A 57,671-nucleotide genomic window follows, 5' to 3' on the forward strand; every position below is an offset into this window, starting at 1 on the left:
CGGGGAACGGCGACGGAGCCCACTCGGGGTGGTAGCCGAGGAACGGGGAGGTCGCGCCGGCGTCGCGGACGACCGCCGCGGCGACGTCGTCGAGTTCCTTCAGGGACACCCCGATCGCCGCGTGGGCCCGCACGGCCGCGAGCGCGTCCGCGACCACGGCGCCGGCGGCCCGCATCGCCTCGATCTCGCCGGGCGTCTTCAGTTCGACCATGTCGCCTCCCAATAGAAATACCGGTATTACTATACGGGCATGGTGCGCGAACCGCTGACCCCGGTCCAACTCGAACGCGGCCGGCGGCTCGGCGAACGTCTGCGCGCGGCGCGCGGCACCGCCAGCATGGCAACGGTCGCCGGTGACGCCGGCATCTCCGTCGAGACGCTCCGGAAGATCGAGACCGGCCGCATCGCCACGCCCGCCTTCTTCACCGTCACCGCGCTCGCCCGGGTCCTCGGGCTCTCCCTCGACGACCTGGCCGGCGACCCGGCGGGCGACCCCGTCGAGCACGGGGCCGCCTCCTGACCGGAGGTGCTCACCCCCGGCACCACCCTCCCTCGCCTAGCATCGATCCTTGTGCCCGTCGATGTCCTTTCGCCCGAAACGCCCGCTTACGCCGATACGAAGGCCCGCGTGCGCACGGCCAGGATCGTCGCGACGGTCACCGGACTGCTCGGCATGGTGCTCGCCCTGGCCGTGCCGTTCCTGCCGGTCCGGCAGGAGGCCGCCACCGTCAGCTGGCCGCAGGGCACCGACCTGACCAACATCGAGGCGCCCCTCGTCTCCTACACCCCCCTCGAACTGCGGGCGAGCGTGCCGTGCTCGGCCTTCCCCCTGCTCGGCGACGACGGCGGCACCCTGGTGTCCACCGTGCCGCCGGGCGCCCCCGACGCCACCGAGAACGCCCTCGTGATCCGGACCGTCGCCGGCACCGACGGCGGCTCCGCCACCGTGGAGGTGGTGCTGCGCAACTCGGTGGTCGTGTCGGCACCGATCGACGACGAGCACCGGTGCACAGCCGTCACCGTCGCCACCAACGCCGACCGCACCGCCGCCGAGATCGTCGGCCTCGAGCAACACGACGACGGGCACCACGTCGCCATGCTCGACGGCGATCACCGGCCGCAGATGGTCGGGGTCTACTCCGATCTGCAGGGCTCGGTGGAGGCCCTCAACTCCGGCCCGAACGCCGAGCGGCTGTCCGTCCGCGCCGCCCTCGACTCGCGGTTCACCTCCACTCCGACGCTGGTCAAACTCGTCGCGATGGTCGCCTGCCTCCTTGCGACCCTGCTGTCACTCGTGGCGCTGCACCGGCTCGACGGCGTCGACAACCGCCGCGCCCGCCGGGTCCTGCCCGCCCACTGGTGGCGGTTCACCGCGGTGGACGCGGTCGTCGTCGGCACGCTGCTGCTGTGGCACGTCATCGGCGCCAACACCTCCGACGACGGCTACATCCTCACCATGGCCCGCGCCTCCGACGGCGCCGGCTACATGGCCAACTACTACCGATGGTTCGGCGTCCCCGAGGCCCCGTTCGGCTGGTACTACGACGTGCTCGTCCTGCTCGCGAAGGTCTCCACCGCCAGCGTGTGGATGCGGCTGCCCGCCCTGCTCGCCGCCGTCGCCTGCTGGATGGTCATCAGCCGCGAGGTCATCCCCCGGCTCGGAGTCGCCGTCCGCCGTAACCGCATCGCGCTGTGGACGGCGGGCCTGGTGTTCCTCGCCTTCTGGCTGCCCTACGACAACGGCCTGCGGCCCGAGCCCATCATCGCGCTCGGCGCCCTGCTCACCTGGTGCTCGATCGAACGCGCCGTCGCCACCGGCCGCATGCTGTCCGCCGCGATCGCCGTGCTGCTCGCCGCCTTCTCCCTCGCCGCGGGTCCCACCGGGCTCATCGCGGTCGCCGCGCTCGTCGCCGGAGCCCGGCCCGTCGTCGTCCGGCTGGCCGGTCGCCGCCGGCTCGTCGGGGTCCTCCCGCCCGTGGCTGCCATCCTCGCCGCGGGCACCGTCGTCCTCGTCGTCGTCTTCGCCGACCAGACCCTCGCCTCGGTGCTCGAGGCGACCCGGGTGCGTTCCGCCGTCGGACCCAACGTGCCCTGGTTCGACGAACGGCTGCGCTGGGACGCGCTGCTGACCGTCTCCCCCGACGGCTCCCTCAGCCGCCGCTTCGGCGTGTTCGTCATGCTGCTGTGCCTGGTGGTGTGCGTGATGCTGATCCTGCGCAAGGGCCGCATCCCCGGCACCGCCCTCGGTCCGTCGCGCCGCATCCTCGGCATCGTCTTCGCGTCGCTGCTGCTGATGATGCTCACCCCGACCAAGTGGACCCACCACTTCGGCGTGTACGCCGGACTGGCCGGGTCCGTCGCCGCGCTCGCCGCGGTCGGCGTCGGCGCCGTCGGCATCCGCTCCGCGCGCAACCGCGCCCTCTTCACCGCCGGGGTGCTGTTCGTGCTGGCGCTGGCGTTCACCGGCTCCAACGGCTGGTGGTACGTCTCCAGCTACGGGATCCCGTGGTGGGACAAGCCGCCGTCCATCTCCGGACGCGCCTTCTCCACCGCCCTGCTCGCGCTGGCCCTCGTCGCGCTGGCCGTCGCCGCGTGGTTCCACCTGCGCGAACCGTTCGCCACCCCGAAACCCGACCGCAACGGCCGGGTCAGGGCGATCGCCTCGGCGCCGCTGACCGTCGTCGCCGCGGGCGTCGTCCTGTTCGAGGTGCTCTCGCTCGTCAAGGGCGCGGTCGCGCAGTACCCGGCGTACTCGATCGCCCGGTCGAACGCGGCCGCCCTCACCGGCAGCAGCTGCGGCCTCGCCGACGACGTCCTCGTCGAGACCGACCCCAGCGCCACCGCGCTGGCCCCCCTAGACGGCGACGTCGCCGAGGCGCTCGGCGCCGGCGCCGCCGACGGCTTCACCCCGAACGGCGTCGCTCTCGACCTCACCGCCGACGAGGAGATCTCCACCACGGGCGGCGCCAACACCGTCGACACCGACGGGGGCGGCACCACCACCTCCACGGGCGCCGGCACCGGCGGCGGCCGCGGCGCCGCCGGCATCAACGACAGCACCGTCGCGCTGCCGTTCGGCCTGGACCCCGCCCGCACCCCCGTGCTCGGCAGCTACCGCACCGGGGCGCAGCAGGAAGCCGACCTCGAGTCCGGCTGGTACGCGCTGCCCGAACGCACCGACGCCACGCCGCTGCTGGTCGTCACCGCCGCCGGCCGCGTGCACTACGTCGACCCCGACGGCGTCCTCACCCCGGGCGCGGACGTGCTGCTCGAGTTCGGGCGAACCGGCGGCGATTCGAACGTCGAACCGCTGGCGCGCGTCGCGCCCGTCGACATCGGGCCGTCCCCGTCGTGGCGCAACCTGCGGGTGCCGAGCGACCGGATCCCCGCCGACGCCGACGCGGTCCGGCTGGTGGTGACGGACGGCAACCTGGCACCCGACCAGTGGGTGGCCGTCACCCCGCCGCGGATGCCGCGCCTCGAGACGTTGAACACCCTCGTCGGCTCCACGGCCCCGGTCCTGCTCGACTGGTCGGTGGGCCTGGCGTTCCCCTGCCAGCGTCCGTTCGATCACCGCTACGGCGTCGCCGAGGTCCCCGAGTACCGGATCCTGCCCGACCGGGTCGGCGCCGACTCCACCAACGGCTGGCAGGACGACATCGGCGGCGGGCCGCTCGGCTGGATACCGCTGCTGCTCACCGCCGAGACGATCCCCACCTATCTGAACCACGACTGGGACCGCGACTGGGGCTCGCTGGAGCGGTACACGCCCATCGACCCGGGCGCGACGACCGCGGAGATTGCCACCGAGAACGTCGTCCGCTGGGGCTGGTGGTCGCCCGGACCGATCCGCGACGGAGTGCCCGTAATGCGTGAATAGGGTCCTACGCGGTGGTAGGGACGGTGCGTCCACTCAGCTGCGCCCGATACCATCGACAATCGTGCCCGACGACGTGACCACAGTTCCCGCCCCCTCCGCAGCCGTTCCCCGGCCGCCGGTTGCCCGGGATCTGCGGGCGCAGTACCGCACCGCCCGGCTCGTCGCCGCGGTGGCGGGTCTGCTCGGTGTGCTCCTCGCCGTCGCGACCCCGTTCCTGCCCGTCAAGGTCACCGAGGCCACCGTCACGTGGCCGCAGAACGGCTCGACCGGGCCGGTCGAGGTGCCACTCATGTCGCAGGTGCCGCGGCAGCTGAGTGCGACGGTGCCGTGCACCGCCGTCGCCGGCATGCCCCCGGGCGGCGGCCTGCTCCTCGCGACCGCACCGGCCAGCGGTGAGGGCGCCGCGCTCAACGCGATGTTCGTGCGAGTGGGCGCCGAGAACGTCGACGTCCTCGACCGCAACGTCGTCGTGGCCACCGCCCCGCGCAGCGACGTCGAGTCCGCCGCGTGCACCGAGATCAGCATCTTCTCCGACGTCGACCGCACCACCGCGGAGTTCGTCGGCCTCAGCGACGAGAACGGCAACCCGCGCGCCGGTGAGCTGACCGGCGACCTGCGTCCCCTCGTCGTCGGCGTGTTCAGCGACCTCGACACCCCGGTTCCCGGCATGTCGGTGACCGTCGACGTCGACTCCCGGTTCTCGTCGTCGCCGACGCTGGTCAAGCTCCTCGCGATGATCCTGGCGACGCTGTCGACCGCGCTGGCGGTCGCCGCGCTCGCCAAGCTCGACGGCACCGACGGCCGCGGGCACCGCCGCTTCCTGCCGTCGCACTGGTGGAAGTTCACCGGCGTCGACGCCGTCGTCGTCGGCACCCTCGCCGGCTGGCACTTCTTCGGTGCGAACACCTCCGACGACGGCTACCTGCTGACCATGGCCCGGGTCTCCGAGCACTCCGGCTACATGGCCAACTACTTCCGCTGGTTCGGCGTCCCCGAGGCCCCGTTCGGCTGGTACTACGACGTCCTCGCCGCGTTCGCCGAGGTCTCCACCGCCAGCGTCTGGATGCGGCTGCCCGCCCTGCTCGCCGGCATCACCTGCTGGATGGTCATCAGCCGCGAGGTGGTGCCCCGCCTCGGCCGCGCCGTCCGGCACAACACCGTCGCCCTGTGGACCGGCGGCCTGGTGTTCCTGGCCTTCTGGCTGCCCTACAACAACGGCCTGCGCCCCGAGCCGATCGTCGCGCTCGGCGCGCTGCTGACCTGGTGCTCGATCGAACGGGCGATCGCCACCGGCCGCCTGTTGCCGGCCGCGACGGCGGTCATGATCGGCGCGTTCACCCTCGCCGCCGCCCCGACCGGCCTGATGTGTGTGGCCGCGCTGCTCGCCGGCATCCGGCCCATGACCCGCATCGTCGTCCGCCGCCACCGCGAGGTCGGGACACTGCCGCTGCTCGCACCGATCGCCGCCGCGGGCACCCTCGTGCTCGTCGTCGTGTTCTCCGACCAGACCCTCGCCGCGGTGCTCGAGGCCACCCGCGTGCGCACCATCATCGGCCCGAACGAGGAGTGGTGGAACGACTTCCTCCGCTACTACTACCTGTTCGTGCAGACCGTCGACGGCTCGCTCGCGCGCCGGTTCGCGTTCCTCGTCATGCTGCTGTGCCTGTTCACGTCGCTGCTGGTGCTGCTGCGCCGCCGCCGCATCCCCGGCGTCGCGACGGGCCCGTCGTGGCGGCTGATCGGCATCGTCTTCGGCACGATCTTCTTCATGATGTTCAACCCCACGAAGTGGACCCACCACTTCGGGGCGTACGCGGGCATCGCGGGTTCTCTCGCCGCGCTCACCGCGGTCATCGTCTCCGCGAGCGCGCTGCGGTCGCGGCGCAACCGCACCATCTTCCTCGCCGGGCTGCTGTTCGTGCTGGCCGTGTCGTTCGCGGGTATCAACGGCTGGTGGTACGTGTCGAGCTACGGCATCCCGTGGTTCGACAAGACCGTCTCGCTGAGCGGCAACCAGTCCAGCTCGCTGTTCCTGCTCCTCTTCGGGCTCGCTCTCGGGCTCGTCGCGTGGCAGTACCTGCGTGAGGGCTACGCGCCGCCGCAGCCCAAGCCCACGACCCGCAAGGGCCGCCGGATCCGCAAGTTCGCGGCGGCGCCCCTGACCGTCGTCGCCGGAGCGATGGTGCTCTTCGAGGTGCTGTCGCTGCTCAAGGGCGCGGTGTCGCAGTACCCGGCGTACTCGCTCGCCCGGTCCAACGTCGGCGCGCTCGCCGGCCAGACGTGCGGCCTGGCGAACGACGTACTCGTCGAATCGGACCCGAACTCCGGGCGGCTCGCGCCCATCGTCGACCCGGACAACCCGCCGCTGAACGGCGACGCCCTCGCCGGCGCCGCCCCCGAGGGCTTCAGCCCCAACGGCATCCCGTCGGACCTCACCGCCGACTACGTGGAGGTCAAGCCCGGCCAGGGCAACACCGACAACCAGAGCGTCGGGCCGACGTTCGAGACCGGCGCCGGCGGCGGCACCACGGGCGGCACCGGCGCCCGCACCGTCAACGGCTCCGAGGCCAAGCTGCCCTTCGGCCTCGACCCGGCCGTCACCCCGGTGCTCGGCAGCTACCAGGAGGGTGTGCAGGAACCGGCGCTGCTCACGTCGAGCTGGTACGGGCTGCCCGAGCGCAGCGACGACGCGCCGCTCGTCGTCATCTCGGCGGCCGGCCGCATCTGGTCCGTCGACGACACCGGCGCCACCACCTACGGCCAGTCGCTGCTCGTCGAGTACGGCAGGCGCCTGCCCGACGGCACCGTGGAGCCGCAGGGCACCTACCTGCCGCGCGACATCGGGCCCGCACCGTCGTGGCGGAACCTGCGGATCCCGCTGTCCGAGCTCCCCGCCGACACCGACGCCGTCCGCATCGTCGCCAACGATCCCAACCTCACCGGCGACCAGTGGCTGGCGTTCACCCCGCCCCGCGTGCCGAAGCTCGACACGCTCAACACCGTGATCGGCTCGGAGCAGCCGGTGCTGCTCGACTGGGCGGTCGGACTGCAGTTCCCGTGCCAGCGCCCGTTCGACCACCGCTACGGCATCGCCGAGATGCCGGACTACCGCATCCTGCCGGACCGTCCGCTGGCCGTATCCTCCACCGACACTTGGCAATCCGCGGACAACGGCGGCCCTCTCGGCTTCACCGAAGCCCTCGCCCGCCCCGAGCAGATCCCCACGTACCTCGAGAACGACTGGGCCCGCGACTGGGGCTCGCTCGAGCGGTACGTGCGGTTCTACCCGAACGCCGTGCCGGCCGAGCCGCAGACCGAGGCGATCACGCGCTCCGGCCTGTGGAATCCGGGCACGCTGCGCGTATACGAGTAGGTCCGTCGGCGAGCCCCGTCCGCGTGCCACGCGTGCCTTCCGGCCGAATGTCACATATGTTCGCTTCGATCGACCGAACGTGACATCCGGCCGGCGGGCACGGCCGGCAACGAAAGGACCTGAATGTCGAGGAAGTTCGCCGCCCGGACCACCGCCGTGGCCGCATCCGCTGTGGTCCTGGCGCTGCTGAACGCGCCGGCCGCATCGGCGCAGACCGTTCACGCGGCGACGTTGGGACCGGTCGTCGGATCGACCGGCGTGGGAACCGGATCCGCCGCTCCCACCGAGGCGCTCGTCCACGACTACGTGAATGTCTACACCAACGTCAACACGCCCGGCGTCACGCACTTCGGTGGGAGCGTCAAGTGCTTCTGCCTCGTCACGTGGGTGAACGAGGACACGGGCACGACGGGCGTGAACGAACTACCGGACTTCCCCGAGATCGGCGAGGAGCAGGTCCTCAGCGGTCGAGCCGAGACCGGCCCCGGACGGGTGCGGGCGACGGTGACCGTCCCGGACGGCACGACCTGGGTCTCGGCGTCGGGCAGCTGGGTCGTTCCCTGACCCACTCCCGCACGCAATACCCCCGCATGCGCCTTCACGTCTCCCGGCCGAATGTCACATACCGTCACTTACATTGAACTCATGTGACATTCGGCCACCACAAGGTTATCCACAGGCCGACGAGACGGTCTTTCGTAGGACACGATCCCCCTGCAGGCTGTAGCCATGAAACGGGGGACATGGGGAGACGATCCCGAAGAGCTGTTCGCACTGAGCACCAACGGCGTCATCCGGACGGCAACGCTGTTGAGGCACGGCGTCGCCGGCGGCACGATCGCCGGCCGATGCCGTAAGGGTGGTCCGTGGCAGCGCGTCCTGCCGGGCGTGGTGGCGCTGCACAACGGGCCGCTGTCCGTGTTGCAGCGCAACACGGCCGCGCTGCTGTACGGCGGCGATTCGGCGCTGATCTCAGGTCATGCCGCGCTCGGGATACACGGCTACACCAACTCGGCGACGAAAAGTGAGGTGCTGCTACTCATTCCGCATACCCAGCATCGACGCAACTTCTCGTTCGTCGCCGTCGAGCGGAGCTGGCGGATACCCGAACCCATCATCAAAGGCACGCTGAGAATTGCTCCGGTGGACCGCTGTCTGCTCGATGCGGCACGCAGAATGTCGCAGCTCGATCCGTGCCGTGCCCTGCTGGCGTCGGGGATTCAGCGCGGAGACGTGACCGTCGACGACCTGGCACACGAACTGCGCGCCGGCAGCTGCCGCGGTAGCGCCGTGCCGCGCACCGTAGTTCGAGAGCTCTCGCACGACGCGCATTCCGTGGCCGAGATCGCAGCACAGAAGCTGTACGCGACGAGCGGGTTGCCACCCATGGCCCACAACGTCGACGTCGAGACCGACGACGGTACGTGGATCGCCCGCCCCGACGGGTGGCTCGATTCGGTCGCAGTGGCATGGGAGATCGATTCGCTGAAATACCACTTCTCACCGAAGGCGCACGAGACGACGCTCGTCCGACGGGCCGCGATGCAGCGCAACGGCATCATCGTGGTGTCGCACCTACCGAGGCAGATCCGCGACGACCCGGCCACGGTGCTCGCGGACCTGGAGGCCGCCTACCACCAGGGCACACAGCGCCCACGTCCCCCGGTGCGGTCACGCGCGGACTGACCCCGGACACCGCTGTGGGCCGAATGTCACATGCATTCATTTCCATTGCATGCATGTGACATTCGGCCCACCCGAACAGAATTCGGGTGTTACGAACTAGAGCGGAAGCAGGTGGTGCTTGCGCGGGTTCTTGAACACCGTCTTGTCGCGCAGCAACGTCAGCGCCTTGCGGATCTCGAGGCGCGTGGTGTGCGGCTCGATCACCGCGTCGATGTAGCCGCGCTCGGCGGCGATGTACGGCGTCGCGATGTGCTCGTTGTAGAAGTTGATCAGCTGCTGGCGCACCGCGGGAGCGTTGTCACCGGCGGCCTCGATCTGGCGGCGACCGATCACCGCGACGGCACTCTCGGCACCCATCACCGCGATCCGGGCGGTGGGCCAGGCGAAGTTCACGTCGGCGCCGAGCTGCTTCGACCCCATCACCGCGTAGCCACCGCCGTAGGACTTGCGCACCACCACGGTCACCTTCGGTACCGACGCCTCGACGAACGAGAACAGGAACCGGCCGCCGCGCTTGATGACGCCGATCTTCTCCTGCTCCACACCCGGCAGGAAGCCCGGGGTGTCGACGACGAACACGAGCGGGATGTCGTACGCGTCGCACACCCGCACGAAGTGGGCGGCCTTGTCCGAGCTGGCGGCGTCGAGCGCCCCCGACAGGTACAGCGGCTGGTTGGCGACGACACCGACGGGCCGGCCGTCGACGCGGGCGAATCCGGTGATGATGTTCGGCGCGACCTGCGAGCGGATCTCGAAGAAGTCGCCGTCGTCGAAGATCTTGAGCAGGATGTCGTGCATGTCGTAGCCGGAGTTGTCGGCGTCGGGCATGAACGTGTCGAGCTCGAGATCGTCCTGCGTGATCTCCGGCTCGAGCCCCGGGTTGACGATCGGGGGCTTCTCCTGCGCGTTCGACGGCATGTAGCTCAGGTACTTGCGGGCCCACTCGAACGCGGCTTTCTCGTCCGGCGCGACGTGGTGCACGTTGCCGTACTCGGCCTGCTTGCGGGCGCTGCCGAGTTCCTCGAGGCTGACGTCCTCACCGGTGACGGACTTGATGACGTCCGGTCCGGTGACGAACATGTACGCCTCCTCGGTGGCGATGACCACGTCGGTGTTGATGGGGGCGTACACGGCGCCGCCGGCGCACTTGCCGAGGATGATCGACACCTGCGGGCACAGACCGGACAGCGGCTCGTGCCGCTTGCCCAGTTCGGCGTACCACGCCAGCGACGTCACGGCGTCCTGCACGCGGGCGCCGCCGGAGTCGTTGATGCCGACGACGGGGCAGCCGATCTTCAGCGCGAAGTCGAGGATCGCGGCGACCTTGCGGCCGAACATCTCGCCGACGCTGCCGCCGAACACGGTCTGGTCGTGCGAGAAGACCGCGACGGGCCGGCCCTCGACGGTGCCGTGACCGACGACGACACCGTCACCGTAGAGGGCGTCGTCGCGGCCGGGCGTCTTCATCAGCGCACCGATTTCGACGAAGCTGCCCGGGTCGAGCAGCATGTCGATGCGCTGCCGGGCACTGGGGATGCCCTTGGCGGCGCGCTTGGCGAGCGCGGCCTCCCCGGCCGGTTCCTTCGCGATCGCGAGATTCTTGCGCAGCTCGGCCAGCTTCCCGGCCGTCGTCGTGGTCACTACTCGATCAGCTCCTCGTGGCCTCGATGTCGGCCAGCTTGCGTGTCAGGTCGGCCCCCACCTTCCCGATGTACGGCTCGTCGACCACCTGGAGGTGATCGCCGCCGACATGGATGACCTCCAGATTACGGACCGCCTCGCCCCAGCCGCCGTCGGGCTGCCGGGTTCCGAACGCGGGCTCGAGTTCGATGGCGTCGTCGTGGTAGCGGTCCGCCATGTACAGCACCACGTCGCCGTCGTACGGCTCGAGCTTCGCGGTCTGGATGGCCCGGTTGTCCAGCCACGACGTGCGCTGGTGCTCGATGATGCCGCCGGGGATCCTGGTACCGCTCATCCTGAGCAGGTCCATGAGGATGCGCACCTGGCCCTCGTCGTCCGTCGCGGCGAGCTTGTCGTACGGCAGCGGTGCGTCGACCCCGTACGTCTTCTTCGCGAACCTCGCGTACCGCTGCCAGCGCTTGGTGATCTCCTCCGGGGTGTCCTCGACCTTCTCCCCGGCCATGACCGTGTCGATGAGGCCGACGAGCCGCACGTCCTTGCCCTCCGCGCGCAGCAGCTTGGCGACCGCGTAGGCGAGCACACCGCCCAGCGACCAGCCGTACAGCACGTACGGACCGTCGCCCTGGATCTCCTTGATCTGCGGCAGATATTCCTGGGCGCGCTTCTCGATCGGGCCCTCGGTGCGTTCGAAGCCGTACATCGGGGTGCCCTCGGGCAGCCGGCGCAGCAGCGGTTCGTACACGACGGTGGAACCGCCGGCCGGGTGGAACACGAACACCGGGACGGCGTCCGACCCCTCGGGGCGCGGGCGCAGCGTACGGACGAGCCCGTCGATGCGGTCGGCGGACTCCAGGTGCCGGCGCACGCTCTCGGCGAGCTGCTCGATGGTCTCGGCGTCGAGCACGTCGTCGACGGTGATCTCGCCGTTCGCCCGCTCGGTCAGCCGGGCCGCGAGGCGCTCGGCCGTCTCGTCGTCGAGGATCGGCAGGGTGTTGAAGATGCCCTTCGCGGACTGTCCGGTGATCACGGCCCAGGTCGCGAACGTGAGTCGCTCGGCCGCGTCGCGCGGGGGCACGTCGGTGCCGGATGCCTCCGCAACCGCCTGCCGGTCGGTCACGTCGGTGGCCTTGTCGGCTTCGGTGCTCGCACCGGCCTCCGCGGCTTCAGCGGCCTCTGCTGCTTCGAGGATCGCCTCCGCCTCGTGCACCACCCCGGTGTCCTCCACGGCCGAGATCGGGGGCAGCTCGAGCGTCGTGTCCTCCCGCTCCGCGGTTTCGCGGTCGGCGGCCTGCTGTGCGGCGAGGGCGGCGACCTCCTCGCGGTTCTCCACGGCGTACCGCAGGTACTTCGCGACGTCGCGCAGGCTGGCGTCCTTCACCGCGGCGAGCTGCAGCTGCGGGATGTCGAACTCGTACTCGACGCGGTTCTTGATCCGCACCGCCATGAGCGAGTCCAGACCCAGTTCGATCAGCGGGATCTCGACGGGCAGGTCCTCGGGCGCGTAGCCCATCGACTCGGCGACGATCAGCGCCAGCCGATCCTCGAGGGTCTGCGACCCGGCCGGGTTCCACTTGTCGCCGAAGGTCTCGACCACCTCGGGAAGCGTCTCGACCGGCCCGCTGGACCGCTCGGCCGGCGCGGGCGCCGCGGCGGGCGCGGGCAGCGCTTCGCCGGAGGCCACGACCGCGTCGAACAGCAACCGGAACTCGCCGCTCGCCGCATCGCGCCCGTGCACGTGCAGCGACGCGCCGCCGGGGTGCCGGGTCAGGGTGGTGGTGAGGGTGCCGCTGGTGGGGACGTCGCCGTGCGGGACGGACGCGGTGAGGGTGACGTCGGCGAGCGTCTGCGACGCGGCGGCGACGACGAGCTCGCCCAGGTCGGTGACGGCGTCGGCGCGCACCTCCCACACGTGCCGGCCGTCGGGCAGCGCGACGTGCGCGCCGGGCACGCGGGCGTTGCCGCCGGTCCCGATGCGGGTCTCGAGCCAGAACGGCTTGCGCAGGAACACCGTCCGCGGCAGGTCCGCGTACTCGCCGGCCGGAAGCAGGCTGCGCAGGTCCACGGCGTGTCCGTGCACGTACAGCTGGGCGAGGGCGGTGAGCACGCCGAGCGGCTCGTCCTCCTTGCGCTTGAGGGTCTGGATCAGCTGGGTGTCGATCACGCCGGCGGCGTACGCCGTCGCGGCCACGGACATCAGCGCGACGGGGTTGGGTGCCAGCTCGACGAACGTGGTGTGCCCGTCGGTGACGGCGAGCTTGACCGCGTTGGTGAAGTACACGCTGTGCCGCAGGCCCTTGGTCCAGTACTCGACCTGGTGGATGGGGTCGTGGCCGGCGCGGTAGTGGGTGTCCTGGTCGACCGACGAGTACACGTCGACCTTCGGCTTGTGCGGCTCGATGCCGGCGAGTTCGGCGGCGAGCTCGCCGAGCAGCGGATCCACCTGCGAGGTGTGGCTCGCGCCCTTGGTCTGCAGGACGCGGGCGAGCTTCTCCTCCGACTCCGCCCGGGCGACGATCGCGTTGACCTCGTCCTGCGGGCCGCCGATGACGGTGTGCGTCGGCGCGGCGTAGACGCAGACCTCGAGGTGCGGGTAGTCGGTGAGGACCAGCTCGATCTCCGCGGCGCTGTACTCGACGAGCGCCATGAGCCGGATGTCGTCGCCCTCGAGCAGCGCCTCGGCCTCGCCCATCAGGCGGGAGCGGGCGCAGATGACGCGGACGGAGTCCTCGAGCGACAGACCGCCGGAGATGTACGCGGCCGCGGCCTCGCCCATGGAGTGGCCGACGACGGCGGACGGCTCGGCGCCGTGGTGGCGCAGCAGCTTCGCGAGGGCGACCTGGATGGTGAAGATGCCGACCTGCGAGGTCTCGACGTCGTAGTCCTGGCCGTCGTCGAGGAACTTCTCCTTCATGGAGTAGCCGGCCTCGTCCTCGATCAGCTCGTCGATCTCGTCGACGGCCGCGGCGAACACCGGGTTCTCGAGGTACAGCTGCTTGGCCATCTTGCGGTGCTGCGAGCCGAAACCGGACAGCACCCACACCGGCCCGTTGGCGGCGGGGGCGTCGGCGGAGAACACGCCCTGCGCGGGCTTGCCGGCGGCGACGGCGCGCAGCCCGGCGATGGCCTCGGCGCGCGTCTTCGCGATCACGACGGCGCGTGAGCGGCCGTGGTTGCGGCGGGAAAGGGTGCGAGCGACGTCGGCGAGCGGCGTGGTGCTGCCGGCCTCGGTCTCGAGCCAGTCGGCGAGGTCGGCGGCGGCCCGGCGACGACGCGACGGCATCGCCGCGGACACCGCGAGCAGCACCGGGTGCTCCTCGCCCTGCTCCGAGCGAATGTGCCCTTCAGCTCCTTCAGCCGACGGAACGATACGTTCGCTCGACTCCGCGTCCGCTTCGGGTCCGGTGTACTCGCGGACCACGACGTGCGCGTTGGTGCCGCCGAAGCCGAAGCCGGAGACGCCGGCGATCGCCTTGCCGGTGTAGCGCGGCCACTCGGCGCCCTCGGGGATGACCTTCAGGCGGGCCTGCTCGAACGGGATGTACGGGTTCGGCGCGGTGTAGTTCAGCGTCGCCGGCAGGTGGTTCTCCTGCATGGCGAGGACCACCTTGATCAGGCCCGCCGCGCCGGCGGCCGCCTCGAGGTGGCCGAAGTTGGTCTTCGCCGAGCCCAGCAGCACCGGCTTGTCGGCGTCGCGGCCGCGGCCGACGACGCGGCCGAGGGCGTCCGCCTCGATCGGGTCGCCGAGCACGGTTCCGGTGCCGTGGGCCTCGATGTAGTCGACGCCGGACGGCAGGATGCGCGCGTCCCGGTAGGCGCGGCGCAGCACGTCGACCTGGGCCTCCGGGTTCGGGGCCGCCAGGCCGTTGGAGCGGCCGTCCTGGTTGACGGCGGAACCGGCGATGACGGCGAGCACGGTGTCGCCGTCGCGTTCGGCGTCCTCGAGCCGCTTGAGCACGACGAGGCCGCCGCCCTCGGCGCGGACCATGCCGTCGGCGTCGGCCGAGAACGCCTTGATGCGGCCGTCGGGGGCCTGCACACCGAGCTGGTCGAAGCCGAGGGTCGCGGCGGGCGCGACGAGCATGTTCACGCCACCGGCCAGCGCCACGTCGGCGTCGCCGTCGCGCAGGGCGCGCACCGCCTGGTGCACGGCCACGAGCGACGACGAGCATGCGGTGTCCAGGGCGACGGACGGGCCACGGAAGTCGAAGAAGTACGAGACCCGGTTGGCCACGATCGACGTGGCCGTGCCGGTCAGGGCGTACGGGTGTGCGGCGGACGGGTCGCTCACCGCGAGGAGCTGGTAGTCGTTGGCGGAGCTGCCGATGAACACACCGACCGGGCGGCCCTTGAGGTCGCTGGCCGGGATGTGGGCGTGCTCGAGCGCCTCCCAGGTGAGTTCGAGGGCGAGGCGCTGCTGCGGGTCGACCATCTCGACCTCGCGCGGCGACATCGCGAAGAACTCGGCGTCGAAGCCCTTGACGTCGTCGAGGTAGCCGCCGCGGGTGTTGGCTGCGGCGATGGCCGACGAGATCTGCGGATCGTCGGCGAATTCGGACCAGCGGCCCTCGGGGAGGTCGGTGATGCCGTCGCGGCCCTGGGCAAGCAGCTCCCACATCTCCGCGGGGGTGCTCACGTGCCCGGGCAGCCGGGCGGCAAGACCGACGATCGCGACATCGTGCGTCCTGCCGGCCGGACCGGCGGCGTAGAAGGCGCTGTCGTCGCCCTCCGGAAGCTCGGGTTCGCCCTCGATGATGCGCGTGGCCAGCGACGCGATGGTGGGGTGCTGGTAGGCGATCGTGGCGGTGAGGGTGACGCCGAGCAGTTCCTCGACCTCGCCGCTGAGCGCCACGGCGTCGCGGGACGAGAGGCCGAACTCCTCCATCGGGCGATCGTCGGAGATCTGCGCCACCGGTTGCCCGGTAGCCTCGGCGATCCAGTTCCGCAGCCACTCGCGCAGCTGCGCGACGGTCATTTCAGTGTCAGCCATCAACCCACCACGCTACCCGGGAAAGAGAACAATTTTTATACGCTATCGGGGAATGCCTGCTGGGTGTAACCACCGCGCAGGGTTCCCTCGATGTAGGCGGCCTTGCAGGCGCGCCGCGCGATCTTGCCACTCGACGTGCGCGGGATCGACCCGGCAGGCACGAGCAGCACGTCGCGCGCGGTCACCCCGTGCCGTGCCGAGATCGCCGCGCGAACGGTGTCCGCGACGGGTTGCGGATCCGCCTTGCCCGCGCCGGGCGCCCGCTCGGCGACGATGACCAGCTGCTCCGAGGCGTCGTCGGGATCGAACTGCAGACCCGAGTGCGAATTCTCGAACACCACCTGCGGCAGCTGGTTGGCCGGCACGGCGAAGGCGGCGACGAAGCCGGGACGCAGCGCGGAGCTGGCCTCCTGCGCCGAGAACTCCAGGTCCTGCGGGTAGTGGTTGCGGCCGTCCACGATCACCAGGTCCTTGACGCGGCCGGTGATGTACAGCTCGCCGTCGACGTACACGCCGTAGTCGCCGGTGCGCAGCCAGTGGGCGTCCGCGGGCGTGCCCTCGGCGTGGCTGCTCGCGGGCAGGCGGTCGACGAGCTTGTTGTGGAAGGTCTCGTCGGTCTCCTGGGTGCGCCCCCAGTACCCGATGCCGATGTTCTCGCCGTGCAGCCAGATCTCGCCGACGTGCCCGTCCGGCACCTCGGTGGCGGTCTCCGCGTCGACGATCGCGGCCCACTGGCTGCGCGCGACGTAACCGCAGGAGACCTGCGCGATGGCGTTCGGCGCCTCCTTGTCGACCTTGACGATGCGGCCGGCGTTGAGCTCGTGACGGTCGACGTAGATGACCCGGGCCTCGTCGGTGTGCCGCGTGGACGAGACGAACAGCGTCGCCTCGGCCATGCCGTACGACGGCTTGATCGCGGTCTTCGGCAGGCCGTACGGCGCGAACGCGTCGTTGAACTTGCGCATCGAGGACGTGGTCACCGGCTCGCTGCCGTTGATCAGGCCGATCACGTTGCTCAGATCGAGGGTCTCGCCCGGCTTGGGCAGCCCCCGCGCGGCGGCGTGCTCGAACGCGAAGTTCGGCGCGGCGGCGAACGTGCCGGCCCCGTCGGAGACGGCGGCGAGTTCCTTGATCCACCGGCCCGGCCGCTGCACGAAGGCGCGCGGGCTCATGATGGTGATGTACTTGCCACCGATCGCCGGCAGGATGACGGTGAGCAGGCCCATGTCGTGGAACAGCGGCAGCCACGTCACGCCGCGCGAACCCTCGTTGAGTTCGATGGAGTCGGCCATCTGGATGCAGTTGGTGAGCACACCGCGGTGGGTGATCTCCACGCCCGCGGGCACGCGCGTCGATCCGGAGGTGTACTGCAGGTAGGCGATGTCGTCGGTGCCGATGTGGGGCCGCGTCCACGAGCCGGCGACAGTGTCGGGGATCGCGTCGACCGCGATGATGCGGGGCCGCTCCGCCGCGGGCAGCGGCCGGAAGAACTGCCGGACCCCGGCCGCCGAGGAGGTGGCGGTGAGGATGGCGCTGGGCGTGCAGTCGCCGAGCACGGCGTGCAGCCGGTCGGTATGGCCGGGTTCGTCGGGGTCGAACAGCGGGACGGCGATGGTGCCGGCATAGATGGCCGCGAAGAAGGAGACGACGTAGTCCAGGCCCTGCGGGGCGAGGATCGCGACGCGGTCACCGGGCTTGGTGACCTGCTGCAGCCGGGCCGCGATCGCGCGCAGGCGCACCCCGAACTGCTGCCAGGTCAGCTCGTGGACCTCGCCGTCACGTTCCCGCGAGTAATCGATGTAACGGTACGCAAGATCGTCGCCGTTCTCGGCGAAATGCTGCTCGAGGTGGTCGAGCAGAGTGTTGCCCTCGGGCAACACGATCTGTCCGTTCTCATCGATGAACTCTTCGAACCCGACGCTCATTCCTTCTCCCTGTCGAAGCGATCCCACAACCACTCGACATGGTTGCGCCCCGCACTTGTCTTCGCGCTAGCGGATCGTCGTACCTGTACAGCTCAACAGCATCCGGCCGTGCATCTCACGAATCTGTCCATCGATCCGAAATCACGATTATGTTACAGATCCGCATCGGTCATTCCCCCGCCAACAGCGGAATCACCGGTGCGAACGCCTCCATCTGGGTGGGGAAGACCCCCACGTAGGACATCCCGGTCTTCGCCCGCACGTTGCGGATCTGCTCGGCGATCTCCTCGTAGGAACCGATTGCGAGATATGGCGATTCGAGGATCTCGTCCACCGTGAGCTTGACGTCCACCTCGATGTTCGGGGGGAATCCCTGGTCGAGGGCGGCCAGCGCCATCTCGGCGGTCTGCTCGCGATCGTCCGTGACGAGAATCATCGTGATGGTCCAGTTCAGCTCGATGTCATCGAACCGATCCCCCGCCGCGCGACGGATCACGTCCACCCGCTCCACAGTCTTGTCCATCGTGATCCCCGACAGCAACAACCGGCCGTCGCGGTTCGTGGGAGTGGCCACCGAGATGATGTCGGCGTACTTCGCCGCCAGCGCGAGCATCTTCGGTCCCCCGCCGCCGACCGCGATGGGCGGTCGCGGGCCCTGACGCGGCCGCGGGCTGCCCTTGAGGCCGTCGATGCGGTAGTGCTTGCCCTCGAAATTGCACTCCTGGCCGCGCAGGAGCACGTCCAGGATCTGCAGCGTCTCCTCGAGCTTCTCGATCCGGACGCCGGGGCGCTCGTAGGCGATGCCCGCCTTGTCGAACTCCTCCTTCATCCATCCCGCGCCGATCCCGAGTTCGAGCCGGCCGCCCGAGAGGACGTCGACGGTCGCGGCGTCCTTGGCCAGGATCGCGGGATGGCGGAAGCCGTTCGCGAGGACGGCGGTGCCGAGGCGGATCTTGTCGGTGGCGACGGCGAGCGCACCGAGCGCGGCGATGGGTCCGACCTGGTTGCCCAGGTGGTCCGGGATCATGAAGCTGTCGTAGCCGAGCTCCTCGGCCTTCTGCGCCAGCTTGACGAAGCGCCGGGCGCCGCCCTCCTCGGCGTTGCCCTCGCCACCCGCGGCGAAACGAAACTTCCGCGGTTGCGTGGCAGCCGAGCCGTCGGTGGCGCTCATCGAACCTCTTCTCGTGTGGCGGTGGTCGCGCGTCACCGACCCGGAGAGCTTCCCGGGTCAGGACCGAAGGTCGAGTCTAAGCGCCGACCGAGGAACGATTGTATCGGGTGGTGATCCCCGACACTACCGACCGGTAACAACGGGGAGGGATCACTCCTCCGGTGGTTTCGGCGCCTCCTCGATCTTCTCGATCGCCCAGTTCGCCACCCACTGCGTCGCCGTCGTACCCGAATCGTCCACGACGAACGAGTTGTACAGGGCGTGCACGGGGTTGTTCGCGTACTCGAGCAACCGCGGCGCGCTGGCGAGCCAGTTGCCGGGGTTCAGCGCGTTCGGCGGCGCGTCGCAGATGCCGTCCGTCGGTGCACAGATGTCCACCACCTTGTCCTCGAGCTCCCCGAACCCGCCGGGCCGCGCGCCGGTCATGGTGATCCCCGGCAGCCGCAGTCCGTCCAGGGACAGCTCGGCGCCGACGCCCGCGACGGGCGGGCCGATCGTCTCGGCCGTGCCCGGGTCGCGACGGCCGTCGGCGATGAGCGCCACGCCGAGCACCCGATCCGCCGGAACCGGCCCGTCACCGGCGCCGATGCGCGCCGCGACGTCGCCCGCGATGACCGCACCCTGCGAGAAGCCGGTCAGGACGTAGTTGGTCAGCGGGCACTCGGCGAAGCGGCGCGCGAGGATGTCCTCCGTCGCCGCGGTGCCGGCGGTGCGGCTGTTGTTGTAGGACTGCTGCCCGTCCGGCGGGAGCGCCACCGGATTCGAGAACTGGGCGACGTACGGAACGGTGTACACGTCGGCACGCTGCGCGTCGAAGCGCTCCTGCAGCGGACGCGTGACGTTCAGCATCAGCGACAGCGGATTGAACGTCGGGTTGTACGGATCGTCCCAGGCCGCCGACTCCCACGTGCCCGGTACCGCCACCACCTGGACGTCCGGGCACGATGCGGGCTGCGCCTCCGGCTTCTCGGGCCCGAGGGGCCCCGGCGGCCCGGGCACCGGGAGCCGGCCCGCGAGGATGTACCAGAGCGCGAGCACGGCCGCCAGGACGACCAGGATCCCGAGGACGAGGATTCCCCGCCTCCGGCGTCGTTGCTTCGCTCGGGCCGTCATCATTGCCGCTCCTAGCAGAAGGTGTCGCGTGCGACGGTGATGTAGACGTCGGCGGTCGTCGCGGCGTCGGCCTCGGAGATCTCCTTGCCGGCGGCCGCGGCCTCGCTGCCCACCGATGCGGTCACGATCGTCTTGATCTCCTCGGGCGAGCTGCCCTGGGCGGTCGCGGCGCAGATGTAGTTGGCGGTGTTGATCGCGATGCTGCCGTCCGCGGCCGGCTCCACGCCCTGCTTCCGCAGCCCGTCCAGGAACGCCTGGCCGCGGTCGTCCACCGGCACCTCGGTCGGGCCCGGGAATCCGGGCTCGGTCTCCGGCTGCGCCGGCGGCGCGGTGGCGGCCTCGCCCGGGCTCGTGGTGGCCGTGTCGCCGGGGGCTGTGGTGGTCGCTTCGCCGGAGGTGGTCTCCGCGGCGGATGTCGAGGTGGTCGCCGACACGGACGTCGACGGGGTGCTCGTCGCCGTGGAATCGTCGCTACCGCAGGCGCCCAGGAGGGCGGCGGCGGCGAGCGCCGCGGCGCCGGCGCCCAGGACGCGGGTCAGGCTCGAACGGGTCCGTGCAGGCATGTGGTGGTGTCCTCGCATCCAATCGTCGGAAATGGGCAGTGCCCAGGCTACAGATGAGGACCGGGCGGTGACCGGACCCATGGGTCGCGGTCACCGCCCGATCCGGTGGTCGCGGGGCCGCCGTGGCGGCACCGGGTGTGCGAGGGCCGATCCTAGGGGCGGACGGTGGCCACGTTGTCGACGACCGTGACGAATCCGCCCTGGAAGTTCTGCTGGACACCGCCGGGGATGGGGAACTCGTCGCCGACGGGGAAGCCGAGGCGACCGTTCTCGTAACCGGCGCTCTTCCACGCGTCGAAGACGGGCCCGGTGCGGACCGACCACGCCCCGCTCAGTGGGCTCCAGTAGATGTTGCCGCCCTCGAACTCGTTGAACCGGCCACCGTCCTTGACGGGGATCTCGCTGGTCTTCGGGAACCCGAGCCAGCCGTTCTCGTAGCCGAGCTCGGCGTACTTGCCCATGATCATGCCCTGTACGGCGTGGGCCCCGAACGGCTCGCTCCAGTAGAGGGCGCCGATCTCGAAGCCCTGCACCACGCCGGGCTTGCCGGGGGTGGCGACCTCGTCGGCCACCGGGTAGCCCAGCGGGCCGCCCTCCCAGCCCTGCCGCGCCCACTCGTCGCGGATGGCGCCGCGCACGGCGTGCGCCCCGGTCTGCGGGGTCCAGTAGATCGAGCCCTGCTGGAAGTGGTTGAACCGGCCGCGGCCGTCGGGGGTGCCGCGTTCCTCCGTGGTCGGGTAGCCGAGCGGGCCCCCCGGGCCGCCCGCGGCCTGGTAGGCCCCGCCGATCGCACCCGCCACCGGGCGGGCCCCGCCGTCGGTGGAGGAGAAGATCCGGCCGAAGCGGAAGTCCTGGACGCGCCCGCCCGCGACGGCGTACTCCGGCGTGAGGCAGTCGCCGATCCAGGGACCGGCGGCCGCTGCGGCGCCGATCGCGCCGGCGGCGCTGCAGTTCGGCTTCGTGACCTCCACTCCGAGGGCGTTGGCCAGCTGCGGCCACAGCTGGTGCAGCTCGAACTCCCAGTACGGCCACGAGTGGGTGCCCGACGGCCGGTAGACCACCTGCGCAGGGATGCCGATCTTGTTGAGCTTGGTGGCGAACGCCTGCGAGGTGAGCCGCGACAGGATCTCGAGGCCCATGCCGGCGTAGTTCGTGCTCACGCCCGGGATACCCGACGGCTGGTCGTACGGGCCGGTGCTGCCGCTGCCACTGGAGACGTACAGGCTCACGCCCTCGAGCTTGTCCGCCAGCAGGTACGGATCGTGGGCGGCCCACTGCTCGCCGCCGGGGGTACCCCACATGGCCGACGAATCGAAGCCGCCGGCGTCCTGCATCGCGTACTGGATGGCCTGCGGCATGCCCAGGGTGGTGGTGGTGAGGATGCCGGAGAGCGACCCCGCGAACTTGAAGAAGCCGGGGTTGCGCGCGGGCAGGAACATCGCAGCGGTGCCGCCCATCGACAGGCCGACGACGCCGCGGTCCTTCGTGGTGCGCCAGTTGCCCTCGAGGATCGGCGGGAGCTCCTTGGTCAGGAACGTCTCCCACTGGTAGTTGCGCCCGTTGTTCTGGTCCATCCAGTCGGCGTAGAAGCTGGACTGCCCGCCCACCGGCAGCACCACGTTGACGTTCTTGTCCGCGAAGAAGGCCTCGGCGTCCGTCTCGATCGTCCAGCCGCTCTCGTCGTCGCGGGCGCGCAGGCCGTCGAGCATGTAGACGGCGGGGAACCGCGCCTCGGGTTCGATGTTCCAGTCCCGGGCGAGCAGCAGCTGCACCTGAATGGGGGTGCCCATGGCCGGCGAGTTCACCCACAGGGCCACGCGCCGGTCGGTCAACCAGTCGACGCGCTGCACCGTGACCCCGGCCGGGGCCTGCACGGCGGTCGGCTCGCTGCGGTCCACCGGCTCCGCATACGCGGCCCCGGCCGCGAGAGTTCCGGCGACGAGGGGCGCGACGAGCGCGGCGGCGACCGCCCCGAGGACCCGCCGGCCCCGGCGGGCACGCGGCGCCGGCTGCTGGGCGCGCACGGTTCGACGTCCGCCAAGCACTGTTCGCATCGGCATCGCTCACTTTCTGCGTTGCTGGGGCGTCGGCGGGCGACCGGGCCCCGCGTCTCGAAGACTGTTTCTACACGTGAACGGGCGCCGGGTGGGGGCGCCGCGCTGTGACGGGTGTGGTTTTTGTCAACGATCCGCGAAACGGCGCATGCCGCCCCTCGTCCCTCGCGGGTCGTGGGGCGGCATGCGTACCGTCAGTGTGCGCCGGGGAGTTCGGCGCGATCAGTAGGCGTTCAGTGCCTCGAGGATCTGGGGGCGAGCCTTCCACAGCTCCTCTTCCCAGTACTTCCAGGAGTGCGTGCCGCGCGCCGGGAAGTCGAAGCGGGCCTGGATGCCGAGGGTGGCCAGCTTGATCTGGAAGGCGCGGGTCTGGGCGAGCGCGAGCGCCTCGAGGCCCATGGCGTTGGCCGTGTTGTAGACACCGACCAGGCCCTGCGGGTTGTCGTGCTGGCCGGGCAGGCCGCTGGCGGCCGAGATGTACATCGACAGGCCGGCGAGCTTCGGCGCGAACACGAACGGGTCGTTGCGCAGCCACGCCGGGCTCCACGGCGGGCCCCACATCGAGTCGACGTTGAAGCGGCCGGCGTCGAGCATCGCGACGCGGATGGCCTCACGCATGCCCGGGGCCGACAGGTTCAGGTAGCCGGAGAGCGACGAGGCGAACTTGAACTGGTCGCGGTGGTAGGCCGCCAGGGTCAGCGCGGCACTGCCGCCCATCGAGAGGCCGAGGATGCCGTTGTTGCTGCGCGAGACGCCGCGGGTGGCGAGGTAGTCCGGCAGCTTCTCCGTCAGGAACGTCTCCCACTTGTAGGTGACGTCCTGGCCGTTGAGATTGCTGGGCGCGTACCAGTCCGTGTAGAAGCTCGACTGGCCGCCGACCGGCATCACCAGGGTGACGTTGTCGTTGGCGAACTGGTCGCGCGCGTTGGTCTCGAAGCTCCAGGCGTTCGCGTCGTCGCGGGCACGCAGGCCGTCGAGCAGGTACAGCGCCGCGTCACCGCCGCGGGCGGCCCACTGGATCTGCACCTTGATCGGGCCCATGTCGGAGTCGACGAAGACTTCCTCGAAACCGCCGGCTGGTGCCCGATGCGAGATCGGGGCGGCGGCTGCGGGAGCGGCGAGCGCGGCGGTGCTTCCGGCGACGCCGGCGGCAACCGGCAGAACGAGGGCTGCGGCACCCACGCCGAGCACGCGCCTGCGGAGGCGCTGCGACAACCTCGGGACAAAACGCATGAACAATGCTCTCTTTCTCGATCTGCGGCGTCCGCGTGCGCGTCCCCCGTCGGATACCGGCGGCGACGACCGAGCGGGCCGTCACAAGTCACACTGCGGTCAAGACTGTAAAGGACACCGTGAGCTCTGACAAACCCCCGGTAACCCAGGTCAACGAACCGTGTGTCGGCTTCGATATCGGCCTGCACCCCCGATGCGTTACACATCCGTTATCGACTGTGATCATACCGAGATACGCCCGGCGGACCGCACGGGCCCACCGGGGCGAAAACGACATCGATGTAATTCGCGGGCCGGACGACCGCGTCAGCCCCCGTCGCGCGGGGGCGGAAGCGCGAGGCCGCAGCGCTGGATCTCGTATTTCGGCACCCGGTCGAAGCGGTAGTCCGCATAGTCGAACGCGTTGCGGAAATTCCGCTTGAACAGTGGCCACGTCAGTTCCGCGCGGGAGGACGCGAGCAGTTCCTGCGTCTGCGGGCACGTCAGCGCCACCTGCGCCTGCGCCACCCAGTCCTCGTCCAGATAGGCCGGCAGCCACGGGTGCACGTCCACCATTCCCGTGTCGGCGACGACCCAGTCGGGGTAGAGCAGCTTGTCGTGCCCGATGCGCCCGTCCTCGAGCCGCTCGGTGTGCGCCGCCAGCGGGTACGCCAGCCCCATCTGGTCGAGCACCTGCACGTCGAGCCCGACGTTCATGCTGGTCATGCCGAGGTTGAGGAAGTAGACCGTGTGGCCGGCTCCGCCCGGCGGCACCGGCCCCGGCGGCGGCACGACGTCCCATGCGTCGAACGACGGTGTCGGTAGCAGCAGCCCGCCGTCGGGGGTGTTGGAGATCGCCTCGACCATCGCCCGCATGCGCGGGTAGTCGAGGTAGTCCTCGGCCCGGACGGGATGCAGGTGGCCCGTGTTGAGGGCGTAGAACGCCCGCTCGTCGACGATCCCGGAGCGGCCCACCACCGCACCCTCGGGCATGCCGGTGGTGTTCGCAGCGATCGCCGACCACACCACCACACCGAGCCACAGCACCCCCGCCGCCCCCGCGACGGCCGTCGCGCGAGTGCGGCCGATCTCGGCCCGCTGTGGAACCCGCAACGGAATCACGGCGACGGGAATGAGCAGACAGAACAACGGCGGCAGCAACACCCGGCCGTGCATGAAATCGCCGCCGACGCGAAGGGCGTACAGCGTGAGCAACAATGCGGCGCCGAGCATGAAGACGACCACGGCCGCGGGGGTGCGCAGCGCGCGCTGTGCGCGCGCCGGAAAGGACCCGTCCCTGTGACGGAATTCACGTTTCGGCGCGTCCTGTTCGCGGGGTCCCCGGTACCGCCACGCGAGCGCGGCACCGAGCAGCAGGAGCAGCAGCGGCAGCCACAGCAGGTACGGGCTCACCAGGTTTCCGAGGTACTCGAAGCCCTGCGCCCACTTCGCCCCGCCCGCGTCCTTGGCCACCGCAGTGTTCGGATAGGGCAGACCGTAGTAGCCCATCCGCCAGATCTGATAGCCCACCGGCACGGCACCGGCCACCGCCACCATGGCGACCCGCACCCGCCACGTGAGTCCGGCCGCGAGGAACAGCATGAGCAGGGCCGGAAGAGCGAGAAGCGCCAGTTCGGGGCGCACGAGCGGCCCGAGACCGGCGACGAACGCCGTCGCCAGCACCGACGGGGTCGACGGCAACCCCGGCACCGTCGCCCACCGCACGAGCAGCAGCCACAGCAGGGCGATCCAGCAGATCACCAGCCCGCTCTCGAGTCCGGAGGTGGCGAAGTCCCGGGCCGGGGGCACCGCGATGTAGACGAACATGCCGGCGGGCACCAGCAGGAACGTGGCACCACTGCCCCGCAGCCGCCCCCGGTACAGCCGGCCCGTGCCGAGCATCGCCAGCACCACCGCCGCGGTCGACAGCACGAGCGCCGTGGCAAGCACCACGTACTCGAGCCGCACCCCGCTGAGCCGGCCCGCCGCGTACACGAGATACGTCCACAGGGTCGACGTGTTCGCCTCGACCCGGTCGCCGGCGTTGAACACCGGGCCGTTGCCGGCCAGCAGGTTGCGTACGGTGCGCAGCACGATCAGGCCGTCGTCGGCGATCCAGCGACGCTCCCACGCGCCCCAGAACATCAGCAGGGCCGTCAGCGCGACTCCGCCGGAGAACACCGCGGTCGGCAGCCACGGCCGCATGCCGCCCCGGCCCGCCGGCCGGGGCCGGCGGGCCGGGGCGCCGAGATCCTCGTCGAGGTCAGAAGAGGTAGACAGCACCGCCGACCGCCCCGATCCAGGCCAGCGCGAGGAGTTGCAGCACCCGGTCCTTCAGGGCGATCTCCTCCGGTTCGCCGGCCTCCCCGCCGTCCACGTCGACCGCGTACCGCAGGATCGCGATCACGAACGGAATCATCGAGATCGCGAACCAGTTGGTGTCGTTGGCCTGGTCGCGCTCGAACGCCCACAGGCCGTAACAGATGACGACCGCCGTCGCCGACAGCGTCCACACGAACCGCAGGTAGGTGCCCGTGTAGTACTCGAGCGACTTGCGGATCTTCGCGCCGGTCCGCTCCGCGAGCCGCAGCTCCGCGTACCGCTTGCCGGCCGCCATGAACAGCGAGCCGAAGGCCATGATCAGCAGGAACCACTGCGACAGCAGGATCTCCGCGGCCACGCCACCGGCGATCGCCCGGATGAGGAACCCGGAGGAGACGATGGCGATGTCCAGCACCGGCTGGTGCTTGAGCCCGAAGCAGTAGGCCAGCTGGACGGTGATGTACACCGCCATCACCACCGCGAGCTGCCAGTTCGCCAGGAACGACAGGCCGATCGAGCCGACGAGCAGCACCACCGCCATGCCGTAGGCCAGGTTCACCGGCAGCACGCCGGCGGCGATCGGGCGGAACCGCTTCGTGGGATGGGCGCGGTCGGCCTCGACGTCCATCGCGTCGTTGACCAGGTAGATGCCCGACGCGGCCATGCAGAACACCACGAAGGCCAGGGCGACCGGGATCAGGACGTCCAGCTCGGTCGCCGAGCCGGCCGCGAGGGGCGCGGCCAGCACCAGCACGTTCTTCACCCACTGCCGGGGGCGAACCGCCTTGACGATGCCCTCGGCCAGATTCTTCGGAGGCGCCGCGACGGCTACCGGTTCCTCGCTCATCTCTCTCCAAACTTCTTCTCGGCCCGCACGACGGCCGCGGCGGACGCGGCGCCGAGCGCGGCGCCCGCCAGCACGTCCGTCGGATAGTGGACGCCGAGCACGAGGCGGGACAGCAACATCGGCGGGACCAACACCGCCGGTAAGGGTAGCCCGGTCAGCCGACCGAGCAGCACGGCAGCGGCCGTCGTCGAGGTGGCGTGCGAGGACGGGAAGCTGAGCCGGCTCGGGGTCGACACGTTGACCCGGATGGTCGGGTCCACGGGCCGGGGACGCCGCACGACCCGCTTGACCACGATGGACGCGGCGTGGGCGCCCACGGCGCCGACCGCGACCCCGGCCCACCGCCGCCGGCGCGGGCGGTCGACCAGTGCGCCGACGCCGCCGATCACCGCCCAGCCGAGGGCGTGCTCACCGAAGTGCGACAGCCCACGGGCCGCGGCGATCGCTCCCGGCCGGGAGCCGACCGTGGCCTGCACGGCCTGCAGCACCTGGATCTCCGCCTCGGTGGTCGGCCATTCACGACTCGAAGACACGCTCCCACTCCTCCTTGCTCGTCAGGGCGGGAACCGCGGCCTGGTACTCGTTCTTCAACTCGGGGAACCTGCGTGCCAGCTCGCGGCGCAGCCGCACGGCCTCGGACAGCAGAGCCTGTGCCTGCCGAGGGTCGCGCTTACGGTAGACGACGCCGCGCCCGTCCGCGGTGGTCACGGTCACACCGTCCACCTGCGACAGCAGGAACCAGCGGGCGTCGAGGGTCGGCACGTTCAGCTGCGGACGCTGGTGGTGTTCCGGATGCGCCGGCCGCACGTTGTGCACCAGGCCCTTGGCGAGCCGCACCATCTTGCGCACCGCCCCGCGCGGCTCGCCGACCGCCCCGACCTCGGCGCCGGACGGCAGCGGCAGCTCGGTCGACGACGGCAGCACCACGGCGTCGGAGAACCGCTTGCGCAGCGCGTGCACCTCCCCGAGCGCGGTGGGCAGCAGTTCGAACAGGCGGTCCGGGCCGGCGAGGAAGTCCTCGATCGCCTTGTTCTGGATCGCCACCGTCGAGTACTCGAGGCACAGCAGGTGCTTGAGCGTGGCCTTGACGGTGTCGAGCACCAGGCCGCGTCCGTCGCCCGGCATGTGCAGGGCCGCCACGACGAGGCGGTTGCGCAGGTGGAAGTACGCCTGCCAGTCGATGGCGTCGTCCTTGTCGCTCCACGCCATGTGCCAGATCGCGACGCCCGGCATGGTGACGGTCGGGTAGCCGGCGGCGCGGGCCCGCAGCCCGTACTCGGCGTCGTCCCACTTGATGAACAGCGGCAGCGGCTGACCGATCTCCTCGGCCACCTGCCGCGGGATCATGCACATCCACCAGCCGTTGTAGTCGACGTCGATGCGCCGGTGCAGCAGCCGCGACTGCTCGCGGTCGCGCAGCGGCTTGGTGGAGAAGTCGTGGTCGTACTCGACGTTCGGCGCGGCCGTCCACATGAAGTCGGCGCGGTTGATCACCTCGCCCATCGTGTGCAGGTGGCTGCGTTCCTGCAGGTTGAGCATCTGGCCGCCCACGAGCATCGGGCTCTTGGCGAACCGGGACAGCGCCAGCGCGCGCAGGACCGAGTCCGGTTCCAGCTCGATGTCGTCGTCCATGAACAGGATGTACGGGCAGTCGGTGGTCTTCAGCGCCTCGTACATGATGCGGCTGTAGCCGCCCGAACCGCCGAGGTTGCCCTGGTCGTGGATGGCGAGCCGGTCGCCGAGCGCGGCCGCCGCCGCGGTGAAACCGGGCTCGTCGCGAACCTTCCGGGTGCCCTGGTCCGGGATGATCACGGCGTCCACGACGTCGAGGACCAGCGGATCGGAGGCGAGGGCGACGAGGGCTTTCACGCAGTCCGTGGGGCGGTTGAAGGTGGGGATGCCCACGGCGACGGACGCCTCGCCGGGTGCCTCGACCGGCGCGTACCAGCCCGCCGAGCGCAGCGTGACGTCCGAGTCGGTGGTGATGTCGAACCAGATCCAGCCACCGTCCTCGAACGGGCCGAGATCGATCTCGAACTCGACCGTCGCGGCGTCGTCCCCGGCGGGGGCGCCGCCGGAGAACTCGCGGCCCTCGACGTGGATGCGGCTCGCGTCGGCCTTCGAGCGGTACACGTCGGCCCGGCCGTGGCCGGTGAGCTCGAGGCGCAGCACCACGGAGGTGAGCGTGCTCCACCGTCGCCAGTAGCTCGCCGGGAAGGCGTTGAAGTAGGTGCACATCGACACTTCGGACTCGGCGCCGATGTTCAGCGACGTCCGGCCGACGGCGTGCGCGCGCCGTGCGTTGGTCGGCGATTCCTCCAGGTAGAGGGTGCGCACGTCGAGCGGTTCACCCGGGCGCGGCAGGATCACCCGCTGCAGCAGTGCCCTGCCGAGCAGCTCGGATTCCGGCGCGACGGGCTCGGCCAGCTGGTGCCGGGCGCTCACGAGGCGTCCCCCGCCAGCGGCGTGCCCGACTCGAAGTACGGGAGGAGGGCGTTGTCGAACATGCTCAGCGCGCTCGCGATGGCCATGTGCATGTCGAGGTACTGGTAGGTGCCGAGCCGGCCGCCGAACAGCACCTTGTTCTCCGCGGCCTCCCGCTTGGCCCGCTCCCGGTAGGCCGAGAGCGTGGCCCGGTCCTCCGGGGTGTTGATCGGGTAGTACGGCTCGTCGTCGTTGCCGGCGAAGCGCGAGTACTCGCGCATGATCACCGTCTTGTCCGTGGGGTAGCCGTCCCGCTCGGGGTGGAAGTGCCGGAACTCGTGGATGCGGGTGTAGGGCACGTCGGCGTCGTTGTAGTTCATCACCGGGGTTCCCTGGAAGTCGCCGGTGGGCAGCACCTCGGTCTCGAAGTCGAGGGTGCGCCAGCCGAGGCGGCCCTCGGCGTAGTCGAAGTAGCGGTCGAGCGGCCCGGTGTAGACGACGGGGGCGCCGGGGCTCGCGGCGCGGATCTCGTCGCGCACCTCGAACCAGTCGGTGTCGAGCCGCACCTCGATCTTCTCGTCCTTCGCCATGTTCTCGAGCCACGCGGTGTAGCCGTCGACGGGCAGGCCCTCGTAGGTGTCGTTGAAGTACCGGTTGTCGAAGGTGTAGCGGACCGGCAGGCGGGTGATGTTGCCGGCGGGCAGTTCCTTCGGGTCGGTCTGCCACTGCTTGGCGGTGTAGTCGCGCACGAACGCCTCGTAGAGCGGCCGGCCGATCAGGGAGATGGCCTTCTCCTCGAGGTTCTGCGCCTCCGCGGTGTCGATCTCGGCGGCCTGCTCCTTGATCAGGGCACGCGCCTCCTCGGGGCTGAAGTACCGGCCGAAGAACTGGGACACCAGCCCGAGACCCATCGGGAACTGGTAGGCCTGGCCCTTGTGCATCGCGAACACGCGGTGCTGGTAGTTCGTGAAGTCGGTGAACTGGTTCACGTAGTCCCACACCCGCTTGTTGGAGGTGTGGAACAGGTGGGCGCCGTACTTGTGGATCTCGATGCCCGTCTCGGGTTCGGGCTCCGAGTAGGCGTTGCCGCCGAGGTGGTGGCGGCGCTCGACGACGAGAACGCGTTTGCCGAGTTGCGTGGCGGCACGCTCGGCGATCGTCAGTCCGAAGAACCCGGAGCCGACGACGATCAGGTCGTACTCACGGGTGGCAGGCTGGGGCGAGGGTGCAGCAGTCACGGAAGACCAGGGTAGGCGACCCGCGGGGCCGTGCGCGTTTCCGGTAGCGGGAGCGACCGGAAACGCGCACGGGTCAGGCCAGGTGGGCCCGCAGGGCGGACCGGACGAATTCCGCACCCGCCGGGCCGCCGTAGTTCGCGGCGAAGCGCTCGTCCGCGACGTACATCTCTGCCAGCCCCAGGACGTACTCCCGGTTCGGCTCCTCCCCGTGGCCCGGGGTACCGGGGATGCTGCCGAGCCACGCGACGTGGCGACGGGCCAGGTCTTGCCCCTCCGGGCCGGCCGGATCGAGACCGGCGGCCGCGGCGGCCGTCCAGTCCGCGCCCAGGCGGGCGGCGACGGACTTCCAGTCGTCGCGCTCGGCCTCGCTCATGCCACGCCACCAGCGGTCACTGCTGTCGTAGGCGTCCTGGCCCCAGCGTTCGATCACCTCGTCGCGGTACTGCGTGTGGTCGAATCCGTCGAACACTTCGTTCGCCATCAGTTCCTCTCCTCTCTCGGTTCTGCGGATGGTGGTGCGCACCGACTCGATCTGCCGGGCCAGCCGCCGCTGCTCGTGCTCGAGCAGTTCCAGATGCACGCGCAGCGCCGCGGTGGCGTCGCGATGGCCGTCGAGCACCTCGGCGACGGCCGGCAGTCCCAGGCCGAGGTCGCGCAGCAGCAGGATGCGCTGCAGCCGGACCAGGGCGTCGGCGTCGTAGAACCGCATGCCGCCCGGGCCGGTGCGGCTGGGCTCGAGCACGCCCACGTCGCCGTAGTGCCGCAGGGTGCGACTGGTGACGCCGGCCGCGCGGGCCAGTTCCTGGATGGACCATTCGCCTTTCATCGCGGGCCTCTCTCGTCGGGTACGCCCAGGATGCGTCTTGACGTCGCGTCAACGTCAAGCCCGTTCGGATCCCGTTCGTCCGGATCGGCGCCTACGGTTTCCCTGGACGCTCCGGCCGGAAGGAGAAACGGTATGACGCTGATCGGCGGACTGCCCGCTCACCCGCTGCTCGTGCACGCGGTCGTCGTGCTGGTGCCTCTGGTGTCGACAGGGCTGATCCTGTGCGCGCTGTGGCCGGCCGCGCGCCGGCACCTCCTGTGGCCGGTCGTGGTGCTGGCGGCCGCGGCGCTGGTGCTGACGCCGCTCACCGCCGAGACCGGCGAGCAGCTCGCCGGCGCCCTGGGCGAGACCCCGCTGATCGAGGCCCACGAGGAACTCGGCGAGACCATGACCCTCGTCGTCGCGCTGTTGTTCGCCGCGACGGCGCTGTTCGCGGGGGCGCACGTGCTGCGCGGCCGCGGCGACGGCGGCGGGCGACGAGCCCTGACCGTCGTCGCGGCGGTGCTGGCCGTCGTCGCCGCGGTGGGCGCGACGGTGCAGACCGTCCGGGTCGGCGAGTCCGGCGCCGAGGCCGTGTGGACCGGCCGCGTGCCCCCCGCGACGGCCGACTGACGGAGAGATTCGACGCGCGTTCACCGCGGCGCCCGGCGCCGTTGCCACCCCCGTCGCCGCGTCCCGGCTCAATGAGAACGGTGCGCATCGTTCAGCTCGCCAACTTCTACGGCCCCCGGTCGGGCGGCCTGCGCACCGCGCTGCACCAGTGGGGCGGCGGGTACACCGCGCGGGGGCACGACGTCGCGCTGATCGTGCCCGGACCCCGTCGCGGCGAGGAACTGCTCGGCAACGGGGTCCTGCGGATCACCGTGCCGGCACCGGTCGTCCCGTGGACCGGCGGGTACCGGGTGGCCGACCCGCGGCGCGTCGCGGACGTGCTGCGCGGCCTGCGGCCCGACGCGGTGGAGGTGTCGGACCGGCTGACGCTGCGCGGATTCGGGCGGTGGGCGCGCCGGCGCGACGTGCGCAGCGTCGTCGTCTCCCACGAGCGCCTCGACCGCCTCCTCGGCCAGGTGCTGCCGGCGCCAGTCGCCCGGCGGGCCGCCGACCTGGCCAACCGGCGGATGGCCACCGACTACGACACGGTGGTGTGCACGACGGAATTCGCGAGCACGGAGTTCACCCGCATCGGCACGCCGAATCTGGTGCGGGTGCCGCTCGGCGTGGACCTGGACCGCTTCCACCCCGCCCGCCACGACCGCCGCCTGCGCGAGCGGCTCCTACCGGACTCGTCCCGGCTGCTGCTGCACTGCGGCCGGCTGTCCGTCGAGAAGAAGGCGGAGCGCAGCATCGACGCGGCGCGCCTGCTGCACCGGCGCGGGCACGACGTCCACCTGGTCGTCGCGGGCGACGGGCCGCGACGTCACGCCCTGGAGCACAAGGCGAAAGGGCTCCCGGTGACGTTCACCGGATTCATCGGCGACCCCGATCGGCTGGCCGCGCTGTTCGCCACCGCCGACGTCTCGCTGGCCCCGGGACCGCACGAGACGTTCTGCCTGTCGGCGCTCGAATCGCTGGCCGCCGGCACCCCGGTGGTGGCGTCGCGGTCGTCGGCGCTCACCGAGATCCTCACCCCCCAGTGCGGGGTACTGTCCGCCGACCGCGACGCGGCCTTCGCCGACGCGATCGACGAATTGCTGAGCGCCCCAGACCTTTTCCTGCGCCGCTCGGCGCGACGTCGCGCCGAGCAGTTCGGGTGGGCGACGTCGGTGGACAGGATGCTCGCGGTCCTCGGCGACCCCGGGCACCCGGCCGGAACCGCGCGGTAGGCCGGCCGGACGAGATCGCCGCCAGCGCAGCCCCACCCGTCCACACGCCGGCGGCGGCGAGGGCGGTCGCGGAGAACGACGAGGCCGTCGCGGCGATCTGAGGCCCCAGCCCCGCGCCGACGAACAGCGCGCAGGTGTAGAGCGCCGTCCCGGCACCACGGTGCGGGCCCGAACGGTCGAGCACGAGGGCGATCAGAGCGGGGGCGATCACCGCCACGCAGAACGTGATCGCGGCGAAGGCGGCCACCGGCGCGTCCTGCGCCACCGTCGCGCAGGCCGCCGCCACGAGGAGGAGGACGACGATGCGGTGCCCGGTCCGGATCCGGCCGAGCAGACCCGACAGCAGCGGTGCCGCGACGATCGCCGGCAGCGCCGACGCCCGGAAGACCAGCAGATCGTCGGGATCCGCCACCACGGCGAAGCGTTGGACGCCGGTGTGGAGCGCCACGAAACCGGCCAGCACCGTGGCGGTGACCGCCAGCACGGCGACGGTGCGTGCCGATCCGAGCAGCGCGACGGCCGCCGTCACCGGCTGCGGCCCGGGTCGCGGCGGTGGTTCGTCGTCGACCGCGGCGAGCACCGCCACCGTCGCCACGGCGAACAGGACAGCACCGATCCCGAAGAACCACCGCCATCCGGCGATCGCGGACACGGCCTGGGCGGCGATCTGCCCGAGGACGACGGACGCGAGGAAGGACCCGGTGAGCACCGACAGTGCCGTCGCCCGGCGAGCCACCGCGATCCGGGTGCCGACGTACGCGAAGGCGGCAGGCGCGAACGCCGCGGCCACCGCGCCCTGCAGCACCCGCGCGGCGATCATCCACGTCGCGTCCCGGGCGGTGGCGACCAGCACGGTGGCCGGGACGAGCGCACCCAGACCCGTCAGCAGGGTCCGCCGCGGTCCGATGCGGTCGACGACGGCGCCCCAGGCGAGGAACCCCACCGCATAGGCGATGCCGAACGCGGTGTGGGTCACGGTGACCCGCTGCGCGTCGAGGCCCAGGTCGTCGGCGAGGACACCGAACACGGGGATCACGGCGTAGAGCTGGGACAGCACGAGCACCGCGAGGAGTCCGAGCAGTACGACGACCGGGAGGAACGCCGCCACGGCATCCCCCTCGCCGGACGACCGGTCCCGGGGCGAGGCGAGATCCGGCTCCGTCATTCGGGCAGCCCCAGCACGACCTTCCCGAGCACCCCACCCTCGACCGCCTCGTGCGCCGCCGCCACCTCGTGCAGGGGGAACCACACCGTCGGCAACGGGGTGAGCGCGCCGTCCTCGAGTGCCGCCGTGATGCCGCGCACCGCGTCCTCCTGGGCTCGCGGACCGATGGTGTAGACGAGCAGGAAATGGGTTCGGAGGTTCCGGGCCATCAACCGCTGCACGGGAATCGGCGGCGGTTCGGGTTCGGGGGCGTACACGACGACGGTGCCGTGGTCGGCGAGCACCTCGAGGTCGAGGTCGAGGTTGCGTCCCAGGGCGAGTTCCAGAATGCGCCCGACGCCGTCCGGCGCGGCGGCCCGCAGCGCCGCGGCGGCCTCGGAGCTGCGGTAGTCGACCACCACGGACGCCCCCGCCGCGCGCGCGAGCCGTGCCTTCTCGTCCGTGCTCGCCGTGGCCAGCACCGTGGCGCCGGCCCGGCTCGCCAGCTGCACGGCCGCGTTCCCCACCGCGCCGGCCCCGCCCGCCACCAGCACGGTCGCACCGTCGAGCGGACCGTCCGCGAACAGGGCGTGCCATGCGGTCATGAACGGGATGCCGAGCCCGGCGGCGAGCTCGTCCCCGACGTGCTCGGGCAGGTTCACCGCCTGCCGATCGGGGACACACGTCCACTGGGCTGCGGTGCCGTGCCGGCGCCGCCACGCGGCGTTCCACACCCACACCCGGGAACCGATGCGGCCGGGATCGGCACCCGGCCCCACTGCGTCGACCACTCCGACGCCGTCCGAGTGCGGGATCTGCCACTGCAGCGGCGTCCCCCGGCCGTGCAGCCGGGCCCGCCAGTCGGACGGGTTGACCGCGGACAGCCGGAGGCGAACGCGCACCTCCCCGGGCCCGGGCTCCGGTCGCGGCATCCGGCGAACGTCGAGCACGTCCCGGGCCGCGCCGAGGCGCTCGTACACCGCCGCGAGCATGTCCGGCACCGTCAGACTCCCGCCCGTGCGGTCTCGATCCGGGTGTCGAGGGCGGCGTACTCGTCGAGCGCCCGGGCAACGGCGACGTCGACCGGCAGCACCGGGGTGAAGCCGAAGAGCTCGGTGATCCGTTCCAACCGGGCCGGCAGGTCGCCGCCCACCACGTGGAACGGAATCGCCAGTTCCGCCATGATCTCCTCGAGCATGCGGTCGGCCCGGGCACGGAAGTGCTCGTTGACCGGACGATGCCCGTCCGCGCTGAGCGGCAGCTCGTTGGGCAGGTGCACGAAGGCGTCGAACGTCTCCTTCACGTGCCGCTTGAACGCCTTGCCCAGTTCGGCGACGACGTCCTCGAAGTAGGTCAGTTCGGGCGTGCGCGGCACGGGTACCCCTTCGCCCAGGCCCACCGACTCGTTCGGGTTGATGCCGTAGGTGACCCGGACGGAGCCGTAGATCCATTCCTGCAGCGACGAACCGTCGGAGATGAACCCGTCCCACAGGTTCCGTTCGTGGATCGCCCGATCGACGTGCCGGACGACGATCATCTGCAGCAGCTCCGCGGACGTGCATTCCTCGAGCGTCTTGCCGGGGGCGGCCTCGGGGAGGATCTCCCGCATCGTCTTCGCCCGGGTACGGGGGATGCCCGTGTACTCGGACAACGCGATGGAGGTCAGTGTCTTTCCGGAGGAATAGGTTCCCGAGATTCCCAAGCGCATTGCGCGTGCCTTTCCGTGGCGGTGTTCGCGGTGGTCAGAAGTTGGCCGCGAGCTTCTGTGCGTGCGCCACGTGGCCGGCCAGGTCCTCGTCGGGGGCGCCGGTCAGAACGGTCGGGGCGAACCGGACGACCTCGGTGTCGGTGATGCCGACGAAGCGCAGCCAGTCGTCGAAGAAGGTGGTGGCGAAGTCCGCGCCGAACTCGAGCGGCACGCCCGGCGCGTAGACCCCGCTGGTGTAGACGGCGAGAGCCCGCTTGCCGGTCAGCAGCCCCTCGTATCCGGTGGCGGGGTCGAAGCCGAACGCCCAGCCGGGCTGCGTGACGATGTCGATCCACTGCTTGAGGACGTACGGCACACCCGCGTTCCACATCGGCACGTTGAACACGTACACGTCGGCCGCCGCGAACCGGTCGAACACGGCCCGGGCCGCGTCCCACGCCGCCTTCTGCTCGGCGGTCTGTTCCTGACCGCCGAAGACGGCCATCTTGGCGTCGGCGGCGACCGTGCCGAACTCCGGCAGGTCCGCGGAGAACAGGTCGAGGGTGTCGACCTCGAGGTCGGGCCGGCGATCCGCCAGCGCCTCGACGAAGGCCCGTGCGATGGCGAGGGACTGGCTGTGTTCGCCACGGGCAGAGGCGTTCACATGCAGGAGCTTGGTCATCGGGATCCTCTCGGAAGATGTCGTCGCAGGCCGCGGGTGCCGACGAGCAGGCCGCCACCCGCACACGCAGCTAGGCTGCAGGGGACAGCATCATCCGCGTGCCGCGGCAGCTCAAGACGGCACTTTCGAGTGCCTCGGGCACCTCGAGGTTCCCGGGCTGCGGCGGGGCGCGGGTGCGGGGAACGGTTACGGGGGAATTCGATGACGACGACCGCCGGTGAACGACGCGAGCGGGAGAAGGCCCGGTACAGCATCTACCTGGCCGGATGCCCGGCACGTCAGGTGCTGGAGACCTTGAGCAACAAATGGGCGACGCTGATCCTGTCGGCCCTGACGGACGGCCCGCGGCGGCACAGCGAACTGCGCCGCACGATCGCCGGCGTGAGCCAGAAGATGCTCACCACCACGCTGCGGACCCTCGAGCGTGACGGTGTCGTGGAGCGGACGGTGACGCCGTCGGTCCCGCCGCGGGTGGACTACCGCCTCACGCCCCTCGGCGAGTCCCTGGTCCCGATCGTCGCCGAGATCAAGGACTGGGCGGAGTCGAACATCGCCGACATCCTGGTGCATCGCGAGGAGTACGACCGCGCGACCCGCAACACCGGGTGACGTGGTCCGCCGCACCGACTCCCTGTGATTTCGAACGCAGTCGACGCCCGCGACGGCGGGCGGCATTGACCTGCCGCACCGTCGTCGATTGGATTCACGCCTGTGAACGCGACGTCGAAGGAAAATCGCAGAACCGAGCTGAGCATCTTCCTCCGTCGACACCGGGCCCGGCTGTCGCCCTCGGATGTGGGCCTCGTCGCCTCGGGCCGGCGGCGCACGCCCGGTCTTCGCCGTGAGGAGGTCGCGGCGCTGGCGAACGTCGGGCTCTCCTGGTACACCTGGCTCGAGCAGGGCCGGCCCATCAACGTCTCATCCCAGGTGCTCGACGCGATCTCGCGCGCATTGCGCCTCGACGACGCGGAGCGGATCCACCTGCGGCTGCTCGCGGGTGTGCCCGACCGGTCTCCGAACACGCAGCAGCGCAGCACAGTTCGCGACGATCTGCTCCAGTACATCGTCGACGGTTTCCGCGAGCCGGCCTACATCGTCAACCGGCACTGGTGCGTGGACGTGGCCAACATCCCGGCCCGGGACCTGCTCGACGTCCGGGCGGGCACCAATTGCCTGGTCCGGTTCTTCACGGAAGACGGTCGCGCACAGCGGTACTGTGATCCGGAGGCCACGGCGCGCAGTCTCGTCGGCCGGTACCGTCTCCAGGTGGCGCGCTACGTCGACGATCCCGTGTTCGCCGAGACCGCGCGCCGGCTCTGCCGGGAGAGCGAGGTGTTCGCCGCGCTGTGGGACGAACGCTCCGTGTGCGCGGAACCGCCCGAACTCCTCGCCTTCCGCCACGAGGAGTTCGGACGCATCGACTTCCGCACCGTCTCGTTCCCACTCGGGTCCGATCCGAGCCGGGCCCTCGTTCTACAGATTCCCGAATCCGGCTATCGGTCCACCGGTTCGGACACGCCGGTGCGGATCGAACGCGTCGCGGGATAACCGGGCATCCCCTCCCCCACCACGACGCGTTCCCCCGCCAGATCGAGCATCGGCGCATCCGAGACGTGGTCCCCGTACGCGATCGAGCGGCCGAGATCCGTTCCGTGGGCACGGGCATACGCCGCCACGGCGCGCGCCTTGTCCGGGCCCAGCATCGTGGCGCGCACGACGCCGGTGTATCGCCCCGCGGACGACTCCAGGTCGGTGCACAGCACGGCCGCCGCACCGATGTGTTCGGCGATGGGATCCAGGGCCGGCGCGAAGGACCCGGAGACGAGAACGATCGCGAAACCGTCCGAGGTCCGCGCGGCGAGGTCCGCGAGCACAGCTTCGTGGAAGAACCCGCCCAAGGACAGTTGTCGCGCGAACCACCGTCGGCCCGCGGCCGCGACCTCGGCGAGCGAACGACCCTGCCACCACGTGTAGTACGCCCGGTTGGTCACCGCTCGCGGCACCCCGCGCACCCTCAGCGACCGCAGTCCGGCGAGGTGCGCCCGCGCCTGCCCGCCGGCGCCACGCTCGGCGCCGTCGAACAGCAGCAGCGAGAACAGCGTCACCTGCGCGACGAGCGTCTCGTCCACGTCGACGAACGCGCACCGTGCGGTCACGCCGTCGCGACGTCGTCCACCCGCAGGCGGTTGACCAGGTCCGCCACGCCCTGGAACGTGTGCGCCGCCACCATGTCCTCCTCCGCGACGTCGATCGCGTACCGGGCGGACAGGATCGACCCGAGCTCGACGAGCACCAGGGAGTCGCAGCTGAGGTCGTCGAAGGTGGTGTGTTCGTCGATGGGGCCGGAGAATTCGGGAAAGTGCTCGTCGACGACGGCCGCGATGTCACGATACGAGAGAGTCATCCTGCGCTCCTGTGTGAGAGTGGGAAGAGACGAGGTGCGGCCACGTCACCGCGGCCGCACCCCAGGTGGTTCCACCGCCGAATGCGGTGAGGATCATGCGTTCTCCCGCCCCGATCCGCTGGGCGGCGTCGGCGAGGGCGAGGGGAATCGACGCCGCGCTCGTGTTGCCGACCCGGTCCAGGTGCACGAGGGCGCGTTCCGCGGGCAGCCCGAGCCGGTAGGACACCGATCGGAGGATCCGGAGGTTGGCCTGATGCGCCACGAGGCGATCCACCGTCGCCGGTGTCCAGCCGACCCGGCCCATGACGGAGGCCGCGGACTCCGACATCGCCGCCACGGCCGCCTCGAACACCCGCTTGCCCTGCATCGTGAAGTAGCGGTTCCATCCGGTCGAGGCGGATTCGCTGGTTCGTTCCCGGGAGCCGCCCCCGGGCACCATGATCAAGTCCGCCTGTCCCCCGTCGGAACCCAGGTGGGTCGCGAGTACGGCACCGTCCTCGTCGCGGTGTCCGGACCGCAGCACCATGGCGCCGGCTCCGTCGCCGAAGATCACCGCCGTGTTCCGGTCCCCGGGATCGAGAATCGTGCTGAAGGAGTCGGCTCCGACGACGAGCACCCGCTCGGCACCGCCCGAGCGGATCGTCGATTCCGCCAGCATCAGGGCGTAGAGGAAGCCGCTGCACACGGCCGCGACGTCGAATGCCGGGACCGGCCCGAGGCCCAGCCGGCTGGCGACGCTGGGTGCGGTTGCGGGACAGGGATGGTCGGGGGTGGTCGTCGCCAGGATCACCATGTCGACCGCGTGTTCTCCCGCGGACGCCAGGGCTCGCCGGCTCGCGGCCACCGACACGAAGTGCCGGAATCCGATTCCGGTCCGCTGGCGGATCCACTCGTCGCTCGTGTCGAGGCGGTGCTCGAACGCCGTATTGGGGATCGCCTCCCCGGGAACGTATCCGCCGATTCCCGCGATCACGGCGGCGCGCGTTCCCCGGTCGCGGGCGCCCGCTGCGGTGGTCACCGCAGGTCCGATCCGGCGGCGGGCGCCGGCAGTTCGTGCGCGACCGAGCAGCGCACGGCGGTGCCGTTCCGCTCGGAGACGATGTCGCACGCGCGCCACAGCGCGCCGCCCCGGGCGAGGGAGCGGAGCGCCTCCAACGTCACGGTGACGGGCACCTCGGCCTCGGTCTGCACGGCCGGATCGGCGGTGTGCAGAACCGTGCGGCGCATCCACAGCGTGTTGCTCGTGGCGCGGTCGATCCCGTCGAGTTCGTACATCAGGATCTGGCCGAGCTGCAGGGTCTCCACGAATGCGTCGACGAGCGTCACGTGCGGCTCGTACCGCGCGGCCAGTCCGGCGCCGGGTATGCCGTCGCCGGGGCCGGCGACGAGCCTCGACCGGGCGTGCGCGACGGTACCGTCCACGCGGATGTCCTGCGTGCGCATCTCGTGGGTGCGGTACCCGTCGGCGTAGGGTCCGGCCGCGTGGGCGAGCAGACGGTCGGCCACGGCCGGGTCGAGTCGCGACGCGGGCGTCCCCACTCCGGGGTGGACGACCTCCAGCTCGACCGCGAAGCCGGCGACCCGCACCCGCACCGCGTCCACGCACGCACTCCGTCCGGCGTGCTCGGCACGACCGGGCTCCACCTCGGATCGGACGTGTTCGGCTGTCACGTCCAGGTTTCCGAGGTCGTGCTCGACGGGCGCGGCGGCCGCGCGGATCACCACCGACCGCACCCACGCCGCCGCCAGATCGGCCTCGTCGAGACCGTACGCGGCCCCGATCACCGCGCCGGCCGCCCGCGTGGCGACGAGCAGAACGTCGATCGTGCTCAGGTGCGGGCGCTGCGCCGTCGTACCCTTCGTCGACCAGTCCGACGGGCATTCCACGCCGGCATTCGCCCTGATCCCGGTCGCCGGATGGTCGAGGAGACCGGCGAAGCGGAGGTTCTGCCGGACTCGGCGATAGCCGGCCCCGAAGAACCTGTCCTCGGCCGGACCGAGGTATCGGCTCGGTGAGTCCAGCGTGAAACTGCCCTGTGCCACGGCCGCTGCCATGTGTCTACCCCCAGATCACATCGGTGTCCGAACACGGTGTCCGGCACCATCGTGAACCGGCGTCGCCGCCCCAGCCAGGGTGTGCCGATCCTGGTGTCGGCACCACCACGCTGCGACCGGCCCCGACGCGGTTCGGCCGGCATCCGCGTCACCTTTCGTTGGCGCACAGGCACTTCGGAGGCGCTACGGTTGCGGTCCGTGAGCATCCGACTCGGTTACCAGATCCCGAACTTCACCTATCCCGGACCGGCCACCGGCATCTTCCCCACCGTCGCCGCCCAGGCCCGCGCGGCCGAGAGATCCGGGTTCGACACGGTGTTCGTGATGGACCACTTCTATCCACTGCCCCTGATCGGTTCGCCCGACGAACCGATGCTCGAGGCGTACTCGACGCTCGCGGCGCTCGCGGCGGTGACGACGTCGATCCGGTTGTCGGCGTTGGTCACCGGCAACACGTATCGCAACCCGGCCCTGCTGGCCAAGACGGTCACCACGGTCGATGTGATCAGCGGTGGCCGCGCCGTGCTGGGGCTGGGGGCGGGCTGGTACGAGTTCGAACACCGGGCCTACGGTTTCGAGTTCGGTTCGCTCCGTGAGCGGTTCGAACGCCTGGGGGAATCGCTCGAGATCGTCGTGCCCATGCTGCGGGGCGAACGCCCCTCGGTGGACGGCAGGTGGTACCACACCGAGGACGCCCGGAACGAACCCCGCCTGCGCAACGACCTGCCGGTGCTGATCGGCGGCGGGGGCGAACGACGGACGTTCGCCTTCGCGGCTCGTTGGGCCGACCATCTCAATATCCTGTGCGCCGCACGCGAAATACCGCGCAAGCTGGCGGCCGTCCGGGCGCGATGCGCGGAGCTCGGCCGCGACCCGGCGTCCCTGGACGTCAGTTACCTCGGCTACGTGATGATCGACGAGAACGGCGATCGCGCCCGCGATCTGCACCGGCAGTTCCTGCTCGCCCGGGGAATCGACCTCCGCCGGCTCACGGAGCGCGAATCGGCGGCCGCCACCGATCGGCACTTCGTGGGCACACCGGCGGAGGTGGCCGAGGAGTTCGATCACCGGGTGCTCCGGCACGGCATCGACCGACTGATCGTCAATCTCGTGACGAACGGCCACGAGGAGGGGATCGTCGAACTCACCGGCCGCACCCTCACAGATCTGCTGGCCGGCCGGTGAGCCGGGGAAGAGACGCTACTCGGCGCTGCCGGTGCCCGGCAGCCACTCGCGCATGATGCTCGCGTCGATCACCTGGGCGCCGAGGTCGGGGGTCCAGACGATGATGCCGCCGGTGAAGACGCGGAACTTGCCGCGTTCGTCGGGCAGCATGAGCTCCGGCCCGACCGGGGTGCCCAGGGTGCCGTCGTGCCCGCCGAGCTCGAGGTACTTCTCCTCGATGGGTGAGCCCTGCCCGGTCTCGAAGGGTTCGTCGCCGACCTCGGGGCCGGGTTCGGGCGCGGGGGTGGACGGCGGAACCGTGGCGTCGGCACCCTCCTGGACGGTGAACCAGTCGGAGCGCAGGCCCAGTTTGGCGCGCGCCTCGGCACCGGTGGTCTCGACCGTGCGGTCGGCACCGACGATGCGCACGTGGGTGACGCGGCCGCCGTCGGCGCCGAGGTTGTTGCGGCCGACGATCTCGAAGGCCTGCAGTTCGCCGACGCCGAAGGCCGTGCCGATCTCGCCGGCGGTCATCGTCTGGGCCCACTGCCGGTTGGGGGCGACGGCGTCGCCGAGGTCCTCGACGGACGGGAAGGCGCCGCCGGCGGAGTAACCGCCGGTCGAAGCGGAGAACTCGCTGGCGACGACCTTGCCGTCCTTCATGAGGACGGTGCCGCGGGTCGAGTTCACCGCCTCGTTCGTGCGCGGGTCCTCCTTGGCGGACCCTGCGTACACCTGGCAGTTCTGGCTGTCGCACGTCTGCCACAGCGGCGAGCGGTTCTCCGCCGCGGCGTAGGAGCGGGCGGCGATGGCCTGCGCGCGCAGCGCCTCGGCGCCGCCGGTGTCGGCCCAGCTGGGCAGCGACTCGGCCGGGACGACACTGAGCAGGTAGTCCTCCATCGACAGCCGGTTGACGGTGCGCGGCGCGGAGCCGTCGAGGACGACACCGAGGGAGCCGCGGTAGGGCGCGCTGTTGCCGCAGAGCTTGAGGTGTTCGGCGACGGGCCGGGCCTCGCCCATGTCGACGGGGTCCACCCACGGCAGGTCGGCGCGGCCCTGCCATAGCACCTCGCCGGAACAACCGGCGGTGACGACGACGTCCGCTCCCCCGTCCGCGGTGGGCGTCAGGTGGGCGGCCTCGCCCGGCCCGGTCTGCCGGCCGGCGACGGTCATCCCGGTGTCGGAGTACACGTCGAGGGGCGCGTCGTCCTGCCCGACGAGCCGGACCGCGATCATCATGTTCTCGGGAAGGGCGCCGAGGGTGGTGCCGCCGTAGTAGTGACCGAGGATCCGGTCGGCGGACCAGCCGTGCTCGGTGGCGTAGCCGTAGGCGCCCCACTGGCCCATGCCGCGACCGTGGCCGTGACCGAAGCCCACGAAGGTGAAGGGGGTGTCGGCGGCCACGGCCTGGGCGACGTCGGGTTCGGCGTGCACGTGCAGCACCCCGCCGATTGCGGCGCCGACCAGCAGCGCGGGGGCGAGGCCGATCGCCGCGGCGCGGGCCGTGGCGGGCCGCCAGCCGTTGCGGAGGGGGTGTCCGACGACGAGACGCCGCCGGCGATGGGTCCGGCGGATGGACTTTCGTGGCATGCGCTGCACTCCCTCGTTCTCGCACCGTGTGCCGCCCGGACGCAGGTCCGCGCGTATCGGACATTCGAGACGGATCCTCAAGCTCAGGTTGAGGCTTAAGGTTGTCTGCGACTAGTGTGGCAAGAGTGACTGAATGAAGCAACAACAGCCACACCAGTAACACCAGAATCACAAGTTGCACACGATTCTCGGCCGTTCCGCACTTCGGGTCGTCCGGATGACGGAGGATTCGGTTCGATTCGAGCCGGCTCCTCGGCCTCGGCCGAGCGCCGCCCGGCCGCCGAGGACCGCCGCGAACACCGACAGGGAGAAGCACCGTGCCGCATCGCCGACCGAAGCCGTCGATCGTCCTGGGTGCCGTCGCCGCCCTGGCCGTCGCCAGCCCATTCGCCGTCTACGGCGTCACGAGCACCACATCGGACGTCCGCTCCACCAACGAGTCCGTCCCCATCGTCGTACCGCCCGAGATCGCCGAGGTCGTCCTCGCCTCGGTGCCCGACATCGTGATCCCGATCCACGAACTCACCGGCCTGAACCTGCCGGACCTGAGCCTGAAGGAACTCGCCGCGGGCCTGCCGGAGATCACCGCGCCCGCCCCGTCGACCATCCCGGCGCCCGCACCCGCAGCCGCCGACGTCGTCGATCGCATCGGCGCCACCGTCAAGCAGCTCACCCGCGACGCCCCGTTCAGCATGATCGCGCTGGCCGCGAAGGACGTCGCCGACACCGACGCACGCATCCGGGCCCAGCGCGACGACGGCAGCTGGGGACCGTGGACGGCCACCGAACCGATCGACACGAGCCGCTCCGACCGGACCCCCGACGAGCGGGCCGGCACCGAACCGATCTACGTCGGTGCCACCAAGGCCGTGCAGGTGCTGCTCACTCCGCGCCCGGCGCCCGAACCGACGCTCGCCGGCGCCGAGATTCCCGCCCCGGCCGCGCCGCCGACCGCACCCGCCCCTGCACCGGCGCCCGCTCCGGCCCAGCCGGAGCTGGGCTATGCGCCGGCGTCGTCGTCACGGCCGTTGCACGCCCAGGAACCCGCGCGGGCCGCCGCCGACGACGTCAGCGCCGTGCTCATCAACCCGGGATCGAGCAGCGCCGACGCCGCGCTCGAGGACATCGCCGGTCCGGTCGGAGGGTCCGGACCGAAGGTGATCACCCGAGCGCAGTGGGGCGCCGACGAGTCCATCCGCTGCCAGGACGCCACCTACGACGACGAGCTCGGCGGTGCCACCGTGCACCACACCGCCGGCAGCAACGACTACTCCAAGGCCGAATCGGCGGAGATCGTGCGGGCCATCTACGCCTACCACGCCCAGACCCTGGGCTGGTGCGACGTCGGCTACAACGTGCTCGTCGACCGCTACGGCCAGATCTTCGAGGGCCGCGCCGGCGGCCTGGACAAGCCCGTGCAGGGCGCGCACGCCGGCGGCTTCAACGAGAACACCGTCGGCATCGCGATGATGGGCGACTTCTCCAACGTCGAACCGCCGAAGGCCACGGTCGACGCGGTGGGCCGCTTCCTCGGCTGGCGGCTCGCCAAGGCCGGTCTCGACCCCAAGGGCGAGACCACCATGTACTCGGAGGGCACGTCGTTCACCCCGTACCCGCAGGGCGCGGCCGTGGACCTGCCGATCATCTTCGCGCACCGCGACGTCGGCAACACCAGCTGCCCCGGCGACTCCGGTTACGCGAAGATGGACGAGATCCGTGACATCGCGGCGGCCACCGCGGCCGGACAGAGCACCACGCCCAGCACCCCGAGCGACGACTCGTCCGACCTCGTCACCGACAGTCCGCGCGCGCAGCTGCCCGACGTCGACGCGGGGGCCCCGGCCACCGGATCGGCGGACCGCCTGCCCGACACCGGCTCGGCCGAGAAGGTCGCGGACCTGGTCGGAGAGCTGATCCGGCTCACCGACAACTCGCCGCTGGCGCAGAAGTGGATCGCCGAGGGCGGCGAGACCGGCCGCCTGGGGACCGCCGTGTCCGGGATCCTGCCCGCCAAGGCGGGCTACGAGCGCGCCGAGTTCGTCAACGGCGCCATCTACACCTCGCCGAACGGCGGCGTGTGGACGGTGCTCGGCGAGATCTACAAGACGTGGCAGCGCAGCGGCCTCGACGCGGGCGAGCTCGGCCTGCCGACCAGCGACGAGTACCGCGTGCCGGACGGCTGGCGTTCGGACTTCGAGTTCGGCTCGCTGATCTTCAACGAACTCACCGGTGCGGTGACGAAGGTGCTGCGCGCCTACAACGACGCGTACGAACAGGCGGCGCCGCAGCCCGCCGGCGCGCCGGCCCCCGCCCCCGAGGCCCCGGCACCGGCACCCGCCCCCGAAGCGCCGGCACCGGCGCCGGTGCCCTAGCCGGCCGCCGGTCCCCTCGCCGGGGCCCTAGCCGGCCGCCGGTCCCCTCGCCGGGGCCCTAGCCGGCCGCCGGTCCCCTCGCCGGGGCCGTCACCGCCACCAACGCTCGAGGATGCGGGCTACCCCGTCCTCGGTGTTGGTGGCGGTGACCTCGTCCGCGGCCGCCTTCGTGTCCGGGTGCGCGTTCTCCATCGCGACCCCGTGGCGCGCCATCGACAACATCGGGATGTCGTTGGGCATGTCCCCGAACGCGACGATCCCGTCGGCCGCCACCCCCAGGTGCTCGGCCATCAGCTGCAGGCCCGACGCCTTCGTCACCCCCGAGGCGGAGATCTCGATCAGGCCGTTGTCCGTGGAATAGGTGACATCCACCAGGCCGCAGAGCTGCGGGGCCAGCGCTTCGGCCATCTCGTGGCTCGTCGCCGACGCCATCCGGATCAGCAGCTTCACCGCCGGCTCGGCGATCACCTCGTGGTCGGCGAGCTCGGTGTTGTCCGGATTCAGCCACGCATGCTCGTAGCCGGGGGCGCTGACGAACTGCGGCGTCGCGGCGTCGTGGGCGCTCGCCCCGATCCGCTCGGCGGCCAGACCGCAGCCGGGCAGCACGCTGTTGGCGACGTCGGCAACCCAGGCCAGCTCGTCCGCGGAGAGCACGGCGGCGCTCAGGACCCGGTCGGCGGCGCTGTCGTAGAGCACCGCGCCGTTGGCGCACACCGCCATGGGCGCGAAACCGAGTTGCTCGATCACCGGCGGAATCCATCGCGGCGGACGGCCGGTGGCCAGGACGAACGGCGTCCCGGAGGACACCACGGCCTGCACCGCCGCGCGGGTACGGTCCGAGACGCGCTCCTCGTCGTCGATGAGGGTGCCGTCGACGTCGGTGGCAACCAGGCTCGGCAGATCTCGGCTCACTTCGCCATTGTGCCGGTCCGCCGCGACACGGCGCATCCGGACGACCCGGGCCTCACCGCGGCTGTCGTCGTCACCGGTCGGTGCCGGCATCCTTCTGCGCCCGGCGGGCCTTGCGCGCGGCGGTGTCGGCGTCGTCGAGCGCCGTGGCCTCCGCGAGCGTGGGCGCGGTGCCGCCGAGCCGGGCGGGCACCCAGTACGCACCGGCTTCGTGGACGTAGCTGCCCTGCAGTTCCCGCAGCATGCGCTCCATCGTCTCGTGCAGCTCCGCGGTCAGCTCCGACGCCGACGCGTTCGGCGCGATGGGTTCGCCGACGGCGATCGAGATCGGCGTCTTCGTGCGGCCGAGGCGCTTGGGGTGCCCCTTCGTCCACACCCGCTGGGACCCCCACATCACCACGGGGATGATCGGCACGTCCGCCTCCAGCGCCATCCGCGCGGCACCCGTCTTGAAGCCCTTGATCTCGAAGCTGCGGCTGATCGTGGCCTCGGGGAAGACCCCGACCAGCTCGCCCGCACGCAGCGCCGCCACCGCCGCGCGGTAGGAGTCGGCGCCGTCGGCCCGGTCGACGGGGATGTGCTTCATGGCCCGCATCAGGGGACCGGAGATCTTGTGGTCGAAGACCTCCTTCTTCGCCATGAACCGGATGTAGCGCTTGGAGGTGCGGGCGGGCAGGCCCGCGTAGGTGAAGTCCATGTAGCCGACGTGGTTCATGGCGATCACGGCGCCACCGACGGCGGGGATGTTCTCGGCGCCGGTGACGGTGAACTTCAGTCCCTGCGCGGCGAAGACGGTCCGGGCGAGGCCGATGACGGTCCGGTAGAAGGGTTCCACAGTCGGTCAGAGTAGCCGGATCGGCGGCTGCGGGCTCCGCCCGATGTCCGCCGCCCGCCCGATTCGGGATCAAAGGCCCGTATCCGGCCCGGGTTCACCGCCTGGGCGCGGCGCCGCACCGGCGTCCCCCTACGCTGGGTGGTACGTCGGTCAGCACGTCAGGAGGCAACGAAGTGCAGATCACCAGCGTCGGACACGCCGGGTTCCACATTCAGACCGCAGCGGGATCGATCCTGTGCGATCCGTGGGTCAACCCCGCGTACTTCGCGTCGTGGTTCCCCTTCCCGGACAACACGCAGTTGGACTGGGACAAGCTCGGCGACGTCGACTACCTGTACGTCTCGCACCTGCACAAGGACCACTTCGACCCGGAGAACCTGAGCAAGCACGTCAACAAGGACGCGACGGTGCTGCTGCCCGACTTCCCGGTCCCGGACCTGCGCCGCGACCTCGAGCAGCTCGGGTTCACGAAGTTCCTCGAGACGACCGATTCCGTCAAGCACACCGTCAGCGGCCCCAAGGGCGACCTCGACGTCATGATCATCGCCCTGCGCGCGCCCGCGGACGGGCCGATCGGCGACTCCGGCCTCGTCGTCTCGGACGGCGAGACCACGGTGTTCAACATGAACGACGCCCGCCCGGTCGAGATGGACTCGATGCTCGAGGCGTTCGGTCGGATCGACGTCCACCTGCTGCAGTACTCGGGCGCGATCTGGTACCCGATGGTCTACGACATCCCCAAGCGCACCAAGGCGAACTTCGGCAAGCAGAAGCGCCAGCGCGGCATGGACCGCTGCCGCAGCTACATCGACCAGGTCGGCGCGACGTGGGTGGTCCCGTCGGCCGGGCCGCCGGTGTTCCTCGATCCGGCGCTGCGCCACCTCAACGACGACCACGGCGACGAGGGCAACATCTTCCCCGACCAGATGGTCTTCCTCGAGCAGATGCGCCTCCACGGCAACGACGGCGGCGTGCTGATGATCCCCGGTTCGATGCTCGAGGTGCACGGCAGCACGTCGATGACGCTGACCCACCCGATCCCGGACGCCGACGTCGAGCGGATCTTCACCGACAAGGCCGCGTACATCGAGGAGATGGCGCAGCGCCTGGCCCCGGTGCTCGAGGCCGAGAAGGCGACGTGGGCCCCCGCCGAGGGCGAGCCGCTGCTCGGCCCGCTCAAGGCGAAGTTCGAGCCGATCATGGCGCAGTCCGATCTGATCTGCGACGGCATCGGCTACCCCGTCGGCCTGGTGATGGGCGAGGAGACGGTCGTGCTGGACTTCCCCAAGCGGGTCGTCCGCGAACCCATCGAGGGAGAAGGCAAGTACCGCTACGGTTTCCGCATCGCGCCGGAGCTGGTGCGCACGGTCCTGCGCGACGACGAGCCGGACTGGGTGAACACCATCTTCCTGTCCACCCGCTTCGAGGCGTGGCGTGTGGGCGGCTACAACGAATTCCTCTACACGTTCTTCAAGTGCCTCACCGACGAGCGGATCGCCTACGCGGACGGCTGGTTCGCGGAGGCCCACGACGATTCCGCGTCGATCGAGCTGGGCGGGTTCGAGATCCAGCGCCGCTGCCCGCACCTGAAGGCCGACCTGTCGAAGTTCGGTGTCGTCGAGGGCACCAGCCTCACCTGCAACCTGCACGGCTGGCAGTGGGACCTCGTGACCGGCCGCTGCAAGACCTCCCGCGGTCACGAGCTGCGCTCCCGCAAGCTCTGACCCCCCGTCGCGTGGGTGTGGCCGAATGTCACATGGGTTCAGTTCGATCGAACGCGTGTGACATTCGGCCGCAGCACGTTCGGCAACAGTGCCGGCACGGCGAGCACCAGCGCCCCCAGCGCGACGAGCGCATACGGCCACCACTGCCGCTCGGCGGTCGTCTCCGCCGCCGCCGCGACGTCGCCCGACGACGCCGGGGCCGGCGACTTCGGCAGCGCGGCCGTCGCTTCCCGCACGTTGTCCGAGACTCCCTCGATCACCCCGGTGACCGGGCCGACGCCGTCCACGAGCTGTCCGGTGCCGTCGACGAGCTGCCGGCCGCCGTCGTCGAGGAGCATCAGTCCGTCGCGTAGCTGCCGCGAGCCGTCGGCGGCCTGCACCATGCCGGCGACGAACTGCGCGTCCGGGTCGCTCAATTCGTAGGCGAGCTGCCGCGCGCCGCCGCGCAGCTGCTCGAGCTGCGCGAGCGTCTCCGGGCCGAGCCCCTCGGTGTTCAGCCGTCCGACGAGCCCGTCGAGCCGGGCGGCGGCCTCCTGGGACACCGGGTCGGGCGACTGCCGCAGGGTGCCGGCGACGACGGTCAGCTGCTCGGTCACGCCCGCCTGCATCTCCCCGAAGCCGGTGAGCCGGTCGACGACCTGGTCGACGCCATCGCTGACCTGGGTCGCACCGTCGCCGAGCAGGCCCACCCCGCCCTGGAGCTGACCGAGCCCGTCGGCGAGCTGCTGCCCACCCGCGCTGGCCTGCGCGAGCCCGTCGGCGAGCTGGTGGGCGCCGTCGTCGAGCTGGCGGCTGCCGTCGGTGAGCTGCCCGACCCCACCGCCGAGAAGCGCGAGCGGCAACCCGGCCTGCTGAAGGTTGTTGCGGGTGCCGGAAAGCGGGTCGCCGGTCGCGGCGGGCGGTGCGTCGGCCGGCGTCGCGACGGCGGGCGCGTCGGCGTACGCGAAGGCGGAACCGGTACCGATCAGGCCGAGACCGGCGGCGACGAACAGGGCGGGAACGAGACGAGCACGCATGGCGGAGGACGTTAGTCCGGCGAATTAAGAGGGGACTGAGACGGCGGCAGCCACCGCACCGCCGCGACGGCCAGGCCGAGCAGGGGCACCGCCCACGCGGCGAGCACCGCCGCCAGCGGCAGCCAGACCGTTCCGAGCGCGAAGCCGGCGTAGACCGCCACCGACGCGACCTCGCCGACGAGGCCCGACACCGACGTCACGGTCGCGCGGGCGGTCCCGCTCATCGCGTCCTGCATCCGCGCCTCGGCGACGATCATCGCGTTGTGCAGGGCGCCGTAGCCGATGCCGATCGCCACGAATCCCGCCGCGCCGCCGAGCGCGGCACCCGCCGCCAGCAGCACACCCCCGGCGGCGATCACCGCCCCCATGGCACGACCGGTCATTGCCGCGGTGCGGCCGGCCGTCGCGGCGCCGAGCACCTGTCCCGCAACGGTGATCGCCACCAGCACCGGCGCCGCGGACGTGCTCGAGCCACCCTCGCGCGCCAGCAACGCGAAGTACTCCTCGAACGCGAGGCACGCCGACAGCAGCGCCGCGAGCAGCACCGCGCGGCGCACCACGGCGCTGCGTCGCGCCTCGCTCGTCCCGGCGTGCAGCACCGCCAGGTAGCGGGTCACGAAAGCGCCTGGAACGGCGCCTGTCTCGTCCGCCGAGGCGTGACGGGGGGCGGCCGGCAGGGTGAGGACGAGCAACCCGTTGCCGATGGTGATCGCCACCGACAACCACCCCACCGTCGCGTAGCCGCCCACCGCGAACAGCGGCGCGGCCGACAGCGTCGCGACGAGGACGCACAGCGTCTCGCCGGCGTTCGCGTAGCCCAGTACCGCCGGATACCGGTGCGCCGCCCCGCGTGCGGACAGTTCGTCGTACACCAGGGCCTCGAACGTCCCGGACTTCAGCGACTCGCTGATCCCCCACGCCACGAAGCCCGCCGCGAACCCCCAGTAGCCCGGGAACAGCAGCCACAGGGCGAAGCCCGCGGTGAACAGGACCGCGCTGAGCAGCAACAGGCCCCGGCGGGACACCGTGTCGGCCCACGCGCCCGACGGCACCTCCGCGACGAACGCCACGACGGACCACAGCACGAAGAGCGACGAGATTTCGCCCGTACCGAGGCCGTGGTCCTCGAACAGCAGGGCGTACAGGCCGTAGAGCGGCACGAGTTCGCGGGTGGCCGCGTACGCCACCACACGAACGGTCAGGGAAGAGGCGGAGCCGGATCAACATCGGTGGCGCATGGCTCCAGGGTGGCACGCGCGGACGGGTTTGTCACCGCGCGATACGGTCGGCGGGTGACCGAACGCCAGCGCACCTACACGTGGGACGACCCCGCCCCGACGTCCGCCGCGAACCGCGACATGCAGGGCCTCGACTTCCTGCGCGGCCTGATCGACGGCTCCATCCCGCACCATCCGACGTCGCGCACGCTCGGCTTCCGGGTAACCGACGCCCGCGAGGGCTGGGTGGAGGTGAGCATGGAACCGCAGGAGTTCCACGCCAACGCGGTGGGCAGCGTGCACGGCGGCGTGATCGCGACGATGTTCGACACCGCGATGGGGTTCAGCGTGTCGAGCACGCTCGAGGCCGGTGTCGGGTACACGACCCTGGACCTGCAGGTGCGGTATCTGCGGCCGGTCCAGGCCGGCAACGGCGTCGTCCGCGTGCACGGCATCTGCGAGTACAGCGGCCGTCGCACCGCCACCGCCCGCGGCGAGGCCCGCGACGAGAACGACCGGTTGCTCGCGACCGCGTCGACCACCTGCCTGATTCTGCGCTGACAACCGTCGCCGGACCCGCACACTGAAGTGCATGAGCGTGGAACGCATCGCACTGGACCGCTTCTTCACCCTGTACGGAGAGGCGCTCGCCGGGTTCGACGCCGAGGCCTCGGCCGCGCTGTGGGGTGAACCGGGCACGATCCTGACGGATTCGTTCGCCGGATCGCTGGCGAACCGGAAGGAGATCACCGAGGCGCTCACGCAGAGCAACGAGACCTACCGGAAGCACGGCCTCGCCGGTGTGGGGCACGAGTTGCTCGACCTCTCCCCGGTCACCGACAAGATCGTGCGGGCCCGGGTGCGCTGGTCGTTCCGCGACGCGAACGACGCCGTGATGGCCACCAGCGACTACGAGTATCTGCTGCGCGACGACCCCGACGGCCTGCACGCGTACGTGGCCGTCGGCTGCGACCCGGGCAGCTGACGGCGTCGGCCCTCCCGGGCGGGGTGACCGAATGTCACATGCGTTCGATCCGAGCGAACCCATGTGACATTCGGCCGCCACCCCACGCGGCGGAACGCCTCAGGCCGGCGGTTCGAGCACCTCACGCCCGACGAACGGCACGAGCGCCGACGGAACGCGCACGGACCCGTCGGCCTGCTGGTGGTTCTCGAGGATCGCGACGAGCCAGCGGGTGGTGGCGAGCGTGCCGTTGAGGGTGGCGGCGATCTGCGGCTTGCCGTTCTCGTCGCGGTAGCGCACGCCGAGGCGACGAGCCTGGAAGGTGGTGCAGTTCGACGTGGACGTCAGTTCCCGGTAGCGCTCCTGCGTGGGCACCCACGCCTCGCAGTCGAACTTGCGGGCCGCCGACGAGCCGAGGTCACCGCCCGCGACGTCGATGACCCGGTACGGCACCTCGATCGCGGCGAGCATGTCGCGCTCCCACGCGAGCAACCGCTGGTGTTCGGCGGTGGCGTCCTCGGGCTTGCAGTAGACGAACATCTCCACCTTGTCGAACTGGTGGACCCGGATGATGCCGCGGGTGTCCTTGCCGTAGCTGCCGGCCTCGCGGCGGAAGCACGACGACCAGCCCGCGTACCGCTTCGGACCGCCCGACAGGTCGAGGATCTCGCCGGAGTGGTAGCCGGCGAGCGGCACCTCCGACGTGCCGACGAGGTACAGGTCGTCGTCGGCGAGGTGGTAGATCTCGTCGGCGTGGGCGCCGAGAAAGCCGGTGCCCTGCATGATCTCCGGCCGCACGAGCACCGGGGGGATCATCATCTGGAAGCCGTTGGCGACGGCCCGCTGGGCGGCGAGCTGCAGCATGCCGAGCTGCAGCAGCGCGCCGTAACCGGTGAGGAAGTAGAACCGGGCGCCGGAGACCTTCGCGCCGCGCTCCATGTCGATCAGTCCGAGCGATTCGCCGAGGGTCAGATGGTCCTTCGGCTCGAAGTCGAAGGTGGGCAGCTCACCGACGGTCTCGAGGGTGACGAAGTCGTCCTCCCCGCCGGCGGGGGCGCCCTCCTGCACGATGTTGGAGATCGCCAGGTGCGCGCGCCCGAGCGCCTCCTCGGCGGCCTGCTGCTCGGCCTCGAGCTTCTTGACCTTCGCGGCGAGTTCCTTCGCACCGTCGAGCAGCGCGGGCCGTTCCTCCGGGGACGCCTGCCCGACCTTCTTGCCCAGCGCCTTCTGCTCGGCGCGGATGTTGTCGCCGGCCAGCACCGCGGCACGGCGGGCCGCGTCGGCCTCGAGCAGCGCGTCGACGAGACCGGGGTCCTCGCCTCGGGTGCGCTGCGAGGCACGGACGGCGTCGGGGTTCTCGCGGAGGAACTTGAGGTCGATCACGAGGTCACAGCCTACTCGGCGCCGTCTACGGCCGATTCCGACCTACTGTGCCCACAGTTGCAGGCAGTCCTCGCGTTGGAACATCCTCGCCGAGTCCACGGCGTTCGGATGTCCGGCGTAGGGGTCGGCTCCGGCGTCGGTGAGCACCCGCACGACGTCGATCGCCCCTTTGAACACGGCGCCGGCGATCGGCGACTGCCCGCGGTCGTTGAGCCGGTCGACGTCGGCGCCCCGTTCGATCAGGGTCCGCACCGCGTCGGCGTGACCGTGGTAGGACGCCAGCATCAGCAGGGTGTCGCCCTTCTCGTTGCACAGGTTCACCGGCACCCCGGCGTCGACGTAGGCGGCGAGCGTCTCGACGTGCCCGGCGCGGGCGGCGTCGAACAGGCGCTGCGCGATCTCCTGGACTTCGGGATCGATGGGCTCCGTCATGTGCACCGAAGTTACCCGGGGCGCCGCGCACAGGCATGATGGACGGTGATGGCCGAGGAGAGTGAGCAGCAGTCCGATCGGACGACACCGTCCGCGTCGCGGGTCCGGGGCGCCCCGTCCGCGAAGCTGACCCGTCGCGCCTTGATGCTGGTTGCGGCGGGCGCGGTACTCGCGGCGCTCGTCACCGCGGTGGTGGCGGGATTCGGCGGGTCCGACGACGAGCCCGGCGGTTCGACGAGTGCCGTCGTCACCACCGGCGCCGTGGCCGGCGAGGCCTTCGGCACAGCCGTCGCAGGCGACTGCCTGACCTGGACGGAGATCGATGCGAGCGACCTCGCGAAGGTGGACTGCGCCGAGTCGCACCTGTTCGAGGTGGTGAAGGACATCGACCTGAGCGTCTACCCGGGCGCCGAGTGGGGTCCCGGGTCGCGCTTCCCGTCGGTGCTGCGTTTCACCGAACTGCGCGACGAACTGTGCGCACCTGCCGCGATGAACTACCTCGACGGCCGGTTCGACCCGCACGGCAAGTTCAGCGTGGGCCTGATCAACCCCGGTGAGGCGGGCTGGGCGGCCGGTGAGCGGACGCTGCGCTGCGGCCTGCAGTTCTCCTCCACCACAGGCAACCTGCTGCCGATCAAGGGCACGGTCGCCGACCAGGACCAGTCCAAGGTCTGGGACGTGGGCACGTGCATCGGCATCAACAACGGGGTGCCGGCGGACCCGGTGGACTGCGCCCAGCCGCACGCCTTCGAGGTGATCTCCGTGGTGGACCTGTCCGGCCAGTTCCCCGGCGGTCTGCCGAGTGTCGAGGACCAGGACAAGTACCTCGAGGGGACGTGCACCGAGAACGCCAACGCCTACCTGGGCAGCCCCGACGCGCTGCGCAACAAGACCCTCACACTGTTCTGGGACAACCTGGACTTCGACAGTTGGCTGGCGGGCAGCCGCAAGGTCAACTGTTCGGTGGGCAAGCAGGTCGAGGGCGGCGGATTCGCGTCGGTCACCGGCACGGCCGCGGGCGACATCCTCATCGACGGCCAGCCGCCGGTGCCGCCGCCCGCCGCGCCCGAGGGCCGCTCGCTGCCGACCCCGCTGCCGGGGGCGGCGCCCGTTCCGGGCGCCTGAGGTGGCCGCACGGATGGGCGACGAGCGGTTCGACGAGCTCGTCGGAGAGGCCCTGGATCTGATCCCACCGGAACTCGCGCGGGCCATCGACAACGTGGTGGTGCTGGTCGAGCCCAGAAACGAGGAAGAGCCCGATCTGCTCGGGCTCTACCACGGGATCGCGCTCACCGAGCGCGACAGCCACTATGCGGGCGCGCTACCGGACACCGTGACCATCTATCGCGACGCCATCCTCGACATCTGCGACTCCGACGACGACGTGGTGCACGAGGTCGCGGTGACGGTCATTCACGAGATCGCTCACTACTTCGGAATCGAGGATGCTCGGCTGCACGAGCTGGGCTGGGGCTAGTGGACCCGTAACGGGGTCCGGTCGCGCCGTACTTCGGCTTGCGCTGCAGAAAGTGCGGACTGATCGTCGAAATGATCAGCAGGGCGAGCGTACCGATGATCACCTCTGCGACGACGATGTAGACGAAAGCAATACCGACGATCTTTGCGATCTCTTCCATGTCGATCACCTCCGGTCCGACCGTACCGCGGGACGGCCGTCCGGACGGGGTAACCGGGACGGCCGTTGCCGGGCGGCGTCACGGCCGCCCGGCAACGGTGTCCGGTCACTCGATGCGGTCGAGATCGATGCCCTTGGTTTCGCGGCTGCTCAGCACCGCGACGACGGTGATCATCATGGTCACCACCAGGTACGCGATGACGGTCCCGACGCCGAAGCGGTCGATGAGCCAGACGGCGATGAAGGGCGCAGGCGCGCCGGCGATGATGGACGACCCCTGGAACACGAGCGACGAGCCGGCGTACCGGTAGCGGGTCGGGAACAGTTCGGTGATCCAGGCCGCCTCCGGGCCGGCGAGAGCACCGTGGAAGAAGGCACCGACGCACACACCCACCCACAGCAGCGGCACGCTCTGCATCTGCACGAGCCAGAAGAAGACGGGCGCCCACACCACGAGCACCACGGCGGGCACCAGCATCGCGATGCGGCGGCCGACCCGGTCGGACCACCGGCCGCCACCGATCATGCCGACGAACTGGAACACCGACGCGAAGGTCACGGCCAGTATCACCTCGCCCCGCGCGAAGCCGTGGTAGGTGGTGGCGTACGCGATGACGAAGACGGTGTAGACGTAGAAGGCGATGTTCTCGCCGAGCCGCATGCCGATGCCGAGCAGCACCGGGCGCGGACGGGACAGCGCCTCGACGATGCTCGACCGGGACTCGGTGCGGCCGGCCGCGGAGGCCTGCGCCGCCCGGAACACCGGGGACTCCTCGACGCCGTGCCGGATCCAGAAGCCGATGATCAGGAGCGGAATCGCGAACAGGAACGCGATCCGCCAGCCCCATGCGTCGAACGAGTCGGCCGGGAGCAGGAACACCAGGGCCGAGACGACCACGGCGGCAAGCACGGTGCCCGACGGTGCGCCCGCCTGCGGCCAGGACGCCCAGAAGCCGCGGCGCTTCGGCTCGCCGTACTCGCTCACCAGCAGCACGGCCGCGCCGAATTCACCGCCGAGCGCGAAGCCCTGGATCATGCGCAGCGCGACGAGCAGGACGGTGGCCCAGATGCCGATCTGCTCGTAGGTCGGCAGCAGCCCGATCGACGCGGTGGCGGTGCCCAGCATCACGAAGGTGATCACGAGCATCGGCTTGCGGCCGAACCGGTCGCCGAGATGGCCGAAGACGATGCCGCCGAGCGGCCGGGCGATGAAGCCGAGGCCCTGGGTGGCAAGGGCGAGAAGCAACTTGGTGATGCCGTCGGATCCGGGGAAGAACAGCGGGCCGAGGACGGTGGCGGCGAGAATGCCGTAGATCGCGAAGTCGTACCACTCGAGCACGGCACCGGCCATGCTTCCGGTGAGGACCCGTTT

46 protein-coding genes and 1 pseudogene (2 of these 47 cut by a window edge) are annotated in these 57,671 nt (G+C 70.9%); 16 read left to right on the forward strand and 31 right to left on the reverse strand.

Translation table 11 applies throughout. From position 1 onward, the window contains the following. Positions 1-211: the 5' end (the start) of a type I methionyl aminopeptidase gene (gene map / locus OCS65_RS27780; RefSeq protein WP_006933310.1), read on the reverse strand. 557 nt of this gene lie to the left of the window's left edge; the window shows 211 of its 768 coding nt (coding positions 1-211); its start codon is at positions 209-211; its stop codon lies beyond the left edge, outside the window. A gap of 39 nt (positions 212-250) precedes the next feature. Between map and OCS65_RS27785 the strand changes: the two genes are divergently transcribed. From OCS65_RS27785 to OCS65_RS27805, 5 genes are all read left to right on the forward strand, one after another. Beyond that, positions 251-520 carry a helix-turn-helix domain-containing protein gene (locus OCS65_RS27785; protein ID WP_029547035.1) on the forward strand — a complete coding sequence of 90 codons (270 nt, stop codon included), beginning with the start codon at positions 251-253 and terminating at the stop codon, positions 518-520. A 108-nt stretch (positions 521-628) separates the two neighbouring features. Continuing rightward, positions 629-3,880, forward strand: a complete 3,252-nt coding sequence (locus tag OCS65_RS27790) for an arabinosyltransferase domain-containing protein (protein WP_263508316.1) — start codon at positions 629-631, stop codon at positions 3,878-3,880. A gap of 61 nt (positions 3,881-3,941) precedes the next feature. Next, on the forward strand, positions 3,942-7,253 hold the full coding sequence (locus OCS65_RS27795; protein WP_050034384.1) for an arabinosyltransferase domain-containing protein: 3,312 nt from the start codon (positions 3,942-3,944) through the stop codon (positions 7,251-7,253). A 123-nt stretch (positions 7,254-7,376) separates the two neighbouring features. After that, positions 7,377-7,817 carry a hypothetical protein gene (locus tag OCS65_RS27800; RefSeq protein WP_006933304.1) on the forward strand — a complete coding sequence of 147 codons (441 nt, stop codon included), beginning with the start codon at positions 7,377-7,379 and terminating at the stop codon, positions 7,815-7,817. 165 nt (positions 7,818-7,982) lie between these two features. Continuing rightward, on the forward strand, positions 7,983-8,939 hold the full coding sequence (locus tag OCS65_RS27805; protein ID WP_263508319.1) for a hypothetical protein: 957 nt from the start codon (positions 7,983-7,985) through the stop codon (positions 8,937-8,939). 96 nt (positions 8,940-9,035) lie between these two features. On the opposite strand, the gene OCS65_RS27810 is transcribed toward OCS65_RS27805, so the two are convergent. The 14 genes from OCS65_RS27810 to OCS65_RS27875 form a co-directional block, all read right to left on the reverse strand. After that, on the reverse strand, positions 9,036-10,580 hold the full coding sequence (locus tag OCS65_RS27810; protein ID WP_006941932.1) for an acyl-CoA carboxylase subunit beta: 1,545 nt from the start codon (positions 10,578-10,580) through the stop codon (positions 9,036-9,038). Between the two features lie 7 nt (positions 10,581-10,587). After that, the gene (pks13, locus tag OCS65_RS27815; protein ID WP_276558399.1) at positions 10,588-15,552 is read right to left on the reverse strand and encodes a polyketide synthase Pks13; all 4,965 of its coding nucleotides are present in this window, start codon (positions 15,550-15,552) and stop codon (positions 10,588-10,590) included. Between the two features lie 50 nt (positions 15,553-15,602). After that, positions 15,603-17,492 (reverse strand): long-chain-fatty-acid--AMP ligase FadD32, encoded by a 1,890-nt coding sequence (gene fadD32, locus OCS65_RS27820; RefSeq protein ID WP_006941930.1) that lies wholly within the window; start codon positions 17,490-17,492, stop codon positions 15,603-15,605. Positions 17,493-17,661: 169 nt separating this feature from the next. Then, positions 17,662-18,663: an LLM class F420-dependent oxidoreductase gene (locus tag OCS65_RS27825; RefSeq protein ID WP_029547031.1), complete on the reverse strand. Its 1,002-nt coding sequence runs from the start codon at positions 18,661-18,663 to the stop codon at positions 17,662-17,664. A 150-nt stretch (positions 18,664-18,813) separates the two neighbouring features. Next, a complete protein-coding gene (locus OCS65_RS27830) occupies positions 18,814-19,776 on the reverse strand; it encodes a cutinase family protein (protein ID WP_043801822.1) in 963 nt (320 codons plus the stop codon). A gap of 11 nt (positions 19,777-19,787) precedes the next feature. Next, positions 19,788-20,339, reverse strand: coding sequence for a DUF732 domain-containing protein (locus OCS65_RS27835; RefSeq protein ID WP_050034380.1), 552 nt, complete (start codon positions 20,337-20,339; stop codon positions 19,788-19,790). Between the two features lie 152 nt (positions 20,340-20,491). Further along, complete coding sequence (locus OCS65_RS27840) at positions 20,492-22,399, reverse strand: alpha/beta hydrolase-fold protein (RefSeq protein WP_168578914.1); 1,908 nt, start codon at positions 22,397-22,399, stop codon at positions 20,492-20,494. A gap of 216 nt (positions 22,400-22,615) precedes the next feature. Then, the gene (locus OCS65_RS27845; RefSeq protein WP_043801799.1) at positions 22,616-23,626 is read right to left on the reverse strand and encodes an alpha/beta hydrolase; all 1,011 of its coding nucleotides are present in this window, start codon (positions 23,624-23,626) and stop codon (positions 22,616-22,618) included. Positions 23,627-23,932: 306 nt separating this feature from the next. Then, positions 23,933-25,810 carry an arabinofuranosyltransferase AftB family protein gene (locus OCS65_RS27850; protein ID WP_263510389.1) on the reverse strand — a complete coding sequence of 626 codons (1,878 nt, stop codon included), beginning with the start codon at positions 25,808-25,810 and terminating at the stop codon, positions 23,933-23,935. A gap of 58 nt (positions 25,811-25,868) precedes the next feature. Next, on the reverse strand, positions 25,869-26,774 hold the full coding sequence (locus tag OCS65_RS27855; protein ID WP_006937150.1) for a decaprenyl-phosphate phosphoribosyltransferase: 906 nt from the start codon (positions 26,772-26,774) through the stop codon (positions 25,869-25,871). Next, complete coding sequence (locus tag OCS65_RS27860) at positions 26,771-27,307, reverse strand: phosphatase PAP2 family protein (protein WP_006937153.1); 537 nt, start codon at positions 27,305-27,307, stop codon at positions 26,771-26,773. The genes OCS65_RS27855 and OCS65_RS27860 overlap by 4 nt, the downstream gene beginning before the upstream one ends. Next, positions 27,291-29,219 carry a glycosyltransferase gene (locus OCS65_RS27865; protein WP_006937154.1) on the reverse strand — a complete coding sequence of 643 codons (1,929 nt, stop codon included), beginning with the start codon at positions 29,217-29,219 and terminating at the stop codon, positions 27,291-27,293. Before OCS65_RS27865 ends, OCS65_RS27860 begins: the two co-directional genes overlap by 17 nt. Then, a complete protein-coding gene (gene glf, locus OCS65_RS27870; RefSeq protein ID WP_006937155.1) occupies positions 29,216-30,436 on the reverse strand; it encodes a UDP-galactopyranose mutase in 1,221 nt (406 codons plus the stop codon). Before glf ends, OCS65_RS27865 begins: the two co-directional genes overlap by 4 nt. A 73-nt stretch (positions 30,437-30,509) precedes the next feature. After that, on the reverse strand, positions 30,510-31,262 hold the full coding sequence (locus OCS65_RS27875; RefSeq protein ID WP_006937156.1) for a MerR family transcriptional regulator: 753 nt from the start codon (positions 31,260-31,262) through the stop codon (positions 30,510-30,512). Between the two features lie 132 nt (positions 31,263-31,394). Between OCS65_RS27875 and OCS65_RS27880 the strand changes: the two genes are divergently transcribed. Both OCS65_RS27880 and OCS65_RS27885 read left to right on the forward strand, forming a co-directional pair. Further along, positions 31,395-31,874, forward strand: a complete 480-nt coding sequence (locus OCS65_RS27880) for a DUF2231 domain-containing protein (protein ID WP_263508328.1) — start codon at positions 31,395-31,397, stop codon at positions 31,872-31,874. A gap of 80 nt (positions 31,875-31,954) precedes the next feature. After that, a complete protein-coding gene (locus OCS65_RS27885; protein ID WP_044476002.1) occupies positions 31,955-33,085 on the forward strand; it encodes a glycosyltransferase in 1,131 nt (376 codons plus the stop codon). A gap of 112 nt (positions 33,086-33,197) precedes the next feature. Here OCS65_RS27885 and OCS65_RS27890 read toward each other — a convergent pair. The 4 genes and pseudogenes from OCS65_RS27890 to OCS65_RS27905 form a co-directional block, all read right to left on the reverse strand. Next, positions 33,198-34,250: pseudogene (locus tag OCS65_RS27890) on the reverse strand (MFS transporter); the annotation flags it as partial. Continuing rightward, positions 34,247-35,221 carry an NADPH:quinone reductase gene (locus OCS65_RS27895; protein WP_231772948.1) on the reverse strand — a complete coding sequence of 325 codons (975 nt, stop codon included), beginning with the start codon at positions 35,219-35,221 and terminating at the stop codon, positions 34,247-34,249. The pseudogene OCS65_RS27890 and the gene OCS65_RS27895, both read right to left, overlap by 4 nt. 11 nt (positions 35,222-35,232) lie before the next feature. Further along, complete coding sequence (locus tag OCS65_RS27900; protein ID WP_231772141.1) at positions 35,233-35,937, reverse strand: AAA family ATPase; 705 nt, start codon at positions 35,935-35,937, stop codon at positions 35,233-35,235. Positions 35,938-35,971: 34 nt separating this feature from the next. After that, positions 35,972-36,598, reverse strand: a complete 627-nt coding sequence (locus tag OCS65_RS27905) for an FMN-dependent NADH-azoreductase (protein ID WP_006937166.1) — start codon at positions 36,596-36,598, stop codon at positions 35,972-35,974. Positions 36,599-36,799: 201 nt separating this feature from the next. On the opposite strand from OCS65_RS27905, the gene OCS65_RS27910 reads away from it, so the two are divergent. Together OCS65_RS27910 and OCS65_RS27915 are read left to right on the forward strand one after the other, a co-directional pair. Beyond that, entirely contained in the window at positions 36,800-37,207 is a 408-nt protein-coding gene (locus OCS65_RS27910) for a winged helix-turn-helix transcriptional regulator (protein ID WP_006937168.1), read from the forward strand. A gap of 102 nt (positions 37,208-37,309) precedes the next feature. Continuing rightward, positions 37,310-38,146 (forward strand): helix-turn-helix transcriptional regulator, encoded by an 837-nt coding sequence (locus OCS65_RS27915; protein ID WP_043801803.1) that lies wholly within the window; start codon positions 37,310-37,312, stop codon positions 38,144-38,146. On the opposite strand, the gene OCS65_RS27920 is transcribed toward OCS65_RS27915, so the two are convergent. From OCS65_RS27920 to OCS65_RS27935, 4 genes are read right to left on the reverse strand one after another with little or no spacing between them, the layout of a single operon-like run. After that, positions 38,092-38,754 (reverse strand): HAD-IB family hydrolase, encoded by a 663-nt coding sequence (locus tag OCS65_RS27920; protein ID WP_168578910.1) that lies wholly within the window; start codon positions 38,752-38,754, stop codon positions 38,092-38,094. The two genes, OCS65_RS27915 and OCS65_RS27920, sit on opposite strands and share 55 nt — an antisense overlap. Further along, positions 38,751-39,002, reverse strand: coding sequence for an acyl carrier protein (locus OCS65_RS27925; RefSeq protein ID WP_006937172.1), 252 nt, complete (start codon positions 39,000-39,002; stop codon positions 38,751-38,753). Before OCS65_RS27925 ends, OCS65_RS27920 begins: the two co-directional genes overlap by 4 nt. Next, on the reverse strand, positions 38,983-40,020 hold the full coding sequence (locus OCS65_RS27930; RefSeq protein WP_263508333.1) for a beta-ketoacyl-ACP synthase III: 1,038 nt from the start codon (positions 40,018-40,020) through the stop codon (positions 38,983-38,985). Before OCS65_RS27930 ends, OCS65_RS27925 begins: the two co-directional genes overlap by 20 nt. Then, positions 40,017-41,057, reverse strand: a complete 1,041-nt coding sequence (locus OCS65_RS27935; protein WP_006937175.1) for an AvrD family protein — start codon at positions 41,055-41,057, stop codon at positions 40,017-40,019. The genes OCS65_RS27930 and OCS65_RS27935 overlap by 4 nt, the downstream gene beginning before the upstream one ends. 198 nt (positions 41,058-41,255) lie before the next feature. Between OCS65_RS27935 and OCS65_RS27940 the strand changes: the two genes are divergently transcribed. Next, positions 41,256-42,242: an LLM class F420-dependent oxidoreductase gene (locus OCS65_RS27940; RefSeq protein ID WP_029547015.1), complete on the forward strand. Its 987-nt coding sequence runs from the start codon at positions 41,256-41,258 to the stop codon at positions 42,240-42,242. A gap of 15 nt (positions 42,243-42,257) precedes the next feature. On the opposite strand, the gene OCS65_RS27945 is transcribed toward OCS65_RS27940, so the two are convergent. Then, on the reverse strand, positions 42,258-43,811 hold the full coding sequence (locus OCS65_RS27945) for a SpoIID/LytB domain-containing protein (RefSeq protein WP_168578908.1): 1,554 nt from the start codon (positions 43,809-43,811) through the stop codon (positions 42,258-42,260). Between the two features lie 317 nt (positions 43,812-44,128). On the opposite strand from OCS65_RS27945, the gene OCS65_RS27950 reads away from it, so the two are divergent. Continuing rightward, positions 44,129-46,183 (forward strand): N-acetylmuramoyl-L-alanine amidase, encoded by a 2,055-nt coding sequence (locus tag OCS65_RS27950; protein WP_168578907.1) that lies wholly within the window; start codon positions 44,129-44,131, stop codon positions 46,181-46,183. A gap of 90 nt (positions 46,184-46,273) precedes the next feature. On the opposite strand, the gene OCS65_RS27955 is transcribed toward OCS65_RS27950, so the two are convergent. Beyond that, positions 46,274-47,095 (reverse strand): Cof-type HAD-IIB family hydrolase, encoded by an 822-nt coding sequence (locus OCS65_RS27955; protein WP_029547012.1) that lies wholly within the window; start codon positions 47,093-47,095, stop codon positions 46,274-46,276. 70 nt (positions 47,096-47,165) lie between these two features. Next, positions 47,166-47,927, reverse strand: coding sequence for a lysophospholipid acyltransferase family protein (locus OCS65_RS27960; protein WP_006944520.1), 762 nt, complete (start codon positions 47,925-47,927; stop codon positions 47,166-47,168). 173 nt (positions 47,928-48,100) lie between these two features. Here OCS65_RS27960 and OCS65_RS27965 point away from each other — a divergent pair, with 173 nt between their 5' ends. After that, positions 48,101-49,651 (forward strand): MBL fold metallo-hydrolase, encoded by a 1,551-nt coding sequence (locus OCS65_RS27965; RefSeq protein ID WP_263508340.1) that lies wholly within the window; start codon positions 48,101-48,103, stop codon positions 49,649-49,651. A gap of 38 nt (positions 49,652-49,689) precedes the next feature. Here OCS65_RS27965 and OCS65_RS27970 read toward each other — a convergent pair whose 3' ends face one another. Beyond that, positions 49,690-50,667 carry a hypothetical protein gene (locus OCS65_RS27970; RefSeq protein WP_006944524.1) on the reverse strand — a complete coding sequence of 326 codons (978 nt, stop codon included), beginning with the start codon at positions 50,665-50,667 and terminating at the stop codon, positions 49,690-49,692. Between the two features lie 11 nt (positions 50,668-50,678). Beyond that, on the reverse strand, positions 50,679-51,857 hold the full coding sequence (locus OCS65_RS27975; RefSeq protein ID WP_029547010.1) for an MFS transporter: 1,179 nt from the start codon (positions 51,855-51,857) through the stop codon (positions 50,679-50,681). A gap of 168 nt (positions 51,858-52,025) precedes the next feature. Between OCS65_RS27975 and OCS65_RS27980 the strand changes: the two genes are divergently transcribed. Next, positions 52,026-52,445 (forward strand): PaaI family thioesterase, encoded by a 420-nt coding sequence (locus OCS65_RS27980; RefSeq protein ID WP_202917463.1) that lies wholly within the window; start codon positions 52,026-52,028, stop codon positions 52,443-52,445. 31 nt (positions 52,446-52,476) lie between these two features. Then, the gene (locus OCS65_RS27985) at positions 52,477-52,869 is read left to right on the forward strand and encodes a hypothetical protein (RefSeq protein ID WP_006944530.1); all 393 of its coding nucleotides are present in this window, start codon (positions 52,477-52,479) and stop codon (positions 52,867-52,869) included. 99 nt (positions 52,870-52,968) lie between these two features. On the opposite strand, the gene serS is transcribed toward OCS65_RS27985, so the two are convergent. After that, positions 52,969-54,231 (reverse strand): serine--tRNA ligase, encoded by a 1,263-nt coding sequence (gene serS / locus OCS65_RS27990; RefSeq protein ID WP_029546990.1) that lies wholly within the window; start codon positions 54,229-54,231, stop codon positions 52,969-52,971. Between the two features lie 42 nt (positions 54,232-54,273). Continuing rightward, entirely contained in the window at positions 54,274-54,663 is a 390-nt protein-coding gene (locus tag OCS65_RS27995) for an ankyrin repeat domain-containing protein (RefSeq protein ID WP_043798768.1), read from the reverse strand. Between the two features lie 48 nt (positions 54,664-54,711). Here OCS65_RS27995 and OCS65_RS28000 point away from each other — a divergent pair, with 48 nt between their 5' ends. Both OCS65_RS28000 and OCS65_RS28005 read left to right on the forward strand, forming a co-directional pair. Next, positions 54,712-55,788 (forward strand): septum formation family protein, encoded by a 1,077-nt coding sequence (locus OCS65_RS28000; protein WP_006944536.1) that lies wholly within the window; start codon positions 54,712-54,714, stop codon positions 55,786-55,788. A gap of 13 nt (positions 55,789-55,801) precedes the next feature. Beyond that, the gene (locus tag OCS65_RS28005; protein WP_006944538.1) at positions 55,802-56,140 is read left to right on the forward strand and encodes a metallopeptidase family protein; all 339 of its coding nucleotides are present in this window, start codon (positions 55,802-55,804) and stop codon (positions 56,138-56,140) included. A 265-nt stretch (positions 56,141-56,405) separates the two neighbouring features. Here the strand turns inward: OCS65_RS28005 and OCS65_RS28010 are convergent, their stop codons facing one another. Beyond that, positions 56,406-57,671, reverse strand: the 3' portion of a protein-coding gene (locus OCS65_RS28010; RefSeq protein ID WP_006944540.1) for an MFS transporter. The gene runs 72 nt beyond the window's last position; only the last 1,266 of its 1,338 coding nucleotides appear in the window; its start codon lies off the right edge, out of view; it ends in the stop codon at positions 56,406-56,408.

This window comes from Rhodococcus aetherivorans, from assembly GCF_025722975.1.
In the GTDB taxonomy this organism is placed as follows: Bacteria; Actinomycetota; Actinomycetes; order Mycobacteriales; family Mycobacteriaceae; genus Rhodococcus; species Rhodococcus aetherivorans.

Excerpts from the sequence above, each read along its gene's own strand:
- fadD32 (WP_006941930.1), bottom strand. The coding sequence starts at position 17,492 with ATGAGCGTCGGGTTCGAAGAGTTCATCGATGAGAACGGACAGATCGTG.
- OCS65_RS27935 (WP_006937175.1), bottom strand. The coding sequence starts at position 41,057 with ATGGCAGCGGCCGTGGCACAGGGCAGTTTCACGCTGGACTCACCGAGC.
- OCS65_RS27980 (WP_202917463.1), top strand. The coding sequence starts at position 52,026 with ATGCAGGGCCTCGACTTCCTGCGCGGCCTGATCGACGGCTCCATCCCG.
- OCS65_RS27905 (WP_006937166.1), bottom strand. The coding sequence starts at position 36,598 with ATGACCAAGCTCCTGCATGTGAACGCCTCTGCCCGTGGCGAACACAGC.
- OCS65_RS27900 (WP_231772141.1), bottom strand. The coding sequence starts at position 35,937 with ATGCGCTTGGGAATCTCGGGAACCTATTCCTCCGGAAAGACACTGACC.
- OCS65_RS27850 (WP_263510389.1), bottom strand. The coding sequence starts at position 25,810 with ATGCGGCCGTGGCTGCCGACCGCGGTGTTCTCCGGCGGAGTCGCGCTG.
- pks13 (WP_276558399.1), bottom strand. The coding sequence starts at position 15,552 with ATGACCGTCGCGCAGCTGCGCGAGTGGCTGCGGAACTGGATCGCCGAG.
- OCS65_RS27910 (WP_006937168.1), top strand. The coding sequence starts at position 36,800 with ATGACGACGACCGCCGGTGAACGACGCGAGCGGGAGAAGGCCCGGTAC.
- OCS65_RS27855 (WP_006937150.1), bottom strand. The coding sequence starts at position 26,774 with ATGAGCGAGGAACCGGTAGCCGTCGCGGCGCCTCCGAAGAATCTGGCC.
- OCS65_RS27985 (WP_006944530.1), top strand. The coding sequence starts at position 52,477 with ATGAGCGTGGAACGCATCGCACTGGACCGCTTCTTCACCCTGTACGGA.
- OCS65_RS27895 (WP_231772948.1), bottom strand. The coding sequence starts at position 35,221 with ATGCTCGCGGCGGTGTACGAGCGCCTCGGCGCGGCCCGGGACGTGCTC.
- OCS65_RS27995 (WP_043798768.1), bottom strand. The coding sequence starts at position 54,663 with ATGACGGAGCCCATCGATCCCGAAGTCCAGGAGATCGCGCAGCGCCTG.
- OCS65_RS27825 (WP_029547031.1), bottom strand. The coding sequence starts at position 18,663 with ATGAGCGCCACCGACGGCTCGGCTGCCACGCAACCGCGGAAGTTTCGT.
- OCS65_RS27970 (WP_006944524.1), bottom strand. The coding sequence starts at position 50,667 with ATGCGTGCTCGTCTCGTTCCCGCCCTGTTCGTCGCCGCCGGTCTCGGC.
- OCS65_RS27785 (WP_029547035.1), top strand. The coding sequence starts at position 251 with ATGGTGCGCGAACCGCTGACCCCGGTCCAACTCGAACGCGGCCGGCGG.
- OCS65_RS27845 (WP_043801799.1), bottom strand. The coding sequence starts at position 23,626 with ATGCGTTTTGTCCCGAGGTTGTCGCAGCGCCTCCGCAGGCGCGTGCTC.
- OCS65_RS28005 (WP_006944538.1), top strand. The coding sequence starts at position 55,802 with ATGGGCGACGAGCGGTTCGACGAGCTCGTCGGAGAGGCCCTGGATCTG.
- OCS65_RS27880 (WP_263508328.1), top strand. The coding sequence starts at position 31,395 with ATGACGCTGATCGGCGGACTGCCCGCTCACCCGCTGCTCGTGCACGCG.
- OCS65_RS28000 (WP_006944536.1), top strand. The coding sequence starts at position 54,712 with ATGGCCGAGGAGAGTGAGCAGCAGTCCGATCGGACGACACCGTCCGCG.
- OCS65_RS27800 (WP_006933304.1), top strand. The coding sequence starts at position 7,377 with ATGTCGAGGAAGTTCGCCGCCCGGACCACCGCCGTGGCCGCATCCGCT.
- OCS65_RS27875 (WP_006937156.1), bottom strand. The coding sequence starts at position 31,262 with ATGAAAGGCGAATGGTCCATCCAGGAACTGGCCCGCGCGGCCGGCGTC.
- OCS65_RS27830 (WP_043801822.1), bottom strand. The coding sequence starts at position 19,776 with ATGACGGCCCGAGCGAAGCAACGACGCCGGAGGCGGGGAATCCTCGTC.
- OCS65_RS27945 (WP_168578908.1), bottom strand. The coding sequence starts at position 43,811 with ATGCCACGAAAGTCCATCCGCCGGACCCATCGCCGGCGGCGTCTCGTC.
- OCS65_RS27835 (WP_050034380.1), bottom strand. The coding sequence starts at position 20,339 with ATGCCTGCACGGACCCGTTCGAGCCTGACCCGCGTCCTGGGCGCCGGC.
- OCS65_RS27925 (WP_006937172.1), bottom strand. The coding sequence starts at position 39,002 with ATGACTCTCTCGTATCGTGACATCGCGGCCGTCGTCGACGAGCACTTT.
- OCS65_RS27840 (WP_168578914.1), bottom strand. The coding sequence starts at position 22,399 with ATGCCGATGCGAACAGTGCTTGGCGGACGTCGAACCGTGCGCGCCCAG.
- OCS65_RS27805 (WP_263508319.1), top strand. The coding sequence starts at position 7,983 with ATGAAACGGGGGACATGGGGAGACGATCCCGAAGAGCTGTTCGCACTG.